This window comes from Thermosynechococcus sp. M98_K2018_005 (genome assembly GCF_015295825.1).
In the GTDB taxonomy this organism is placed as follows: domain Bacteria; phylum Cyanobacteriota; class Cyanobacteriia; order Thermosynechococcales; family Thermosynechococcaceae; genus Thermosynechococcus.
This window is the reverse complement of record NZ_DVEH01000042.1, coordinates 1-47,361: the sequence shown is the minus strand read 5'-3', so window position 1 is coordinate 47,361 and position 47,361 is coordinate 1. Positions and strand designations below refer to the sequence as shown.

The 47,361-nt window shown below is 54.2% G+C and carries 46 protein-coding genes, 2 tRNA genes and 4 pseudogenes; 28 read left to right on the top strand and 24 right to left on the bottom strand.

The genetic code is table 11. The features are described 5' to 3' along the window. The first annotated feature begins 169 nt into the window (after nt 1-169). Nucleotides 170-1,288: a geranylgeranyl reductase family protein gene (locus tag IGQ15_RS05635; RefSeq protein WP_297049526.1), complete on the top strand. Its 1,119-nt coding sequence runs from the start codon at nt 170-172 to the stop codon at nt 1,286-1,288. On the opposite strand, the gene IGQ15_RS05630 is transcribed toward IGQ15_RS05635, so the two are convergent. Beyond that, the gene (locus IGQ15_RS05630; RefSeq protein WP_297049523.1) at nt 1,285-3,249 is read right to left on the bottom strand and encodes an adenylate/guanylate cyclase domain-containing protein; all 1,965 of its coding nucleotides are present in this window, start codon (nt 3,247-3,249) and stop codon (nt 1,285-1,287) included. The two genes, IGQ15_RS05635 and IGQ15_RS05630, sit on opposite strands and share 4 nt — an antisense overlap. Before the next feature lie 41 nt (nt 3,250-3,290). Here IGQ15_RS05630 and IGQ15_RS05625 point away from each other — a divergent pair, with 41 nt between their 5' ends. Both IGQ15_RS05625 and IGQ15_RS05620 read left to right on the top strand, forming a co-directional pair. After that, nucleotides 3,291-3,803 carry a hypothetical protein gene (locus IGQ15_RS05625; protein WP_297049520.1) on the top strand — a complete coding sequence of 171 codons (513 nt, stop codon included), beginning with the start codon at nt 3,291-3,293 and terminating at the stop codon, nt 3,801-3,803. Nucleotides 3,804-3,874: 71 nt separating this feature from the next. Beyond that, nucleotides 3,875-3,956 (top strand) — tRNA-Tyr (locus IGQ15_RS05620). Nucleotides 3,957-4,275: 319 nt separating this feature from the next. On the opposite strand, the pseudogene IGQ15_RS12035 reads toward IGQ15_RS05620, so the two are convergent. The 3 genes and pseudogenes from IGQ15_RS12035 to IGQ15_RS05610 all read right to left on the bottom strand — a co-directional run. After that, nucleotides 4,276-4,589 (bottom strand): annotated as a pseudogene (locus tag IGQ15_RS12035) (hypothetical protein); the annotation flags it as partial. 53 nt (nt 4,590-4,642) lie between these two features. Further along, a pseudogene (locus IGQ15_RS05615) lies at nt 4,643-4,753 on the bottom strand (IS607 family transposase); the annotation flags it as partial. 85 nt (nt 4,754-4,838) lie between these two features. Beyond that, on the bottom strand, nt 4,839-7,307 hold the full coding sequence (locus tag IGQ15_RS05610; protein ID WP_297049517.1) for a cyclic nucleotide-binding domain-containing protein: 2,469 nt from the start codon (nt 7,305-7,307) through the stop codon (nt 4,839-4,841). 139 nt (nt 7,308-7,446) lie between these two features. Between IGQ15_RS05610 and typA the strand changes: the two genes are divergently transcribed. Next, nucleotides 7,447-9,237 (top strand): translational GTPase TypA, encoded by a 1,791-nt coding sequence (gene typA / locus IGQ15_RS05605; RefSeq protein ID WP_297049515.1) that lies wholly within the window; start codon nt 7,447-7,449, stop codon nt 9,235-9,237. Next, the gene (locus IGQ15_RS05600) at nt 9,237-9,518 is read left to right on the top strand and encodes a DUF3593 domain-containing protein (protein ID WP_297049513.1); all 282 of its coding nucleotides are present in this window, start codon (nt 9,237-9,239) and stop codon (nt 9,516-9,518) included. Before typA ends, IGQ15_RS05600 begins: the two co-directional genes overlap by 1 nt. Nucleotides 9,519-9,523: 5 nt before the next feature. On the opposite strand, the gene IGQ15_RS05595 is transcribed toward IGQ15_RS05600, so the two are convergent. Then, the gene (locus IGQ15_RS05595; RefSeq protein ID WP_297049511.1) at nt 9,524-11,170 is read right to left on the bottom strand and encodes an AarF/ABC1/UbiB kinase family protein; all 1,647 of its coding nucleotides are present in this window, start codon (nt 11,168-11,170) and stop codon (nt 9,524-9,526) included. Nucleotides 11,171-11,298: 128 nt separating this feature from the next. On the opposite strand from IGQ15_RS05595, the gene trxA reads away from it, so the two are divergent. Continuing rightward, the gene (trxA, locus tag IGQ15_RS05590) at nt 11,299-11,613 is read left to right on the top strand and encodes a thioredoxin (RefSeq protein WP_297049510.1); all 315 of its coding nucleotides are present in this window, start codon (nt 11,299-11,301) and stop codon (nt 11,611-11,613) included. A gap of 40 nt (nt 11,614-11,653) precedes the next feature. After that, entirely contained in the window at nt 11,654-12,898 is a 1,245-nt protein-coding gene (locus IGQ15_RS05585) for a DUF445 family protein (protein ID WP_297049507.1), read from the top strand. Here IGQ15_RS05585 and IGQ15_RS05580 read toward each other — a convergent pair. After that, nucleotides 12,895-13,497 (bottom strand): DUF3318 domain-containing protein, encoded by a 603-nt coding sequence (locus tag IGQ15_RS05580; protein ID WP_297049505.1) that lies wholly within the window; start codon nt 13,495-13,497, stop codon nt 12,895-12,897. The genes IGQ15_RS05585 and IGQ15_RS05580 overlap by 4 nt on opposite strands. Nucleotides 13,498-13,605: 108 nt before the next feature. Here IGQ15_RS05580 and IGQ15_RS05575 point away from each other — a divergent pair, with 108 nt between their 5' ends. After that, nucleotides 13,606-14,877, top strand: coding sequence for an FAD-dependent hydroxylase (locus IGQ15_RS05575; protein ID WP_297049502.1), 1,272 nt, complete (start codon nt 13,606-13,608; stop codon nt 14,875-14,877). Between the two features lie 80 nt (nt 14,878-14,957). Beyond that, nucleotides 14,958-16,277, top strand: a complete 1,320-nt coding sequence (locus IGQ15_RS05570) for a class I SAM-dependent methyltransferase (RefSeq protein ID WP_297049499.1) — start codon at nt 14,958-14,960, stop codon at nt 16,275-16,277. Here the strand turns inward: IGQ15_RS05570 and IGQ15_RS05565 are convergent. The 4 genes from IGQ15_RS05565 to dapF are packed head-to-tail and all read right to left on the bottom strand — an operon-like array spanning nt 16,269 to nt 19,868. Then, on the bottom strand, nt 16,269-17,381 hold the full coding sequence (locus tag IGQ15_RS05565; protein WP_297049496.1) for a DUF819 family protein: 1,113 nt from the start codon (nt 17,379-17,381) through the stop codon (nt 16,269-16,271). The genes IGQ15_RS05570 and IGQ15_RS05565 overlap by 9 nt on opposite strands. Continuing rightward, on the bottom strand, nt 17,374-18,093 hold the full coding sequence (locus IGQ15_RS05560; RefSeq protein ID WP_297049493.1) for a peptidase: 720 nt from the start codon (nt 18,091-18,093) through the stop codon (nt 17,374-17,376). Before IGQ15_RS05560 ends, IGQ15_RS05565 begins: the two co-directional genes overlap by 8 nt. A 9-nt stretch (nt 18,094-18,102) precedes the next feature. Then, entirely contained in the window at nt 18,103-19,005 is a 903-nt protein-coding gene (locus tag IGQ15_RS05555) for a vWA domain-containing protein (protein ID WP_297049490.1), read from the bottom strand. Next, nucleotides 19,002-19,868 carry a diaminopimelate epimerase gene (dapF, locus tag IGQ15_RS05550; protein WP_297049488.1) on the bottom strand — a complete coding sequence of 289 codons (867 nt, stop codon included), beginning with the start codon at nt 19,866-19,868 and terminating at the stop codon, nt 19,002-19,004. Before dapF ends, IGQ15_RS05555 begins: the two co-directional genes overlap by 4 nt. A gap of 29 nt (nt 19,869-19,897) precedes the next feature. Between dapF and IGQ15_RS05545 the strand changes: the two genes are divergently transcribed. Continuing rightward, nucleotides 19,898-20,116, top strand: coding sequence for an RNA-binding protein hfq (locus IGQ15_RS05545; RefSeq protein WP_297049485.1), 219 nt, complete (start codon nt 19,898-19,900; stop codon nt 20,114-20,116). Here IGQ15_RS05545 and larC read toward each other — a convergent pair. Next, nucleotides 20,108-21,307 (bottom strand): nickel pincer cofactor biosynthesis protein LarC, encoded by a 1,200-nt coding sequence (gene larC / locus IGQ15_RS05540; RefSeq protein WP_297049482.1) that lies wholly within the window; start codon nt 21,305-21,307, stop codon nt 20,108-20,110. The genes IGQ15_RS05545 and larC overlap by 9 nt on opposite strands. A gap of 92 nt (nt 21,308-21,399) precedes the next feature. Continuing rightward, on the bottom strand, nt 21,400-21,762 hold the full coding sequence (locus IGQ15_RS05535; RefSeq protein WP_297049479.1) for an MGMT family protein: 363 nt from the start codon (nt 21,760-21,762) through the stop codon (nt 21,400-21,402). A gap of 334 nt (nt 21,763-22,096) precedes the next feature. Here IGQ15_RS05535 and IGQ15_RS05530 point away from each other — a divergent pair, with 334 nt between their 5' ends. From IGQ15_RS05530 to IGQ15_RS05490, 9 genes are all read left to right on the top strand, one after another. Further along, on the top strand, nt 22,097-22,834 hold the full coding sequence (locus IGQ15_RS05530) for a V4R domain-containing protein (RefSeq protein ID WP_297049476.1): 738 nt from the start codon (nt 22,097-22,099) through the stop codon (nt 22,832-22,834). After that, entirely contained in the window at nt 22,815-23,390 is a 576-nt protein-coding gene (locus IGQ15_RS05525; protein WP_297049474.1) for a hypothetical protein, read from the top strand. The genes IGQ15_RS05530 and IGQ15_RS05525 overlap by 20 nt, the downstream gene beginning before the upstream one ends. A 9-nt stretch (nt 23,391-23,399) precedes the next feature. Next, the gene (locus IGQ15_RS05520; protein WP_297049471.1) at nt 23,400-23,885 is read left to right on the top strand and encodes a phycobilisome protein; all 486 of its coding nucleotides are present in this window, start codon (nt 23,400-23,402) and stop codon (nt 23,883-23,885) included. Between the two features lie 56 nt (nt 23,886-23,941). After that, entirely contained in the window at nt 23,942-24,613 is a 672-nt protein-coding gene (locus IGQ15_RS05515; protein WP_297049469.1) for a V4R domain-containing protein, read from the top strand. A 65-nt stretch (nt 24,614-24,678) separates the two neighbouring features. Next, nucleotides 24,679-25,161, top strand: a complete 483-nt coding sequence (locus tag IGQ15_RS05510) for a 2Fe-2S iron-sulfur cluster-binding protein (RefSeq protein WP_149818733.1) — start codon at nt 24,679-24,681, stop codon at nt 25,159-25,161. 38 nt (nt 25,162-25,199) lie between these two features. Further along, entirely contained in the window at nt 25,200-26,000 is an 801-nt protein-coding gene (locus tag IGQ15_RS05505; RefSeq protein ID WP_297049462.1) for a tetratricopeptide repeat protein, read from the top strand. A 94-nt stretch (nt 26,001-26,094) separates the two neighbouring features. Next, nucleotides 26,095-27,885 (top strand): serine/threonine-protein kinase, encoded by a 1,791-nt coding sequence (locus tag IGQ15_RS05500; RefSeq protein ID WP_297049459.1) that lies wholly within the window; start codon nt 26,095-26,097, stop codon nt 27,883-27,885. A 43-nt stretch (nt 27,886-27,928) separates the two neighbouring features. After that, entirely contained in the window at nt 27,929-28,897 is a 969-nt protein-coding gene (locus IGQ15_RS05495; RefSeq protein WP_297049457.1) for a metal-binding protein, read from the top strand. Then, entirely contained in the window at nt 28,894-29,208 is a 315-nt protein-coding gene (locus IGQ15_RS05490) for a hypothetical protein (RefSeq protein WP_297049454.1), read from the top strand. The genes IGQ15_RS05495 and IGQ15_RS05490 overlap by 4 nt, the downstream gene beginning before the upstream one ends. Nucleotides 29,209-29,279: 71 nt before the next feature. On the opposite strand, the gene cobT is transcribed toward IGQ15_RS05490, so the two are convergent. The 5 genes and pseudogenes from cobT to IGQ15_RS05470 all read right to left on the bottom strand — a co-directional run bounded on the left by cobT (nt 29,280) and on the right by IGQ15_RS05470 (nt 32,347). Next, nucleotides 29,280-30,368 carry a nicotinate mononucleotide-dependent phosphoribosyltransferase CobT gene (gene cobT / locus IGQ15_RS05485; protein WP_297049451.1) on the bottom strand — a complete coding sequence of 363 codons (1,089 nt, stop codon included), beginning with the start codon at nt 30,366-30,368 and terminating at the stop codon, nt 29,280-29,282. Further along, nucleotides 30,365-31,135, bottom strand: coding sequence for a peptidoglycan editing factor PgeF (pgeF, locus tag IGQ15_RS05480; protein WP_297049448.1), 771 nt, complete (start codon nt 31,133-31,135; stop codon nt 30,365-30,367). The genes cobT and pgeF overlap by 4 nt, the downstream gene beginning before the upstream one ends. 12 nt (nt 31,136-31,147) lie before the next feature. Continuing rightward, nucleotides 31,148-31,462: pseudogene (locus IGQ15_RS12030) on the bottom strand (HepT-like ribonuclease domain-containing protein). Continuing rightward, nucleotides 31,452-31,559 (bottom strand): annotated as a pseudogene (locus IGQ15_RS12025) (nucleotidyltransferase); the annotation flags it as partial. The pseudogenes IGQ15_RS12030 and IGQ15_RS12025, both read right to left, overlap by 11 nt. An 83-nt stretch (nt 31,560-31,642) precedes the next feature. After that, entirely contained in the window at nt 31,643-32,347 is a 705-nt protein-coding gene (locus IGQ15_RS05470) for a phycocyanobilin:ferredoxin oxidoreductase (protein ID WP_297049442.1), read from the bottom strand. Between the two features lie 87 nt (nt 32,348-32,434). Between IGQ15_RS05470 and shc the strand changes: the two genes are divergently transcribed. After that, nucleotides 32,435-34,357 carry a squalene--hopene cyclase gene (gene shc / locus IGQ15_RS05465; protein ID WP_297049439.1) on the top strand — a complete coding sequence of 641 codons (1,923 nt, stop codon included), beginning with the start codon at nt 32,435-32,437 and terminating at the stop codon, nt 34,355-34,357. Nucleotides 34,358-34,363: 6 nt separating this feature from the next. Here the strand turns inward: shc and IGQ15_RS05460 are convergent, their stop codons facing one another. Both IGQ15_RS05460 and IGQ15_RS05455 read right to left on the bottom strand, forming a co-directional pair. Continuing rightward, nucleotides 34,364-35,203, bottom strand: a complete 840-nt coding sequence (locus tag IGQ15_RS05460) for a M48 family metallopeptidase (protein ID WP_297049436.1) — start codon at nt 35,201-35,203, stop codon at nt 34,364-34,366. An 88-nt stretch (nt 35,204-35,291) separates the two neighbouring features. Next, nucleotides 35,292-36,281 carry a cysteine synthase A gene (locus IGQ15_RS05455; protein WP_297049433.1) on the bottom strand — a complete coding sequence of 330 codons (990 nt, stop codon included), beginning with the start codon at nt 36,279-36,281 and terminating at the stop codon, nt 35,292-35,294. A 126-nt stretch (nt 36,282-36,407) separates the two neighbouring features. On the opposite strand from IGQ15_RS05455, the gene IGQ15_RS05450 reads away from it, so the two are divergent. Next, nucleotides 36,408-36,494: transfer RNA gene (locus IGQ15_RS05450), tRNA-Ser, on the top strand. Nucleotides 36,495-36,670: 176 nt separating this feature from the next. On the opposite strand, the gene IGQ15_RS05445 is transcribed toward IGQ15_RS05450, so the two are convergent. Together IGQ15_RS05445 and pyrR are read right to left on the bottom strand one after the other, a co-directional pair. Further along, nucleotides 36,671-36,913 carry a hypothetical protein gene (locus IGQ15_RS05445; protein WP_297049431.1) on the bottom strand — a complete coding sequence of 81 codons (243 nt, stop codon included), beginning with the start codon at nt 36,911-36,913 and terminating at the stop codon, nt 36,671-36,673. Between the two features lie 27 nt (nt 36,914-36,940). Beyond that, nucleotides 36,941-37,483 (bottom strand): bifunctional pyr operon transcriptional regulator/uracil phosphoribosyltransferase PyrR, encoded by a 543-nt coding sequence (pyrR, locus tag IGQ15_RS05440; RefSeq protein WP_297049531.1) that lies wholly within the window; start codon nt 37,481-37,483, stop codon nt 36,941-36,943. 361 nt (nt 37,484-37,844) lie between these two features. Here pyrR and uvrB point away from each other — a divergent pair, with 361 nt between their 5' ends. The 3 genes from uvrB (at nt 37,845) to ispF (ending at nt 41,085) form a co-directional block, all read left to right on the top strand. Then, nucleotides 37,845-39,854, top strand: coding sequence for an excinuclease ABC subunit UvrB (gene uvrB / locus IGQ15_RS05435; RefSeq protein WP_297049428.1), 2,010 nt, complete (start codon nt 37,845-37,847; stop codon nt 39,852-39,854). 158 nt (nt 39,855-40,012) lie between these two features. Then, nucleotides 40,013-40,522 carry an allophycocyanin subunit beta gene (gene apcB / locus IGQ15_RS05430; RefSeq protein WP_297049425.1) on the top strand — a complete coding sequence of 170 codons (510 nt, stop codon included), beginning with the start codon at nt 40,013-40,015 and terminating at the stop codon, nt 40,520-40,522. Nucleotides 40,523-40,602: 80 nt separating this feature from the next. Further along, nucleotides 40,603-41,085, top strand: coding sequence for a 2-C-methyl-D-erythritol 2,4-cyclodiphosphate synthase (gene ispF, locus IGQ15_RS05425; RefSeq protein ID WP_297049423.1), 483 nt, complete (start codon nt 40,603-40,605; stop codon nt 41,083-41,085). 9 nt (nt 41,086-41,094) lie between these two features. On the opposite strand, the gene IGQ15_RS05420 is transcribed toward ispF, so the two are convergent. Beyond that, the gene (locus IGQ15_RS05420) at nt 41,095-41,838 is read right to left on the bottom strand and encodes a pentapeptide repeat-containing protein (RefSeq protein ID WP_297049420.1); all 744 of its coding nucleotides are present in this window, start codon (nt 41,836-41,838) and stop codon (nt 41,095-41,097) included. A gap of 98 nt (nt 41,839-41,936) precedes the next feature. On the opposite strand from IGQ15_RS05420, the gene IGQ15_RS05415 reads away from it, so the two are divergent. Together IGQ15_RS05415 and IGQ15_RS05410 are read left to right on the top strand one after the other, a co-directional pair. Next, entirely contained in the window at nt 41,937-42,893 is a 957-nt protein-coding gene (locus IGQ15_RS05415) for a LysR substrate-binding domain-containing protein (protein ID WP_363315797.1), read from the top strand. A gap of 1 nt (nt 42,894) precedes the next feature. Next, nucleotides 42,895-43,539, top strand: coding sequence for a dienelactone hydrolase family protein (locus tag IGQ15_RS05410; RefSeq protein ID WP_297049414.1), 645 nt, complete (start codon nt 42,895-42,897; stop codon nt 43,537-43,539). Here IGQ15_RS05410 and IGQ15_RS05405 read toward each other — a convergent pair. Then, on the bottom strand, nt 43,526-44,176 hold the full coding sequence (locus IGQ15_RS05405) for a diacylglycerol/polyprenol kinase family protein (RefSeq protein WP_297049411.1): 651 nt from the start codon (nt 44,174-44,176) through the stop codon (nt 43,526-43,528). The genes IGQ15_RS05410 and IGQ15_RS05405 overlap by 14 nt on opposite strands. 26 nt (nt 44,177-44,202) lie before the next feature. Next, complete coding sequence (gene wecB / locus IGQ15_RS05400) at nt 44,203-45,327, bottom strand: UDP-N-acetylglucosamine 2-epimerase (non-hydrolyzing) (protein ID WP_297049408.1); 1,125 nt, start codon at nt 45,325-45,327, stop codon at nt 44,203-44,205. A 264-nt stretch (nt 45,328-45,591) separates the two neighbouring features. Between wecB and IGQ15_RS05395 the strand changes: the two genes are divergently transcribed. Then, the gene (locus tag IGQ15_RS05395; RefSeq protein WP_297049528.1) at nt 45,592-46,107 is read left to right on the top strand and encodes a bifunctional nuclease family protein; all 516 of its coding nucleotides are present in this window, start codon (nt 45,592-45,594) and stop codon (nt 46,105-46,107) included. Nucleotide 46,108: 1 nt separating this feature from the next. Further along, nucleotides 46,109-47,230 (top strand): aldo/keto reductase, encoded by a 1,122-nt coding sequence (locus IGQ15_RS05390; protein WP_297049405.1) that lies wholly within the window; start codon nt 46,109-46,111, stop codon nt 47,228-47,230. Nucleotides 47,231-47,361 lie beyond the last annotated feature (131 nt).

Sequence of the window (47,361 nt, the reverse complement as noted above, 5' to 3'; positions counted from 1 at the left end):
CCCTGTTTTATTTGCTGGCTGCCCTGGCAGTCTTGGGAATTGTCTTGGCGGCCACCTTCCTGAAGCCGGATCCGCCAACGTCCACAGCGGTCGAATAAAAATTGGCTAGAGCTGATACGCTAGCGGTAGTTTTGCATTCATTGAAGCAAAGGGAGTCAGCACAGCACAAATGTACGACTGCATTATTGTCGGTGGTGGGCCTGCGGGGGGGGCAGCCGCTTATCATCTGGCGCGGCGCCAGCGTTCGGTTTTAGTCCTCGAAAAAGCCGCCCTCCCTCGCCAAAAACCCTGCACAGGGGGCGTTTCACCGGTGGTTGGTCAATGGTTTGATTTTGATTTTCAGCCTGCCATTGCCGATACCACCCGCACTGTGCGCTACAGTTGGCAGCTCAGTGATGCCATTGAAGCTGAGTTAAGCATTCCCGAACCCATCTGGATTGTTGATCGCACGGTGTTTGATCAGTACCTGTTGCAGCAGGCACAACAAAAAGGTGCGGTTGTAACGGATCAGACCGAGGTTACCGGGATTAGGTTCCAGGCAGATCACTGGCAAATCCACACGGCAACCACGACCTATGGCGGGCGGTATCTGATTGCTGCCGATGGTGCTAATAGTCAAATGGCTCAGTGGCTAGGGTTTAAGCCCAAAGTCGTGCGCACTGCAGCGGTGATGACTGTCCCCAACCCCACGGGCGATCGCGCGGCGCATTTTGAATTTGGCCTCGTGAGCAATGGCTACCTCTGGAGTTTTCCCAAGGGAGATCAGCGAACGGTGGGGGTTGCTGTTGTGCGGGGGAACGATCGCCTCACCTGGGAACCGATTTTGCAACAGTATTGTGCCGCCCATCAGCTTCAGCTTGCGGATTGCCCGATTCAATATCATCCCCTCTGTGTCTGGGAAGGTCGGCAGCCCCTGCATACCCACCATGCCCTCCTTGCGGGTGAAGCCGCTGGTCTGGTGGATCCCTTTTCTGCTGAGGGAGTTCGTCCCGCCCTTTACAGTGGCATGCGTGCTGCCGAAGCCATTGATGCCGCCCTTGGGGGAGAAGCGGATGCCTTGGCCACCTACAGCAAAACCTTGCAGGAGGAATGGGGGACGGACTTAGTGTGGGCACAACGCCTGGCTGGGCTTTTCCATCGTATGCCGCGGGTCGGCTATCGCCTTGCCATGAAACGTCCCTCCGCCACCCAGCGGCTCGGTCAAGTCCTCTGTGGTGAATTGCGCTATCGCGATATTGCTGGCCGCGCTATCCAACGTCTCAGCAGTTCCCTGATTCCCGGTCGCTAGATCTCCAGCTCAATCGCCGTGGGCTGGTTGGGGGCGATCGCCAGCCCTTTGCGGACGCCAAGAATGCGAAAGACCTGAATTTTGCGCTCTTTGCCCTTGAGTTCCAACGGTCCCCATGCCTCGACCTCGTAGCGATCGCCCAGATACTCCAGCGTTTCCTGTGCCACTAAAATCCGACACGGGCTAGGCTGGCGGTGCTTGTCCACACTCTCAAGGCGCGAGGCGGTATTTACACTGTCGCCAATAACACCGTACTCGAGGCGATTTTTGCTACCAAGACTGCCGACAACAATCGGACCCGTATAAATCCCCGCCCGCATCATCACCTGCGGTAGCCCTTGAGCCGCCCATTCGCGGTTCAGTTCGTCTAGGAGTTGTCCCAAGGCCAAGGCACAATCCACAGCATTGCGGGCATCAACGGCAATTCCTTCGCGGCTTGTCCGTTTAATGGGCACGCCAAACACCGCCATAATGCCATCACCGGTAAACTTATTAATCACGCCGTGGTAGCTTTGCACCACATCCGCTACTTTCTCGAGATAGGCATTGAGCCAGTTAAAAAGTTCCTCCGGTTCCATACCTTCAGAAATGGTGCTAAACCCCCTCAAGTCGGTAAAGAGCAGTGTGGCAATCAGGCGTTGGCCGGGTAACTTGCCATCCTTGAGGAGTTCATCGCGCCGTTCCCACATGGCGGCGGCAATTTCTGGGGAGATACTTTGACCCAAGAGGCGCATCACCATCTGCCGTTGCTGCTGGGCTTGCTGTGCCGTATAGCTGACCACCCCGCCACTGCCAAGAAGGAGCGTCAATGCCGGCGGCACAAGGGGAACCCAGCCTAACTTGAGGAATAGGCCGTAACAGGTGAGCAAAAGAAGCAATAGGGCTGTTGCTACTGCTGCCGCTAAGGCTAGAGGATGGCGCACTCCCCAAGCAAGGAGCGCACCAATCAATGCCCAAAGAACAATCCAAACATTCTCGACACTGTTAGGCCAAAACCAAATGACGGCGCGATCGCCCAAGCCCGCATCAATGAATTGCCCCACCATTTGGGCGTGGATAAACACCCCTGCCATACGCTGATTGTCCCGCAGGCCGGAACTAAAGGGGGTATAGAAAAAATCTTTGCCACTTTCGGCAATGTTGCCAATCAAAACCACGCGATCGCGAATCAATTCCGGTGCTACTCGTTCCGTCAGCACATCCTCAAGGGGCACCCACGTCACTGCTCGCTGATCACCGCGATAGTTGAGCATAACCTGATAGCCCGCCGTATCTGCCCCCACATAGCCGCCATCATTGGGTTGTAGGGGTGTGAAAATGCTCTGTCCCAACTGCATCACATTGGGATCCGCATCACTGCCGCGAGGCTCGATCCCCTCATCCGCCAGATACCGCAGCGCTAGCCGCAATGAGAAGGAGTAAAGCGTATTCCCCTGATCGTCCGGCAAAAAGAGTAAACTGCGACGGACAATGCCCCCGGCATCAACCGTGACATCATTAAATCCCACCTGATCGGCACTCAGGGCAGCCGGCGGACGAATGGTCGGGTGAGTGGCATCCCCCAGTTTCGTGACAGCAAAGAGGCGATCAGAATTCAGCCAAAGGCGGTTTAGCGCTTCATGCCCCGGCGGTACCGGAAAATCGCGGTAAATATCCAAGCCAATGGCACGGGGTTCATGTTTGAGGAGTTTTTGGAAGGCTTGGGCGTAAAGCTGATCCGGCAGCGATAGGGAGCGGTAACGTTGAATATCGGCTTCAGTGACTGCCACCACTAATAGTCGCGGATCAGGGCCGGGCATGGGGCGCAATTGCATCAGGCGATCGTAGGCACCCAATTCCAGCGGTTGGAGCCAACCCATTTGACGAATCCCAATCACAACCGTGCTGGCTATGGCACTGACCACGACAATCGGGCCCAGATCAGCAAAGGTGCGGCGAAAGTGGGACAATAGGGGCAGCATAGCTTTGCAGACAAGCAAAAGATTTCCTTCATCCTATCGCTATGAAAAATTACTTGGTAGCGACATTGGGCGATCGCCTCCAGGCCGAGGCCGTTTATACCCAGCTTGAAAAGGACGGCTTCCCGATGGAAAAAGTAGCCCTGCTGGGTCGAGGTTACAAACAGTGGGCAGAGTTGGGACTCATTGATCCGTTTCAAGTCGCCCGCCAGCAAATGCAACGAATGTTGATCTGGCTTGTGCCCTTTGGCTTCTTTGCCGGTTTTACCTTTAACCAAGCGACTCAAATTGACATTCTGCCAATGCTGGATCGCCTCAACAATAGTCTTTTGGGGGGCATCTTTGGGGCGATCGCTGGCGCTCTCGGTAGTCTCACCGTAGGTGGTGGTCTCCAGGTGGTGATTACGGGTAAGTCCGGCATCCCCTTTGAAAAGCGATTGCAGCGGGGCAAATACCTGATCCTGATTCAAGGTAGCGACAGTGAGATTCGTCGCGCCGAACGTCTCCTCAAAGTGCAACCCCTAGAAAACCTGCAAAGCTACACCCTCGACGAGTAGGGAATTGTTTTCTCAAAACGGGAAGCTCAAGTCTCCCCCCTTATGTGGTATATTAAAAAATCGCGATGAAAGGGTCGGTGCCCGAGTGGTTAATGGGGGCGGACTGTAAATCCGTTGGCTACGCCTACGCTGGTTCGAATCCAGCCCGGCCCATAGAGATAAAAAAGCCTGAGCCCGAGGAATATCAAGGGTTTTAAGTTCACTTTTTTTGTAAGTAAACGATTTGTTGCTGTTACTTGCTCAATACAGGGGCAAAAATTGCAGCAGATGGTTAAACGGCAGGATGGAACCGATGCCCGGGGATTCTTGGTGGCGCTGTTGGTGCTGGCTGCTAGCTTAATCACTAAGCTGCTGTTCTTTGACACGCCACGCCTTTGATGAAGTTTTGCGATCGCCCAATCGACGGGACGACCGCGAGTATCCCCCCGGAGAAATTCTGGCTTCTGGGTTTTTAACGTGCTATCTGATCCATTTACGCTGAACACGGCTGAGCACTACTACTCAACACTGAAGCGATAGCATCCCACGCATTACTGAGCAGGAAGGCGGTATCCTGCAAAGCCCTAAGAAAAGTTCCCAAGGCGCCTTGCCAATCACCTAGCATCCTGTGGTAGCATGACCGAACTTCCGACCCGCCTTGACCACCATGTCCGCAGAAAAAGCAAACGGTAGTTGGTTGTCAACCTTGTGGCACTCATCAATCAAGTTCTGAATCCGTTCTCGCACTCTGAAGGCGGCCATCCGCATCCGTCGCCGCCGCTTGGCGTTCACCTTGGTCATCCGAGAGACCCAGCTATCCAAGTCGGAATTGTGGTGACATCGCCTCGCCCCACTCGTTCCAATAAGGAAAGGAACTGTTGACGCTTGAAGTTGAGACCACCGCCAATCTCTGCCGCCACTTCGGCTCTAGGATAGAGTTCAACCAGTTTGGCAACTTGGCGATTGAGGTCAGGGCATTGTACAGCTATATCGATATCAGGTCATCCTCTAAATCCGTTGGCTACGCCTACGCTGGCTCGAATCCAGACCGGCCTATCAAAGTAAATAGGCAATTCCCTCAGCGAGAGCAATAATGCCTAGCCAAGGGTGCCACATCTGTCGCAGGGGCGATCGCGCAATCTTTTGACTGAGGATCAAACTGGCAAGGGTACTCACGACAAGTGTTGTCGTTTGCAGGAACCCGATCACCGCTGGATGGGCTTGCCAACTGGGCAAACTCGTGCCATCGAGGCCAAAGGTTGCAAAGGTTACGGGCAACAACTGACCCGCTTCCCCTAGACCAAGGGGCAAATAATAGGCCAAATTGGCACCCAGCACCAAAGGTAGATACCCATAGGCCAAGCGCACAAAGGGAACCGAGCCCTGTCGTTGTATCTGATGCCAACCCCATGCCAAGAGTCCCGGCAGAGCTAGCGCCCCCACCGCAATTATTGCCTGCACGCCAAAATGGGTCTCCGTCAGTCCCAGCCATGCTAGAAGCAGGGGTAAACGGTGCAATACCACCGCCCCTAAGAGCAAAAACAGCAGGCAAACTTCAGCCGCCGTAGCCTCATGACTGGTCCACAGATCAATGGCCGGGGGACGCAGATTCACTTCTACTGAGCGATGGGGGCAAGCCTTGAGACAGGTCATACACAAAACGCAATTGCGGTTATCCGTTAGTTGAGCGGGATGGGAATAGACGGGACAGCCCCCTGTTTCTTGACCTTCCCCAAGGGTAGGACCGCCTTTGTAGCATTGATAGGTCTGGCAACTGGCAGCGCACACCCCCTGCTGTGCCCGCAATTCAAGAATGGAGAGTTTGCCAAAGAGGCCATTCATGCCACCAATGGGGCAGAGATAGCGACACCAAAAGCGACGTTCATAGAGCTGAGAAAAAATCACCGCTCCCGCTGTAATCAAGATCAGCAGCCAACTGGATAGATAGGCAGTATTGGGTAAATCCCACAATTCTTCCCACAGGAGAATCACGGCAAAGAGGCCAAAGAGCACCCAGCCCCCCCAGCGTTCGGCGAGTTGACGCGGCCAAGGGCGCAGCTTGCGCGGCCAAATCTTCAGGGACAGCCTTTGCAGGACTTCGCCGTAGATCATAAAGGGGCAGACAGCACACCAAATGCGCCCCAAAAAGGGAAAGATCAGCAATGAGACCGGCCACCACCACGCCCAGAAGAGGTTCAGGGTAAAGTTGCGTGGGCGATCCTGGGGCCCCCAGAGACCAATGGCGACAATCAGGGGAAAAAGCCAAAGGGTCAGGCCATGGTTGAGGCGATCGGGCCACCACGGACTGCGTAGAAAAGCACGCAATTGGGGATAGGCATTGAGTAGGTTCCAACGAAATCGCCGTTGGCGCGATCGCTCCGGCCAAAAGACTTCTTCAGTGAGCAACTCCGCTCCCTCTGCTTGCACAAGGGCACGCTCCACCAGACTCGCCAACTCCCGCAAATTGCCGGGAAAATCATAACTTTGCAGCCGTCGTAGGGCTTCGGGGGTAATCCGAGGCTGGGGAATGCCCCGTTGCCGACAGTAGAGGGCAATATAGTAATTTACCAAGGCTTCAATGTCCGCTTTTGTCACCCGCAGCGGCGGCACTTTAATTTTGTGCTGCACTAGGTCTTGGCAATCGCAGCCTTTCTTTTCGGCAATCAGGATCAATCGCCCCGGAAAGTGGCGGGGGGGTACGGGGGACTCAGCGACGGGTTCATAGGTCTGTTCGGCCACAAGGCGGCGCAGTTGCGGATAGAGGTGGGCAGGCCATTCATGGACATTGTTGAGGATCAAGGTGCCCTCTGCGACCCAGTCGAGGAGACCGGGTTTCGTGGCTTTGCCAAAGAGTTCTGCCCCATTGGCGGATAAGGTGCCACAATTAAAACGAATCAGGGGTTGACGGCGATCGCGCGAGCCATAATGAATCAGCGCAGCAATATTGTCCTTTTCCAGACCCGGTTCACCAAAAATCAATACCGGCTGACGATGGCTTGCGGCCTCCTTAATCCCTTGGCGTAAACGCACGGCATAACGACTACTCCCCACAATCCCCTGTTTCACGCGCGGCACAAGATAGGGACGCAAGACTGCCTGCCGCTCCTGCTCGTGGGCAAGATCACTGAGGGTACTTTGCAACTGCTGCGACACCTGTTGGCGGAGTTCGGGAAATTGATCAGCCAATGTGGCAAACACCTCGCGGGGCAATGTCCACAATTCACAGTCCGTGAGCGTAATCACTGTTTGCGGCGCCCGTTGCTCCAGCACCAGTTCTGGCCAGTGTAAAACCGTTCCCGGTAGCAGGGTCGTTATAGTGGCGGGGCGATCGCGGGTGGTGCGGTAGGCTTCCAGTTCTCCCGATCTCAGGATCATCAGATGGGTTACGGGTGTCTCTTCAAGGACAATACGACGATTGGCCGCAATGGATTCTGTGCGCAGGGCGGCAGCGATCGCCTCTAATGCTTCCAAAGAAAGCGATCTCAGGGGAGTATGGGTTTGCAGCCAACTCAGGCGATCGGTCATCGAGGGCACCCCCCAACAAAATTAGTGATGAAGAAACCCCTCACTACCTATGGCTCAGTTCCTTTACCAAACTACGCTAGGATTGTAAAGGTTTCTTACGCTCCTCAACGCTCTATTACAAAACTCGCAGGAAGTCGCTATGAGTCTGCCGATTCGTAATGTTGCCATTATCGCCCACGTTGACCACGGCAAAACTACTCTGGTGGATGCCCTACTGCGTCAGTCGGGTACCTTTCGTGAAGGGGAAGATATTCCCGAGTGCGTCATGGACTCCAATGATCTGGAGCGGGAGCGCGGCATTACGATTTTGGCCAAGAATACAGCGGTTCGCTACAAAGACTTGACGATTAACATTGTGGATACCCCCGGCCACGCCGATTTTGGTGGTGAAGTGGAACGCGTCCTTGGCATGGTGGAGGGCTGTCTGCTGATCGTCGATGCCAACGAAGGGCCGATGCCCCAAACCCGGTTTGTCCTCAAAAAAGCCCTTGAAAAAGGTCTGCGTCCCATTGTGGTTGTGAATAAAATTGACCGGCCTCAGGCGGAACCCTACAAGGCAATTGATAAGGTGTTGGACTTATTTATTGAACTGGGGGCGGATGACGATCAGTGTGAGTTTCCTTATCTTTTTGCTTCGGGCTTAGCGGGCTACGCAAAAACGGATCTAGACGAAGAGGGCAAGGATATGCAGCCCCTCTTTGAAGCTATTGTCCGCCATATTCCACCGCCAGTGGGCAATCCCGATGCGCCGCTGCAACTTCAGGTGACCACTTTAGATTACTCGGAGTACCTGGGCCGAATTGTCATTGGCAAAATTCACAATGGTACGGTGCAGGTCGGGCAGCAGGCGGCCTTGGTCAAGGATAACGGCCAAATGGTCAAGGCAAAGATTACCAAACTCTTGGGCTTTGAGGGACTGAAGCGGATTGAATTGGACACCGCCAGTGCCGGCAATATTGTGGCGATCGCGGGCTTTAGTGATGCCAACATTGGCGAAACCATCACCGACCCCAACAACCCCCAAGCCCTACCCCTGATCAAGGTGGATGAACCGACCCTGCAAATGACCTTTGCGGTCAATGACTCCCCCTTTGCGGGTCAGGAGGGAACCTTTGTAACCTCGCGGCAATTGCGCGATCGCCTGTTTCGGGAACTGGAAACCAACGTGGCGCTGCGGGTCGAAGAAACCGACTCCCCTGATCGCTTTGCCGTTTCTGGTCGGGGTGAATTGCACCTTGGCATTCTCATTGAAACGATGCGCCGCGAAGGCTATGAATTTCAAGTGTCCCAGCCGCAGGTGATCTACCGTGAAGTGAATGGTCAGCCCTGCGAACCCTACGAATGCTTAGTGCTGGACGTTCCCGATGAAGCCGTTGGCGGCTGTATTGAGCGTCTAGGCCAGCGACGCGGCGAAATGCAGGATATGCGGGTGGGGGGCAATGGTCGGACGCAACTGGAGTTTGTGATTCCAGCGCGGGGTCTCATTGGTTTCCGGGGCGAATTTATGCGCCTAACACGCGGCGAAGGGATTATGAACCACAGCTTTTTGGACTATCGTCCCTTGGCAGGCGAGATCAGCACCCGTCGCAATGGCGTCTTAATTGCCTTTGAGGAGGGCACGGCCACCTTCTATGCCCTGAAAAACGCCGAAGATCGTGGTGTCTTTTTCATTACCCCCGGCACCAAAGTCTATAAGGGCATGATTGTCGGTGAGCACAACCGTCCCCAAGACCTTGAAATCAATGTCTGCAAAGCCAAACAACTCACCAACTTCCGCTCCTCAACGGGGGATGAACTGGTGCAACTGCAAGCACCCGTGGAAATGAGCCTAGAGCGGGCACTGGAATACATTGGCCCCGATGAACTAGTGGAGGTGACCCCCCAATCCATTCGACTGCGGAAAATGAGCAAGAAGCTGGCACGCCGCTAATGCTTACGAATGCCTTTTTTGCCCTCTCGCTGTTGCCCTATTTGGGGTTCTTGTACTTTATGACCCGCAACCCCAATACACCCCGTTTAGCCCTGATTGGCTTCTATGGGACGCTGGTGTTTGTCGCTGTCACGATTCCAGCGGGACTCTATGCCCAAAAGGTTTATGGTACAACACTGGCCAACGTGGATGGGTTGCACGGGGGAGCGGAATTTTTCTTAACGCTGGCCAATATTCTCATTGCCTTAGGCTTTCGCCGCACCCTCAAGGAGTCCGCCTAATTTGCCTATTGCCAGCGGCATAGCCAAAGAAAGCGAAGCCAACTGCGCAGGAGCGCCAAACCCGCGAGTGCTGCTACTGTAAAAAGAGCGATCGCCCCCCCCAACGCTTTGGCTGACCACAGCATTCCCCCCGCCAAGAGGGTAAAACCAGCCAGTCCCAAATAGACTAAACAAATCAACAAACTCTCAATCCGCCGCAGTTGCCGCTCCATCATGGGATTGCGCACCGACAGTTGCAGTTCGCCGCGAGCCAAGCGATCCTCTAACTGTTGTAGCCGCACTTCAAGCCGACTGGGCTGCTGTAATCGCTGGCTGATTAGGGTTTGGGTTTGGTGAATCAGTTCTCGCCAGCCCCCCCGCGAGTGACGCATCAATTCCTTGACAAAGGGTTGGGCCGCCGCACTCAGGTTGTACCCAGGGTCTAAACTGCGGGCAATCCCATCAAGGGTTGTGAGGGACTTGAGAATATAGGTCATCTTTGCGGGTAGGCGAAAGGGTTGCTGCTCAAAAAGGGCATACACCTCCTGTTGCAATTCCCGAAAGGCGGTTAAATCCACAGGCCGTTCGGTAAATCGATCCAGAATCAATTGCATAATCCGTTGTAAGGGCACCCTATCGGTAACAGGTATCAATAGCCCCAGTTCAATTAAGGCAGCAATCACGCGATCGCTATCCTTTTGCAGCACCGCAAAAAATGTTTGCACCATCTGCTCCTGGTTGAGGGCTGGCACTTCCGTCATCATGCCGTAGTCATAAAAGATGAGATCCCCCTCTTTGGTCACCGCCAAGTTCCCCGGATGGGGGTCAGCGTGGAAGAAGCCATCAATCAATAACTGCTTGAGGTAGCAACAAATCCCGCGCTGGTTAATCATTTGTGGATTCAAGCCAAAGGCTTCGATGGCAGCGCGATTGTCAATGCGAATGCCGGGGAGATACTCCATCGTCAGGACATAGCGGCAAGTATGCGTCCAATAGACCTTAGGAACACGGATATGGGGGTCTTGGACAAAATTGGCCCGAAAGCGATCGGCATTTTGCCCCTCCTGAACGTAATCAATTTCCCGCAGCAGAATACTAAAAAACTCCTCATAGATCTCTTGGAGGGCATAGGGACGTAGAAAGGGGAGCCAGCGATCGCCCCAGCGAATGAGTTCACCAATGGCCAGATAGTCCAGATACAGTTGCGCCTCTAGGTGTGGGCGTTGCACCTTCACCACTACCTCTTCACCACTGTGGAGCGTTGCCCGATGGACTTGGCCCAGACTGGCGGCTGCAAGGGGTTTTGGATCAAATGTGGCGTAGAGATCCCCAAGGGATTGTCCCAAGTGCTGCTCAATCAGGGTGATCGCCCGCCGTGAGTCAAAAGGAGGCACCTGATCCTGTAGTTTCCTCAGCGCCTCAATGTAGGCGGGGGGCAACAGATCAAACCGAGTCGAGAGAAATTGACCAATTTTAATAAACGTTGGTCCCAAGACCAATAATTGCTGTACGAGCCAACGGGCCCGTTGCGATTGGGCGCGATCGCTCCGCCGCCGCCAAGTATAGTCCCACAGCAGTTGACCCCCAAAGCGCCCCAACACCCCCACAATTTGGCTCACACGGCACAACAGCAGCCAGCGACTGGGACGATAGGTAGAGGCAGTAACCAGCATTCAGCAGCAATCACGAAAAGTGCCCAACCTCAACAATACCCCCTTTTTCACGGGCATTCAGACTTGCTGCCCCTGATTCTCTTCTGCGGTGTCTATGATGAGAACTAGAGTCCTGATCGGAATTTGCTATGGCGACGACACGTCAATTTAGTAGCTTCAGCGATCTCCTAGCCACCACAGATAAACCCCTCTTGGTTGACTTTTATGCCGACTGGTGTGGTCCCTGCCGCATGATGGCGCCGATTTTAGAGCAGGTCAAGCAAGTCATGAAATCAGGCGTTGAGGTCGTCAAAATTGACTCTGAGCGCTATCCCCAACTGTCGAGCCAATACCACGTTCACGCTCTGCCAACCTTGATTCTCTTCCACCGCGGCCGTGAGGTTCAGCGCTGGGAAGGGGTCCAGCCGCCAGAAGTTCTGATTGACGCCATTCGCCGCCTGTAAAATTCTTCAAAAGATAAGGGGTTTGAGGAATCAGTCAGGATTGGCCAATATCAGCTATTGGACGTTGCTCGTACCACCGTTGGCGGGGGGCGTCATCGGCTACTTTACGAATGATTTAGCCATTACCATGCTCTTTCGCCCCTACAAACCTATTTATGTAGGGGGCAAGCAACTCCCCTTTACCCCTGGTCTGATTCCCCGCAATCAGGAGCGGCTGGCTCGTCGCATTGCCGATGCCATTCTGGGCTCTTTGCTGACACCAGAGGAACTGCAAAACTTAGCGCGGCGGCTGTTGCAAGTGGAGCGAGTGAAGGCGGTCATCCATTGGCTCCTCCAGACAAGTCTAAGCCAAATTCAGGCTCAAAGTGAACAGCGATCGGCCCAAGTTTTGGCCAATATTCTACGGGATTTTTTCGGCACTGCCCTACCCCGTTTGATGAAAGTGTGGTCGCGGCGGGAAGATTTTCTGGAACCCCAACTGAATCAACTGTTTGATCAGGTGCTAGTGGAGCTGCAACTGAGTGATGAACAGGCGGAGAAGCTGGCAGATTGGCTGCTGTCGGTCATGTTGCCCCCCGATCGCCTGCGACTGGCGATTATTGACTTTCTCACCGATCGCACGATTAATGTTCTCGATCAAGAACTACGCCAAAATACCAGTGGCACCTACTGGGTGGTGGCTAATCTGGTGGGGGTGCGCAATACGTTAATTCGCCTGCGGGAGTATTGTCTCAATGAACGCGAAGCCTGTAACCGCCGCCTTGGAGAATTAATCACGGCATTGGCACTGCGGCAACGCTTGGTGGAAGCGCTGCAAAATATCACCCTACAAAGTTTACCCCTCGGTACGGTGCGGGAGCTACGGCAACTGTTTCGGCAGACGGTGCGCAGCTACATCCAAGAACAGGGCTTTGGTGTCATTGAAACGGTGAGCCAAACGGTGGAGTGGGAAACGATTTCCCTGAGTATTTTGCGGCGACTGCGGGATTCGGCAAGTCTGGGTGCTTCGCTGGCAGTAGTTAGTGATGAATTGGCTCTAGTGCTCGATCGCTATCTGGAACGGGATATGGAACTGATTATTGAGCGGGCAATTCCGATTTTGGATTTGGATCGGGTAATTGTGGAGCGGGTCAAGGCCACCTCGCCAGAAAATCTGGAACTAGCCATTCAGGGCATTGTTCGCAGTGAGTTGCAAGCCATTGTCCGCTTGGGGGGTATTCTTGGCTTTTTGATTGGTGTCGTGCAGGCGGGCTTTTTGTACTGGCAAAGTCTGCAGGCGCCCTAAACTGGGACTTTCACCTCAGATTCACCCGCCAACTGGCGCAGGTTTTGGCAGCGAATCAGTTCAGTGACATCAAGGACACGACGGCGCTCCAACTCTGCCACCTGAGAAATGCCTGAAAGGAGGGCTTTGGCTGCCTCTTGTGCACTGTAGCCGCGCCGTTGAGCCAATTGCAAAGCTTGGCGATCGGCCGCCACTTCCACGGGAATTCCCCGCGTATTTTGCCACACTTGAAGCCCAGCAAAGGTGGTTAGCCCCCCGGCTACCAAAATGCCGACAGGATCTGCTTGGACAACTTGTAAAACTGTACCCAGCAAGCCTGCCACCGTGAGTCCTTGGTAGAGGTCAAGTTTGATCAAACCCGTGGTGTCAAACCAAGCTACTGCCCGCAGCAATAAGAGATCGCGCTCTGGGGTATCGAGATGCTGCCACAGGCGAAAGTTAATTTCAATCGGGCGATCGCCCCAAGGGAGAGCGGGCTGATAGCGCAGGACTTGGCTTTGTTGTGGTCGAGAAACCAACTTACAGCGCATCCGTGCCGACGCCGGCATCAGATCAAGTAGACGACGAATCTCAGCCTCTGGGGTCATAGGGGTAGTCATACCATCAATGCTCTGACCCTAGTCTGCCATTACCCTACCTTTCCGGCAATCTTCTGGATTCCTTAAAATAAAGGGGCATGTGTTTTTTGTGCCCAAATCAAAATGGTGATGACATCGGCCTTTGCCCCCTTAGAACAATCGCTGGTCGCTTCTCCCCAAGAATTGCCCGCCGTGGATGTGGCGATTGTGGGTGCGGGGATTGTGGGTCTGAGTTTGGCCTGTGCTCTACGCAACAGTGGCCTAGCGATCGCCCTCATTGAGGCAACCCCCTACGCGCGGGAAAACACCAAAGGCCAAGCCTATGCCCTGCACCAAGTGTCTCGTTATTTCTTTGAGGGGATAGGGGTGTGGGATAAGCTAATGCCCCATGTGCAGCCCTTTGAGGTGGTGCAACTCTCCGATGGACGGTTCTCCTTGACGGTTCGCTTTTCCCCAGCCGATTTAGGCACAGAAGCCATTGGTTATGTGGCTGAGCACGCCGCGATCGCTGAGACCCTGCAGAGCGTTTTACAGGCCGTTGATAATGTTACATTCTATTGCCCGTGGCGGGTGGTGACCAATGAAGTGCAAGGCGATCGCGCTCAGTTGACGCTCATTTCTGGTGACTCTGCCGCACCCAAGGTGGCTCACTTGGCAGCACGTTTAGTGGTGGCAGCAGATGGTGGCAAGTCTCCCCTGCGGCAGCAGATGGGCATTGAACCTAAGGGATGGCAATATGGTCAGTCCTGTGTGGTTGCCACCCTCGATGTTGCCCATCCCCAACCCGTGATCGCCTATGAACGCTTTTGGCCAACAGGCCCCATGGGGGTGCTGCCCCTACCGGGGAATCGCTACCGAGTTGTTTGGACACTGCCCCACCCAGAGGCGGAAGCCGTTGCTGCCCTCGACGATCGCGCCTTTCTAGCGAAACTTCAGCCCTATCTTGACCCGCAGATGGCGGAGATTACTGGTGTCAGCGATCGCTTTATTTTCCCCACCCGCCTGATGCAGGTCAGTTCCTATGTGGGCGATCGCTTTGTTGTCATTGGCGATGCTGCCCATCGTTGTCATCCGGTGGGAGGGCAGGGGCTAAATCTAGGCTTGCGGGATGTATGGGCACTGGCACAACAAATTCTCGCTACGCCTTGTGAGAGACTGGGCGATCGCCCTGCCTTGGTGCAATTTCACCGTCAACGCTGGTGGCAAAATGCCCTAACCCTTGGATTTACCGACCTACTCAATCGGCTTTTTTCCAATGCATGGTGGCCTTTGGTGGGGGTGCGCCGCTGGGGCTTGTGGCTGTTGCGAACCGTTTTGCCTCTCAAGCGTCTGGTGCTGCGGTTTATGGCCGGTCTCCTGCTACCCCTACCGAGCGATCGTAAATTCCCCAGAGGGCATTAAAACTTTCTACGCAATTATCTCTAGCGCCCTCATTCTGTAGTATCAATTTGACAGAGAAACGAACCGCTTGGGAGAGAGGGATGGCTGCTACGGATGATCTCGAGAAAATTCGCCGCCAATTTGACTATGGCCCCTATCCCCGCGTTGCCATTGAGAAAACTCCCAAGGATGAGCCGAATGTTCTCTTTGTCCACGATTTGGTGACCGCCTTTTATGTGCGGGATCATAGGGTGCCAGAGACCAAGGGCAAGCGGATTCTCGATGCCGGCTGTGGTACTGGCTATAAGTCCTTAGTGCTGGCGATCGCCAACCCCGGCGCGGAAATTGTCGGTATTGACCTATCCCCTGAATCTGTGAAGTTGGCGGCAGAGCGACTCAAGTTCCATCACTTTGACAACGTTTACTTTGAGGCGCGCTCGATTTTAGATTTACCCAGTTGGGGAGAGCAGTTTGACTACATCAATTGCGATGAGGTGTTGTATCTGCTGCCTGATCCGATTGAAGGCCTCAATGCGCTCAAAAGTGTCCTTAAGCCCGATGGCATTCTCCGCAGTAATCTCCACAGTGCGCTGCAACGCTTCCCCTTCTTTCGGGCCCAAAGTCTCTTCAAGCTGATGGGCTTGATGGACGACAATCCCGAAGAAATGGAAATGGACATCGTCCGCGAGATCATGAAAGAACTCAAGGAGGGCGTGGATCTCAAAGCCCGCGCGTGGAACCCCCGCTACGAACAGGAGGACAGCAATGAGACCCTCTTGGCGAATCATTTACTGGTGGGCGATAAGGGCAGCACCATTCCCCAACTCTTTCAATACCTAGAGGCAGCGGGTCTGGAATTCATTTCCATGGTCAACTGGCGCCACTGGAATCTCGTGGATCTCTTCAAAGACCCAGAAAACTTGCCGACTTTTTTGGCGCTGAGCCTGCCTGATGTGCCGCAGTCGGTACAGTTGGAGATGTATGAGCTGCTGCATCCGGTACATCGCCTCTTGGATTTTTGGTGTAGTCCGCAACCCCGTGCCACCGTACCCGACTTAGGGGAATGGTCTGAGGAGCAATGGGATCAAAGTCGGATTGATCTGCATCCGCAACTGCGTACGGAAACCATTAAGGAAAAATGGCTGGGGTACCTCAATGACCGCATGATTGTCGATCTGGGTACCTTTATGTCCTTCTCTAGTCCCGGCCCGACCTATATTGACCCCCTTGGACTAGCGACACTGCTGCCCCTCTTTGATCAGCCCTTGGCCTTTCCAGAGTTGTGCGATCGCTATCAACGCTTGGCACCCCTTGACCCCGTCACCCTGAACCCCATTGAACCAAGGGTGGCACGGCAACAACTGCAAGCCCTCTTGACCCGCTTGGAGGTGAGTTTATTTGTTTTGGTCAGCCTACCCTAGGCCCATCCAGCCAAGAGCTTGAGCAAGGGCCAGTCCCAAATAGTTGGCGATCGCGTAACCAAGCAGTCCCAAGGTAATCCCTACCCCCATTAACTGGGGCTGATGCCGACCCGTGGCTTGGGCAACGGCTGTGGTTGGTCCCCCCACTGCGGCTTGGGAGGCAAGGGCAATCAGTTCCAGATCCAACTTCAGGAGTGCCCCAAGGCCAAAGGTGACAAGACCGTGGGTAAAAACAATCACCGTAGTAAAGAAAATCATTTCCAGTCCCACTGGAATCAGGGAGGGCACATGGGTACCAGCACCAATCACCGTAAAAAAAAGATTCACGCCAAACATCCCCAAAGCGCCCGTGCCCCGCAGATAGCGCATCCACTTAAATTGCGCCAGTGCCAAGCTGAGGGTAGTGAGCCAGACAATGGTGGGAATCAGCGGCCAGAACTGATGCAGTGCTGTTGACAGGACCAAGATAGCCACAGCCAAGCTGAGGAGAATGGCTAAATCTAGGGGGGCGATCGCTGAGGTAGTGAGCAGAGGTATGACTGTAACCGCTTCCCCCTCATCCCGTCGGGGATAGACACGTGCTAGCAGTGAAGGCAGACTCAGGGTAGTGGCCAGCCAAATGGCCGTGAGCAGGTTATCCGCTGTCGTGGCCGCACTAAAGAGCAAATCTGAAAGGTTGAGGGCACGCCCAACCCCCACAAAGTTAATGCTGCCGCCAATGTAACTGGCTGCCAAACTCCCCGCCAAGCGTGGCGTATCCCCGAGAAAGCGACTGTGGAAGAGCATACTGGCAAGGAGGGCGCCCACCAAGGTTCCAAAACTAGCAAGGCCAAAGGCCAACAAAGCCGATCGCCCCAAGCGTCGCACATCCTGTAAATTCACCAGCAGCAGTAGCCAGACAATCGCCAACGAGGTGATCGTGCCGTAGATCGTGTCATAGACTGGCGATTGCTGGGGAATCAGACCCAAATTTGCACAGAGGGCCGCCAACATCAAAATGATCAGCGAAGACCCCAAGCGTGTCGCCCAGCGAAAGCGATGCTCCAGCCATAGCCCCAGAGCCGTCAGTGTCAATAGGATGCCCCAAAGGGTCAAGTCATCCATGGGGGGTCAACTCCGGTAGCCGCTGTCCCAACCGTGTGGGTTGCTCATAGACCCGCCGTAGGGTATTCACATCCCGCTGCGAAATTGGTGGTGGATCTGCCACTTGGGCAAAATAGAGGGCATCAGTGGGTAGGGGGCTGTGTCCCCAAATGCCGAGGGCATGACCCAGTTCATGGCGCAGCGCCGCGAGGACAAACTTGGCGGCTTGCGTCGGACGCACCATCACACGGCAGCGATGGCGCAGCACCCCTTGGCTATCCACAAAGAGTTCGTAGCTGGTTTCAGCAAAGCGGGCGCGGCGGTTATTTTGATCCGTGGGTCGCTGCGAGAGGAGGCGAATATTGGCCGGTAAACTGGCATCCACAATTTCTAGGGGCAAATAGGCGGACCACTCTACTACTGCCTGTTTTGCCGCTGCTTGCCACACCTGGTTCGGATCCCATGGCGGTGGTTCAATGGCAACGGTGACTGGGAACTGAGTCCACAGCAGATAGCCCACTTCCAGCGGCTGAACGGCATCAAAATAGTCCTCGCCTTTTATGGGAATTTCGGCTAGGGAGGGGGGCAACGGATAGTGCACTGCCGCTGGCAATTGGATATTCTGGCGCGTCAGGTTTGCGGTACCCGCCAAGGACTCCCAATTCCCTTGGGTACCGCCTAGCATCAGTCCTAAGGCAACCATGCACACCAAGAACCACCAGCGACGCTTCATCCTTGCTCCTCAACAGGTCTGTACAAAGGGCCAGCCCGGAAATCGCCAGAGAATGATGGGAATTGCCACTGTCCAGAAAAAGGCATTGAGCAACGCAATTTGACCCGCCAGATTCATGGGCAGATGCAACCACCCCTGCAACACCCAGCGATCCAAGGGCAAGACCAAAAGCCACATGAAACAAAGGACGGCCATTCCGCCCCAAAAGATTGGCCAGCGGGCGTTGCTATTGAAGCCCTCAAAAAAGGTTTGACCCACCAGTTCTTCGAGAATGGCGACGGGGGCAGAGCGATATTGCCCACCCGTGACTTGGGTAGCGGCGGCTAGTTGCGGAGCATGATCACCGACGACAATGGCGTTGATTTTTACTCGTTGTTGGCGGGCATTGGCAACCACACCGGCATCCACTGGGGCTTCCCCATCGGTAATGAGGAGCAGTTCGCGACAGCGATTGGGGATCTGTTGCAGTTGTTGGCTGGCCATGGCGATCGCCCCCGAAAGATTGGTTGCACTGGGATCCACTTGGGCGAGCAAATCACTGCGATTGAGGGCTTGATCCAGTTGGGTGAGGAGGAGATCACTATTGGTCTCAAACCGGGGCGTCAGAAACACCACATTGCGGCCAAAGCCGTGGATCATGACTTCGTTGGGGTTGGTGAGATGCCGGTGGTTACGTTGTAAGTAAAGCTTGGCAGCGATCACCTGCTGCGCCATCACCGTTTGTGGTTGATTAAATTGCAACGGATTATTGCCAAACGTACTGCCGCTGAGATCAAGGGAGAGGACAACAGCGACACTGGGGCGTCCCCAATTCAACAACCAGAAGAGCAGCGCTAGCAGGACACAGCCTACGAAGAGAATAAGGGGAATCTGAAAAAGAGGGTAATACCACAGTTGTCGTTGACGGGTCATAGCTCAGGCAAGGTACCGCTAAAGACTGCAAGGGCAGGCCCGGTCATATACAAATGTTGGCTCGGCAAATCCCAGCGAATATGGAGATTTCCCCCCGGCAGTTCAACCGTGGCTTGGGCTTGATCGCCCACAGGACTCAGGCGATCGGTCAAAACGGCAGCGACGAGGGTGGCACAGGCTCCCGTGCCACAGGCAAGGGTCATACCAGCTCCCCGTTCCCAGACGTGCATCCGTAGGCGATCGCTCCCTAGGACTTGGACAAACTCAGTATTGGTGCGCTGGGGAAAGGCGGGGTGATGTTCAAACTGTGGGCCAAGGGTTGCTAGATCAACCGCAGCAATCTCTTCGACAAACGTGACACAGTGGGGATTCCCCATACTCACGCACGTTACCAACCACGGGCGATCGCCCACCATTAAGGGCACATCAATCACCTTTTGATCTGCGGCTGCCAAGGTGGTGGGAATCTGCTGCGCCAAGAGTTGGGGTTTGCCCATATCCACCGTTACCTGACCATCCGCTCGTACCTCTGGCACAATCAGACCGGCAAGGGTGTCGATGCGGTAGCGCACGATTTCGCCGGCAGAGCGACCCTCAAGGGCAAAAATAAACTTGGCTAAACAGCGAATGCCATTACCGCACATTTCGGCCACTGAGCCATCGGCATTGTACATTCGCATGCGGTAGTCGGTATCCCCCGTGCCTCTCAGCAAAAAAATGACACCATCGGCGCCCACGCCAAAGTGGCGATCGCACCAGTGTCGGGCTTGTTCTGAGGTTAAGAGCAGCTCTTCCTGATGGCGATTGTCAATGAGTAGGAAATCGTTACCTAACCCTTGGTACTTCTGAAAAGATAGGCTCATAGAATTGAAAAGGTACGAGAGGGAAATCCATGACCGACGAATTTAATACGGCACTGCCCAGCATTCGCCAGTTGCAGACCTTTATTAAAAATAGCACCGAGGTTGAAGTCAAGCTCAGCACCAGTGATCTCGTGGTTGGTAAGGTGCGCTGGCAGGATATGAATTGCCTCTGCGTTGTCGATCACTACGATCAACCCACAATTATTTGGAAGCAGGCCATTGTCTTTATAAAACCCAAGCTAGCCTAGGGGCCACTGCTGCTGCGCTGCTGCTAGGGCTTCCTGATAGACCACCTGCCAGGGGCAGTGGTGCTGACGGGCAAGGGCGGCACAGTCTTCGAATTCCGGCTGGACATTGAGCCGCTGTCCTTGGTGTTCGGCCACTTTCACCCGAACTTCACCAAAGGCTGTTGCGAGGGTTTTAATTTGGCGTTCAAGGATATAGCGCTCCTGTACCTGCCGCCGCAGCCCTAGCGTCGTTGTTTCTCGAAAGAGGGTCTGGACACAGGCGGCCTCAGCACTGGGGGGACACAACACCGTGAGCAAAACCCCCAAGCGGGACTTTTTCATCGTAAGGGGTTGACAAAAGACTTCAATCGCACCAGCAGTATAAAGTTGTTCGAGGGTGTAGCTGAGGGCTTGGGGTGTCATGTCATCCAGTTGGGTTTGCAGTTCAACAATGGTTTTTGCTGTGGTTGTTTCTGCTGAGTTCGGCAGCGTTCCCAACCAGAGGCGCAGGAGATTTGGTAGGGGCAGCTCTTGACTCCCAGCGCCTAAGCCTACCCGTTTTAATGTCATCGCTGGCGGCGCACCAAAGCCCTCACTCAGGGCACAAACCAAGGCAGCTCCCGTAGGCGTGACCAGTTCTTTTTCAATGCCGTTGCCGTAGAGGGGCACTTGGTACATTTGGCACAGTTGCAAGACGGCGGGAACAGGGACTGGCAGTTGACCATGGGCCGCTTTGACCGTTCCGCCCCCCGTGGGTAGCGCCGAGCAGTAAATGTGACTAACATCGAGATAATCCAACCCCAAACAGGTGCCGACAATATCCACGAGGGCATCCACCGCCCCCACTTCATGGAAATGCACTTTTTCTGGCTCAATGCCATGCACGGCGCCCTCAGCAATGGCCAGGGCTTCAAAAACCTTGAGGCTCCAGTCGCGAGCGCGATCGGGGAGATGAGCGGCAGAGATTTGGTCGGCAATCTGCGGCCAATGGCGATGGTGATGGCAGTGGCGATCGCGCAGATGTACCTGTGCTTTTAAGCCCCGCTGTCCCTTGCGCTGCACCGTTTCTGTGGTCAACTCAAACTCATCGGCAATCCCTAGCTTTGCCAATTGGCTTTGGAGATACTCGAGGGGAACCCCCAGATCAAGGAGGGCACCCAGACACATATCCCCCGCCACCCCAGCAGGGCAGTCAAAATAGGCAACCGTCATGGCAGATTACAGGCGCAGTGGCACTAAGGACTATGGTAACAGGGGGGATCAAAATACCGGCTACAGTGAGTTCCTGTTTAGGATAGGGAGCATCAAGCAGAAATCAACTGCTGACAAAGGGTTGCTGAGGGTTGCCACTGGTAGCGCTTCAAGTTAATGCGATCGCCCGCCTCAAAAATAATCCCCTCTGCCTCTAGGCGCCAGCGCTGTAACTCATCCGTCCCCTGGCGTTGGGGGGCGTAGGAGATTTTGCCGTGGGCATTGACCACGCGGTGCCATGGAATGTCAGAATTCGGTGCCACTTGATAAAGGGCATAGCCCACGTAGCGCGCATGACGTGGCCAACCACACAGGGCGGCAATTTGGCCATAGGTAGCGACATATCCTACGGGGATTTGCTTCACTAGCCAATAAATTTTTTGTTGAAACGTCAGTGCCTGCGTGTTTGTCTTCATAAATTTTGTATTTTAAGGCACATTCAACCCCTCTCAATCCGTATTCCTGCGGAGGAAAGCATCAAAACGAACCACCTAGATTAAAAAACATGAAGGGTAGTAACAGGATTACTAAATTCAATTAAGAACACCTGCCCCCGAAAAGATAGATCCGTCATGATTTAAGCAGCAGCAATCCTCAGGGGGGGGAGGGTGGAATTTTTTGCTTGGTGTTGAACCATGACGTGTTTCTCATCTAATTGTTTTTTGCTGAATGATTGCTTCTATGCTTTTTTGACTTGAGTTCCCAATTGTCTTTGTCGATATTCTTGACGCTATTTGATGGAGTCGCCCTATGACCATAACCAGTTCCCGACCCCAAGCCGCCGCTGGCGATCGCTACGGTGTGAACCATCTCCTGCGCAAAAAATACCCGAAACGCCACCATCACTACGCTTTTTGGGACTTCTTTCAATTCGATAGCGATCGCGGTACCTACACCGATTGGAACAATGCCCGTAACCTCCTAGTTACCGAAGACTTCATCATTGGCCTCATTGAGGGCCTTGAAGAGGAAGTTGGCCCTGCCTCCAGCGTCGTCATGTACAAAATTGGTGAAGAATGGGGACGCCGCGATGCCCGCTTTTTCCAAGAGTGGTTTCCCACGGAATATGGCTACGAGCAGGGGATCAAGCAAATGCGGCTCCCCTATGTCCTCGAAGCTTGGTGGTGGCCCTGCACAACCCAAGGCTGGGGCAACTGGGAAGTGGATCTCAGTGAGCAAAAACATGGCTTCATGTTCATTAATATCTTTGATTCGGTTGTGGCGCGTACCTTAGGGGACGTTGGCCGACCCGTGTGCCATCTCTATGCTGGCCTCTTTGCTGGTTTCTTTAGCGGCCTGATTCAAAAAGAACTCAGTTGTATTGAAATCCAGTGCTACGCTATGGGAGAAACCTACTGCAAGTTCCTGCTCGGCAAGCAGGATCGCATTGATGCCGCTGCCTTCTGGCAAAACGAAGGAGCCTCCGCCAAAGATATTGAAAAACGGCTCCGCAGTGGAGAACTGGTCTATGAAAAACCTAAACGGTAATTGGCAACAGCAAACCGTTGCTGAATTCTTTGAGGAACTGAACTGGCTGGGCTTGGTGCGGCAGCAGCCGGTGGCGAAAGCTGTGATACTCAATTGGCAATCCCTGAAAGTTGGCGAATTTTGGCAGCGGGTCAATTGGCTTGGGCTTGAGGTCAAAGGGGCGATCGCCGCCACGAGTCCCACAGAATGGCCCAGCTACCGTGTCAAGGACTTCTTTGGTCACATGAACTGGGAAGGGATTGGGGTCATCTTGCCTGCGATCGCACCCCCCCCAGAGGAGGAAATGGTGGCTCCTCCCGTTGCTGCCCCTGCCACCCCTTGGGCTGCTTGGTCGGTAGAAACCTTCTTCCGCCAACTCAATTGGGAAGGCCGTCCGGATCAGGCCATTTCCCTCGAGCCGAGTCTGTGCCTCTGGCGCCTATCGGTCAAAGACTTCTGTGCCAATTTGCCTTGGGCAGGCCAACCTGTGATTGCCCAAGTGAGCAAAGTGGAAGCGCCACCCCCTGTCCCCGTCGAACCCGAAGTCACCCTCTTAGATTTATCCAACCTGTTTTAGGAGACCTCTATGCACACCGAGTTAATGAATCTCTACTACAAAGCCGAAGAAAACTACCTCAGCAATGTGGACATCAAAGTCTTCCGCCACCACATCGAGTCGCTGCAGCAGCGGTTGAGCACCTACGAATTTCTGCGGGATCATGAAATTGAAATCTTTCAGCCCGTGGCCGACGCCCTGCAAAAGAAATACCCCACCGAAAATCCCCAAACCCTTGAGCAAGTGTTGCGTCAGGCGATCGCCCTACTACGCTATGCCGCCATGGCAATGCTCCTGAATAATCCGGAGTTTTTGCAGCATCGGCTCCTCGAGTGGCTCACGGAAGTGGTCAACGCCCACCAAACCCAAACTCTATGGAGCAGTTGCCACGAGCTTCTCAGTGCCCGCCTCCAGGAAATGCTCACCGCCGCCGAGCAGGACTTGATTTTGCCGCTGTTGGATCACGCCCAAGCGACCCTTGTGGGCTTGCCAGCGGTGGTTTCTGTCCACGCCTAGGTTAGGGTTGGAAGTCTGCTGAAAGTGCTTGTTATGCCTACGAATGAGGATGTCCTATGATCTCCGTTGCTGATTTAGTCAAAGACCCCATCATCCCCGGCAATTACTACGCTGCCGATGCTTATGTACAGGGGGATTTTGAAACGGGTCTGATTGAAAACCGCAAAGGTGCCCGTCTGATTGCCCTACCCGATATTTTGCTCCAAGCCATCTATGCCGGTCTCGATCAAGAAGTGGGGCAGGCCTGTGGGGTCGTGCTCTTTAACTGTGGTCGCTGGTGGGGTAAGAACTTTTATCGCCGCTTTGTCGAGGAGGTCAGCGAGTACTATCGCCGTCCCCTTGCGGAAATGGAAATGGTGGAGTTTCTCCAGTGCCTCAAGGAATGCTGGAAGACCCACGGCTGGGGCACGATTGATCTCGACGTGAGCTTCTACCAACAGGGCTTTTTGGTGGTAAAAACCTGGGACTCCCCCTTTGCGGCGGCGGCTCCCAAAAATACGGGTCAGCCCCAATGCGCTGCCGAGGCGGGGATTTTAGAATCCTTCTTTAGCCAATTAACCGGTCGCAATCTCCACTGTGTGCAAACTGCCTGTGAAACCTTAGGGGCAACCAATAACCTCTTTGTCTTGGGCTTGCGGGAGCGGGTCGAACCGGCTAAGGCTTGGCTGCAAGAGGGACAGGATCATGACACGATTATGGAGCGGCTATGTCGCACTCAAGCCGCTTGAGTATGATCCTAAAGTAACTCTCTACGGGTCATTAAAATAAATTAAATTAAAAGGAGAAAAGAGCAGTGGCCAAAGTTGTCAAACTTGAACCCATCTCGCGGGAAACCACAATTAATACCAATGACAATTTGCTGTCTGCTCTATTGGACTCTGAACTCCATGTGCTCAAGGAGTGTGGCGGGCGCGGGATGTGTGCCACCTGCCATGTCTATATCAAAGAGGGGATGGAGAGCCTCTCCCCGATCAATAAGCGTGAGCAACGCACCCTTGAGGTGATTACAACGGCGAATGCCACCTCTCGCTTGGCCTGTCAGGCACGGGTACTGGGGCCGGGGGTGGTGGTGGAGCTACCCTCGGGAATGTATGTCAACGCGGTTGAAGATATTGAGTCTCTGATTGGACGGCGGGCTGAGCAGGATATTTTGCACCCCCTTGATGGCCGCGTCTTGGTAGAAGCGGGCAAACTCATTACCCGCACGATGATTACACAGTTGAAAGATACCCAAGTGCAGGTGGGGCAATATCTTGCCAATACGTCGGATGCCTAACCAACCACTTCATTTTCATCCTCAGGGAGGCACCATTTATGGAAGACCGTAGTTTGAATTCCCATGACGCGCCCTCTCGCAGGGGGCGAGCATCCCTAGAATGGGGCGCAACGGGGTTAACGGTTGTGTTGTCGGTGGCGGCGGCTGCGACCCAGCAGGCCATTTTGACAGCGATCGCCCCTTTGCCCCTTTCGTTGGCAGTGGGCTTAAACTTAGTGAGCCGCAAAAAACGGGATGACCAGTTCCAAGCCCTTGTGCAGCAACAGGAGGCGAAAATTGCTGAACTAGTGGCGTCCCAAGGGCAGCAGCAGTCAGAGGTAGGCAACCTCACCCTTGCCCTCAGTCAGGTGCGCGATCGCCTTGAGGATGTGCAGAAACAGGTCATGCAACTCAACCAAGGGACACGGGATCTCCACGACTACACCCGCATTCTCGGCACCGAGCAAAAACAAATTGAAGAAGTGCTGGCTTGCTTGCGGGAAATCGAGAAAAATACCCAAGTGATCCAAGTGGATCCCAGCTATGCCAAGGCCTACTACAATCGCGGTCTGACCCATCAGCGTCTAGGGGATGCTGAAGCGGCGATTCTTGACTACTCCGAAGCCATTCGCATTAATGAGAACTATGCCAAGGCCTACCACAATCGCGGCGTTGCCCGCTCGACCCTTGGCGATCGCAAGGGAGCAGTAGAGGATTTGCGCACAGCGGCGAAGCTGTTCTTTGAACAAGGGGACATTAGCAGTTATCAGCGGGCACGGGATCTGGCCAAGCGCATCCATGAAGTGGGGAGTATTGAACAGGACAACAAAGAGGTGCCCTTAGAAATCCTCTTCTCCTAGGGGATAGTTCATTTTGCTGCTGACCCGGCATTGACAGGGGCGCGATCGCGAATCATGCTGAGAAATGTTTTTCGTTGAAGGTTGAGGCTCGTTGTTGGCCACGGCTCGTGCTGCCCAAACCTCCCGTTACCGACTGGTGGATCTAGCCGGTCAAGGCCAGTACGGACAAGTTTATCTGGCGGTCAATCGCGAGTCGGGTGAACTGGTGGCAATTAAGGTGCTCAGCGAGCGGCAATTGCTGACCCGTGGCTTTTTGCGGGAGTTGAATTTTCTCCTGACGCTTCAGCATCCCCATGTGGTGGGCTGTCAGGCGATTGACTATATTCGCGTGCACCATAGCCCCCAAGTGAGCCGCAGTTTGGTAATCGATTATTGTGCCGGAGGGACCTTGCGATCGCTCCTAGAGCAAGAACAGGCCTTACCGCTGACAACGGCTTTGCGCCTCACCTTGGATGTGCTGGCAGCTTTGACCTATGCCCATCATCGCGGCATTCTCCACTGCGATCTCAAACCAGAAAATATCCTACTGGAGGTGACTGCCACGGGCTGGCAGGCAAAGGTGTCCGATTTTGGTGTCGCACGCCTCATTGAGGAGGTTAAGGGCAGCGGTCAAACGGGATCCCCTGCCTATATGGCACCGGAGCGTTTCTATGGTCAGACGATGCCCGCTTCGGATCTCTATGCAGTGGGGATTCTCATGTACGAGATGATTGTTGGCGATCGCCCCTTCCACGGCACACCTGCTGAACTCATGGCTGCCCACCTTAGCCGACCCTATACCCTTCCTGAGGGACTGCCTTTTCTGGTGCGGAGCATTATTGCTAAGGCGTTGGATAAATTACCGCAGCGCCGCTATAAAAGTGCAGCGGAAATGACAATGGCGGTGCAACTAGCCCTAGAGGTTATTGAAGCAGAGCGTCATGAGCAGCCGCTACTGTTTTCTAGGGCACCGGCGGCGGTTTGGCTGGGGGAACCCCAAGGCTCTTCTTTGCCGCTACCGCCCCAACAGGTTGCCAGTACAGCCACAAAGTTCTACGGGGTGGTGGGCGATCGCCTCTGGGCTTGGCAAGCTAGGGAGACTGTACCCGAAGCGACGGGCCAATGGCCGCTACCACCGCTGCCCATGCAACTCTATGGCGGTGAAGTGAGTGCTTGGCTGCGAATCAATGTGCTGCCCCCGCAGCTTTTCTGCATCCATGACCAGCTTATCCCCCTAGACTGTCATCTTCGCTCTACTCTGAACCAATTAGCTATTGATGCCACTGGTTACTGGTGTGCAGAAACCCAGATTGATAGTGCAGCAGCGGAATTACAACTTCATGTCCAACTGATCAATGGTCAAGGGCAGCGGACTCTCCGTTGTCAATGGCATGGACGGACTTTTGTGGATACCCTTCTCCTCAATCGTCGCTATGGAGTGGTGATTGGTCGATCGCAACATCCTGAGACGGAGCATACCATTACCCATTTTCAACTCTTTGACCGCCGAGGACACTGGCGGCTATACACCCAACTGCCTGCCCACCTGACATGGTTTACCCCTGCCCAGCGCCAGCCGTGGCAACTAGCGGCCTTTGAAGATCATCCGCAGCAACCTTTATTGATGCTCCTCCATTTGCGGCCTTGGCGGATTCAACGCTTGGGGCTGCGGTTTCGTCCCCAATTTCTCTGTGCTACGCCTTGGGGCTATGTGGTGGCGGATCGCCATAGTTTGAATTTAGTGACCCACAGTGGCGAAATTGTCGGTACGGCTGAAAGTGAGCAGGAGATCGATGGCCTCGGCTTTACGGGCGATCGCCACCTTTGGCTGATTCGCCACCACCAGGACAAGTATGTATTGCAAACATGGGACATTACCACTTGGGAGATTGACCTCATCCTCTAAGCCAGCAGCCTATGATAGAAAGAATAGCCGTGGGATATGCCCCATGAAACAGCCCCAGATTCTCAAAATTACCCGCAAAGCAGCCAGTCTTAAACAAAAGCAAAAGCAGCAGTCATCTCCTGCAACGCTTGATGTCACGGCGACAACGGTAGCCTCTGAACCCGTCGTTGAGGTAGCAGCGAGCGATCGCGACAGTGCTCAAGGGCGTCAACATTGGTGGAGTGAACGCTGGATTGGTGTGCTAGAGTCTTTTGGCTGGCGCCGACGGCTAGAGCGGGCACGCAATTATGTCCGTGAAGGACGGGTTCTCACCTTGGAATTCAAGGGCAACCAAGTCCATGCCCAAGTTCAAGGCACGGCTCCCGAACCTTATCACGTCAAACTGCATTTGGATGCCTTTAGTGAAGAGCAGTGGCAATATGCCATTGACGGCATGGCACAAAAAGCCTTCTATGCCGCGAAGCTCCTGGCGGGAGAACTGCCCCCCAGTATTGAAGAAGTCTTTACCCAAGCCGGACTGAGTTTATTTCCCTTTACCAAGTTCGACATCCATAGCCGCTGCAATTGCCCTGACCCCGTCAATCCCTGCAAACATATTGGCGCAGTCTATTACTTGCTAGGGCAATACTTCAACGAAGACCCGTTTTTACTCTTTCAGTTGCGAGGCAAAACCAAAGACGAGATTCTCCAACGCCTGCGCCACTATCGGGCAACGGCTACTACCCCCTCTGTGGTGCCCACCCCCCCACCTCTCTATGAGCCACCGAAAACCGATGCTTCCTTTTGCCAATATCGCCAGCCCCTCCCCCCAGAGTTAGTGGTGCTTGTCCCCAGTGGTCAACCCCATGGGGTGCTTTCGGTGTTACCCCCCTTTCCCCATGAGGTTCCCAGTGAAGTGGCGCAGCTAATGGCCACCCTAGAGCAGATGTACAGCAGTGCCAGCCTTGCGGCCTGTCAGTTGGCGATGAGTGAACCGCCGAGAGCAGATGGCCGAGCCGAAAGTGGGCAATGAGACCCAACCACGGGCACGGCGAAAATCTCAAACGCGGTCTCAAAGCAGAGGACGCCTTCTTAGAGCTTGCCCGCAAGCAGGGATTCCAAGTTCACCACGCGAGCGAAGCTGCGGATATCCATGAGCACTGGGACTGTTGGCTGACCAAGGGGAATGAGTCCCTACTGATAGAGTTTGTCCAAAAGAATGTTGATCGCGCTGTTCAAGTGACCCCACCGACAGAGGCGCTGAAAAAACATCAAGGCAAATATCCGGTGTACCGTCGCCGGGGGCGTAGCGATGCCTCATCTTGGTCGAAACTCCTATTTTAAGACAGCTTCCGGGCAGTATCGAGTGGCTGAATCCCCAGTAAATTGCCCCTTTTCCCCAATCAAAGTCGCGATCACCTCCCTTTAGACCAGCGATCGCCCAACCTGTCAATAATATGCACCATGTCTGAATTGCTCCAGCCCGCCAGCAGATGGGCAGCAATGGCACACCCCCCCGCACCAACCCCTTCCTTAACAAACCCCTGTTCATAGGCACGCAGGGCAGGATGACGGGATGTGCTGAAATCAAGTTGCGTGTAAATGAGCGGACACTGGACACGCTCTGCCAAGCGGTGAATCTGAGCCGTTTGATCTTCAATCAGCCACCGGGTTGTGCCCACCACGATTTGTGCGGGACACCAAGGAAGCTGACGCCACTGGGCGATCGCCCGTGCAAAGGCATAGACCGCCATCATTTGTGACCCCCCCGCCAGCAAAACGCCACAGGTTTGACTCGCCCGCAGGGCCATAGCTGCAACCACCACCTGCATTGGATCGCCAATCGCTGCTACACAAGTGAAAGGAGCCGCATTAGCAGGAATGTGGGCAAGCCCCTGTTGCACGAGTTGCCACTTTTGTGCATGGTTACTCTGGCGATGGCTACTGCCTACACAATCGCGAGCGATAATCCCCAAACTTTCACAGAGGGCAAGGGCAGTGGTTGTGCCGCCCACTACACACTCAGCAATGATCAGCCACGGATATTGGCTGCTGAGCTTGGCTCCCCAAGACCATCCCTGTTCCCAGAGGTGTGCTACGGTTTGGGCTGTCATCGCTTCACCCGTGGTTAGGCAGCGAGCCGGTGCACCCCCCAAGTCGATCATCTCTGGCAGACGCGGCAGAGGTAAGCCCGCATCAAAAACGTAGAGGGGCAACCCTAAAGCCTCAATGAGGGCACGACTAATCAGCGCAGGGGAAGCACCCGCCGTTAGGGGTGGCAGCGGATAGTGATAGTGGGGTTGAATGCCTCGCAGCAGGAACTCACCATCGGCTAGGGCTGTGGTTCGGCGATCGCTGGGGGTTTGACCCGCCGCCGAGATCCCGGGAATGCATGCCGTTTCCGTAAAGCCAAGAACACAGACTAGGGCAGGAAAGTCGTGGTGCTGGCAGTGGCGATCGCTCCACAATCGCGCAATGGATTCTCCCGTGGCAACGCCAATCATACTAACCGACTAACAATTCCCGACCACTGCACCTGCTTGAGGTGTTCACGGCGATAGGAAAAAAAGCACTCAGCATCGCGAAACGTACAGTGGGGACACAGGGCAATTTGCTCGTCCCTTAGCCCCAATTGCAGCAACTGCAAACGATTCACGCGAGCGACATCCACTCGTAGTCGCTCAGGGTCTGGATCAAGAAAAATCATCTCTGGGTCTAGGGCCGCAAAACGCTGGTAAAGATCATCGCGGTCAGTGGTTTCCGTCACCCCCTCAAGAATGGTTTGCGCCAAGGCACGGGCAACATTCAGCCCCACTTGATAGACCTCACCGCGAATGGCAGGCCCCATGGCAATCCGTAAATTGGCAAGATCACTGCCGAATGCTTGCATCTGCTGGAGCGTGACCTTAGAGATTTGGATGGCTGTCCCCCGCCACCCCGCATGAATCGCCGCAACCCGTCCACTCGCCACATCGGCAATAAGCAAGGGGACACAATCAGCACTACACACCCAGAGGGCTTGATCAGACGCTGTGGCCACAAGAGCATCCGCTTCCAATCGTTCATCACTGGCCAAAACTTCTGCTGCCAAAGCAACGCGATCGCCATGCACCTGTTGTGTCCGCAGGGGGGTTGCTGTCGTTCCTAGGGCTGCGGTGAGGGTGCTGAGGTCTTGTCCTTGCCAATCGCGAGTAAAGAAGCCATGGGAAACCCCCTGCAAGAGATCGCAGGTAAGAAAGCGCCCAAGGTCAGTGGTTTGCCAGTGCCACATTGTCAGATGGGGTCAGCACCCTATCAATTCCTTCAAGCTACTATACAAAGCAAGTAAATCAGACTGCACTGTTTCCCAAACAATGGATCGATCGACTTGAAAACACTCATGTATTGTCATGCTGCGCATGGCTCGCATTTATCGCCCCGGAATTTGCGGATATAGCTCAGCAGCTTCCCCAATGACAGCTAAACTATAGAGGACTGCTGTTACAGTACACTGATCTTGGCAAAACTCCTCAAATTTAAGATCAGCAACCATCACTTGAATTTCATTAATCTCATCCAAAATGTCTTGTGGACCTTCTCGTAGCTCCCTAGAAGGCACGAATAGCCTCCTTTAATACCTCCTCCCTAAGGGTTGACCGTAAAGAAGATTGGGGCGTTCCCAAATCAACAGAACAGTTTAAGATTTCCTCCAGATATTCTGTTAACCTCACTGATCCACTGGTTGATGCAGTTCATCGGGGAGAGAGTCCTCCAAGGGTTCTAGGCAGCAGGGGACAAGTCAAAGAGAATCAAAGAGAACGGTGGTCATATAGCGTTCTGCCCAAGCGCTACCAAAGGCTTTCTCAAGAACACGGCGGGTTTTATCGTTCTGCTGTTGCTGGTGGCAATACTGCCGTTGTCCGGCAATGATGGCTTCTGGCTGATCCGTGGGCACAGCTTGCTGGCTAAGTTGACAGTGGAGCGTGAGGTACTCACCAATGCGATCGAGAAATTGCTGTTCCTCAGTGTCTCCCTGTGGCCGAATAAAAATGCAAAAGGGCGAGAAGATATGTCCCCAAGGGGGCAATTCACGGGGTTGACTGAAGGTGACTGTCGGCAAAGCACTTAAGGCCGATATATAGGCAGCGGGCAACTGACCCGTCACAGGAGAGAGATCCACAATCGCGGCACTAATTTGCCCCCGGCCACCCACAAGGTCACAGCCAAACATTGGCAGATCGTAGCGCGGCTCTGGAAACATAACACAGTGCAAAATATCGAGGCTTTCTCCCACCCGCGCCAGTTCAAGGTGAAGTTTGCGAAAGGGCGGCGCTTGGTAGCAATGGTTCTCAATTGTGAGCCGCTCCCCTTCCAATTTGCCCTCGACATAACCGAGATCCTCAGGCAGGGTATAGGGGACTAAGGGCAAAGCACTCTGCCAAATCTGCTCAATGCGATCGGCGAGCCGCTGAATTAGGGGATGCTGGTGTTGACGGAGAGACATAGTCTTGATCCTAACCCAAGTCTGTGCCGCTTGCGAGGGAGCGATCGCCCCCGCTAAACTAACCAAGAGTCTAACAGCCGAGGAATCATGCAAACTCCAATTGCCGCTGCCATTGACCCAAAGCAACTCCAACAGGCGATTCGCGCCAGCCAAGACTTTCTCTTTGCACAGCAATATGCCGAGGGCTACTGGTGGGCGGAATTAGAATCCAATGTGACCATGACCGCAGAGGTGATTCTCCTGCACAAAATCTGGGGCACCGAACAGCGGCTACCCTTGGCCAAAGCGGAACAGTATTTGCGCAACCATCAGCGGGATCACGGCGGTTGGGAGCTATTTTATGGCGATGGTGGCGATCTCAGCACCAGCGTGGAAGCCTACATGGGATTGCGGCTCTTGGGCGTCCCCGCAACGGATCCAGCCTTGGTGAAGGCACGGCAATTTATCCTTGCGCGCGGCGGCATTAGCAAAACTCGCATCTTTACCAAACTGCACCTTGCCCTCATTGGCTGCTACGACTGGCGCGGGATTCCCTCCCTGCCCCCTTGGATCATGCTCTTGCCAGAGGGTAGCCCCTTTACTATTTATGAAATGTCCAGTTGGGCACGCAGCAGCACGGTGCCGCTGTTGATTGTCATGGATCGCAAGCCCGTTTATGCGATGGATCCGCCCATTACCCTCGATGAACTCTATGCCGAAGGGCGGGCAAATGTGGTCTGGGAACTGCCCCGCCAAGGCGACTGGAGTGATGTCTTTATTGGCCTTGATCGCGTTTTCAAACTCTTTGAAACCCTGAACATTAATCCCCTTAGGGAACAGGGGCTAAAGGCGGCCGAAGAATGGGTACTAGAGCGTCAAGAAGCTAGTGGCGACTGGGGTGGCATTATTCCGGCAATGCTCAACTCCCTATTGGCGTTGCGTGCCCTTGACTATGCTGTGGATGACCCCATTGTGCAGCGAGGAATGGCAGCAGTGGATCGCTTTGCCATTGAAACAGAGACCGAGTATCGCGTGCAGCCCTGTGTCTCTCCGGTTTGGGATACCGCCTTGGTAATGCGCGCTATGGTGGATTCAGGTGTTGCTCCCGATCATCCCGCCCTTGTCAAAGCTGGCGAATGGCTGCTCTCCAAGCAAATCCTTGACTATGGGGATTGGCACGTAAAAAACAAAAAAGGTCAGCCGGGGGGATGGGCCTTTGAATTTGAGAATCGCTTCTACCCCGATGTGGACGATACAGCGGTAGTAGTGATGGCGCTCCATGCCGTGACCCTACCCGATGAAAACCTAAAACGGCGAGCGATTGAACGGGCAGTGGCTTGGATTGCCTCAATGCAGTGTCGGCCGGGGGGCTGGGCGGCCTTTGATGTGGACAACGACCAAGATTGGCTCAATGCCATTCCCTATGGCGATCTCAAGGCAATGATTGACCCCAATACTGCTGATGTCACGGCACGGGTACTGGAGATGGTGGGGCGGTGTCAGTTGGCCTTTGATAGGGGTGCCCTCGATCGCGCCCTTGCTTACTTGCGCAATGAGCAGGAACCGGAAGGCTGTTGGTTTGGCCGCTGGGGGGTGAACTACCTCTATGGCACGAGTGGGGTTTTGGCAGCCCTCTCCCTTGTTGCCCCTCGCTACGATCGCTGGCGCATTCGCCGTGCCGCTGAGTGGTTGGTGCAGTGTCAAAATGCCAATGGTGGTTGGGGTGAAACCTGCTGGAGCTACAACGACCCTTCCCTCAAGGGCAAAGGGGATAGCACCGCTTCCCAAACCGCTTGGGCAATTATTGGCCTTTTGGCCGCTGGCGATGCCACAGGGGACTATGCCACAGAGGCCATTGAAAAGGGGATTGCCTACCTTCTCCAGACGCAGCGCGCCGATGGCACATGGCACGAGGATTACTTCACTGGCACGGGCTTTCCCTGTCACTTTTACTTGAAGTACCACTACTACCAGCAGCACTTTCCACTGACGGCCTTGGGGCGCTATGCGCGCTGGCGCAAGACCCGTTAGACGAGATTAGAACGAGCGCAGTTGTTGCTGATAGGCCCAGGTATCGGTGCCACACAGGGGTTGGGGGGTAACCACGCATTCATTGCTCAGGCCAGAGCGGATTAAATTTTCGGCAATCAACTGGCGATCGCGAGGCGCAGGGTGCGTACTCAAAATCGTTGGCGGTGCCCCTCCCTCCCGTTGCAATTTCTGGAGAAATGTCACCATCGCCCGTGGATCGTAGTTGCTGCGAGCCAATAGCCCCAGCCCATAGCGATCGGCTTCTAGTTCCTGCTCACGACTGCGGGGACGCCGAAAGGCAAGTTCCATGGCCATTTGTAGCCCGCGATCGCGATCCAAGCCCGCAGCGGTCATTAACCCTTGGGCGATCGCCATTTGTTGCAGTTGACGAATCACATGGCGCTGATCAATATGGCCAATTTCGTGGGCAATGACGCTGGCTAGTTCCGCCTCATTTTCTGCCCGAAGCATCAGCCCGGTGGTGACATAGACAAAGCCCCCCATTGTTGCATAGGCATTCACTTGGCGGTCTTGGATGATGTGAAACTGGTAGGGCACACCTCGACGTTCGCCGACATTGACCAAGCGATTACCAATGCTATTCACATAGTTTTGCGCAGCCGAATTCTGCACAAGGCGCATCCCTTGGCGGAGCATCTGCTCATGGATTTGTTGCCCCAAGGCCACCTCTTGGCGGGGCGAAATATTTGATAGTTGGATGACCTGAATCCCCTGCAACAGTAACCGCTGCCAGAGAGTTTGTGCCTGTGCAGCCACAGGATGGAGGGCGATCGCCACCCCACAGACCAAGCTGGCAAAGAGGAGAAACCAACGTTGTTTTTTCACGGCTAATGCTTCGCGTAAAATCCACACCCACGCCTAGCGGCTACTTGCCCCCCTTTGACCCCTCTATTTTAGACATTGTTCCCAAGGCTTAACATTTTTTAATCTCTGGCACCCGTAGCCCTTTGCTGGCCAGCCACTCTGGATTAAAGAGCCGTGATTGATAGCGGGAACCCCCATCGCACAGCACGGTAACAATTGTGTGACCGGGGCCGAGTTCCTTGGCTAGGCGTACCGCTGCCCCCACGTTAATGCCCACGGAGCCACCCATAAAGAGGCCATCGTAGTGCAGCAGTTGATAAATGATCTCAAGGCACTCTTGGTCCTCAATTTGAATCGCATCATCAATGGGAGCGCCTGCTAAATTTGCTGTAATGCGGCTATTGCCAATGCCTTCAGTGATTGAACTACCGGTACTACATAGCGTGCCCGTTTTCGCATAGCTATAGATGGCACTGCCCATGGGATCAGCAATCACAGTGCGAATAGCGGGATTTTTTTCCTTGAGAAACAGAGCCACACCCGCATAGGTCCCCCCAGTGCCAGTGGCTGCTACCCACGCATCAATGCGGCCATCAGTCTGCTCCCAAATTTCAGGGCCGGTGGTTTCGTAGTGGGCTTGGCGATTGGCAAGGTTATCGAACTGGTTCGCCCAGATGGCATTCTCCATCTCAGCAGCAATACGGCCAGAGAGCTTCACGTAGTTATTGGGGTCTTTGTAGGGCACAGCGGGAACGGGGCGCACCTCGGCACCTAGGGTACGCAACAGGTCAATTTTTTCTTGGGATTGGGTATTGGGAATCACAATCAGACACTTGTAGCCCTTGGCATTGCAGATGTGGGCTAGGCCAATGCCGGTATTGCCTGCTGTCCCTTCGACCACCGTACCGCCGGGTTTGAGAAGGCCTTTTTTTTCAGCATCTTCAATAATGTAGAGGGCAGCTCGATCCTTGACAGAGCCACCGGGGTTGAGGAACTCTGCCTTGCCGAGAATTTCACAGCCCGTAAGGTCACTAAAGTAGTTGAGGCGAATCAGCGGCGTCTGCCCGACGGTGCCCACAAAACCCTGTTTAATATCCATGCCGTCGTAGTTTTAAGTTGACTGAATACTTTTATCGTAAAGGGGTTTGCCGCCAGAATTCCCTTGAGGGGGAGCGATCGCCAAGTGTGCCTTTGGCATTCACCTTTGCTATGATTGGAGATCCTTGGAGAGGTGGCAGAGTGGTTGAATGCGCTTGACTCGAAATCAAGTTTAGGGTAACACCTAACGGGGGTTCGAATCCCCCCCTCTCCGTTGATCTCCGCGATGGCTTAGGAAAGGGCAGAATCACGCCTTAAGCAGTTACAAAGGAGTGGCATGACGGGTCTATCGCTTGGTTAACAAAAACCGTAAAAATAAAGATTCTATAAATTCATTCTTGCGCCGCCACTCCTCTTTGTCCAACACCACAATTAACTCCACAGGCGCAATCACATAGGGCGCTGAGGGCGACATCCACGATCCCCAAGCCGTCCGCCGCGAAATTCTAGATAATCGCTGTAGGGAACATCCTCTTTGACTGAGCGATATTCAAGACCCACATTGTAGGGCGGGGAAGTCACAATCAGGTCAATAAAAGGTTCAGTAAATAAATCAGCATCAAGGCTATTGGCATTGAATAGCCATATATCCTTCATTTGAAAGAATGCTTCTTTTTTTGAGATGAACAGCATTGGGTTTCCTGTATCTTCTTCCCAAGATTAAGAGGGTTTCCATAGCTCTACCCCATCCCGCTGATCAATCCCCTGCAAGAGTACCTTGACCACTTCATCGCGAGCCGTGGGCAGCACTTTGCCAGTAAAGTCGGGGTGAATCGGCAATTCTCGGTGCCCGCGATCAATGAGTACTAATAACCAAATGGCACTGGGGCGACCGTAATCATGGACGGCATTGAGGGCAGAGCGAATGGTGCGGCCACTAAAAATCACATCATCCACCAAGACCACCATCCGTCCAGAGAGATCTACGGGAATCAGGGTCTGACGGGGTGTGCGCGGGCCAATACGATCCAGGTCATCGCGATAAAACGTGATATCCAACTCACCAATGGGGAGGCTCACCCCTTCCAGTTGTTCAACTTGTTGCCCCAAGAGCTTGGCGAGGGGAACCCCACGGGTATGAATCCCCAGCAACACTAATTTTTCGAGGGCATCGCGAGCCTTCTCTACTACTTGGGAGGCTAAGCGCGTGACAGTGCGCCGTAGATCATCGGCACTGAGAATTTCAATGACTTCACCAGCCATGGCCATCAGGGTAGGGAATTCACAGATTTTAGCGAAATTCCCGCAAAAAGAAACCCTACGCCAAGCGGGTAGGGTCAAAGACGCAGTTAGGAGGTATCTTGCTTCCCTACAATACTGCTGATATTTTTGGGGCCGCCAAAGCTTTTACCAATTCTTTAGATTTGGCGTAATTAATTGTTACAATACACGAGAAACTGTTATTTAAAATACCAAATCTTAGGGCTGGTGTTTAAAATTCGCGGGGATGCGGTTTTGACAGTTTCAAGCCTGTTCAATGTTCCTGAAGAAGATTTTGCGCGGCTCGCTCCTCTGTCGCTCGACTACCCTAAAAGCTAGGCAAGAATTCTTTAGAAATTGGGCAATGACCAGCACTCCCTTTCGTATTCACGCTCCCTTTGAACCCACAGGGGATCAACCCCAAGCGATTCAAAAGCTAGTTGCCGGCGTACAGGCGGGACATCGCTTCCAAACATTGCTGGGGGCAACGGGCACGGGCAAAACCCACACGATCGCCCGCGTTATCGAGGCCCTGGGCCGCCCGACCCTTGTGCTAGCCCACAACAAAACCCTTGCGGCGCAACTGTGCAATGAACTGCGCTCATTCTTTCCAGAAAATGCCGTGGAGTACTTTATCTCCTACTACGACTACTATCAGCCCGAGGCCTACATTCCCGTTACCGATACCTACATCGAAAAAAGTGCTTCGATTAACGAGGAAATTGACATGCTGCGGCACTCAGCCACTCGCTCCCTCTTTGAACGGCGGGATGTGATTGTGGTTGCCTCGATTAGTTGCATCTACGGCTTGGGTATTCCAGCGGAGTACCTCAAAGCAGCGATTCCCCTAGAGGTGGGCAGTGAAACGGATCTGCGGCAACTACTGCGACAATTGGCCACCATTCAATACACTCGCAACGATGTCGAACTGGGGCGGGGGCGCTTCCGCGTGAAGGGGGATGTGCTTGAGATTGGCCCTGCCTATGAGGATCGCATCATTCGCGTCGAGTTCTTTGGGGATGAAATTGAAGCGATTCGCTATGTCGATCCGCTGACAGGGGAAACGTTGCAGCGTGTGGAACGCCTGAATATCTATCCTGCGAAGCACTTTGTCACCCCTGCCGAACGCCTTGAAGCAGCCTGTGCCGCCATCGAAGCAGAACTCCAAGCCCAAGTGGCTCACCTCGAAGCCCAAAATAAATTTCTTGAGGCACAGCGCCTGAGTCAACGCACCCGCTATGATTTGGAAATGCTGCGGCAGGTCGGCTACTGCAACGGCGTGGAGAACTACTCACGCCATCTCGCAGGCCGGGCAGCGGGGGAACCGCCGGAGTGTCTGATTGATTATTTTCCTGAGGATTGGCTCTTGGTGGTGGATGAGTCCCACGTAACGGTGCCGCAAATTCGTGGGATGTTTAATGGTGACCAAGCGCGGAAAAAAGTGCTAATTGATCACGGCTTTCGATTGCCCAGTGCGGCGGATAATCGCCCCTTGAGGGCAGAGGAATTTTGGCAAAAGGTGAAGCAGTGTATCTTTGTTTCGGCAACCCCCGGCGATTGGGAATTGGCGGTGTCTGAAGGACACGTTGTCGAGCAAATTATTCGGCCGACGGGGGTCGTGGATCCAGAAATTTTTGTCCGTCCCACCCAAGGACAGGTGGATGATCTCTATGGGGAGATTCGCCTGCGGTGCGATCGCCAAGAGCGGGTACTGGTGACCACTCTCACGAAACGAATGGCCGAGGATCTCACGGAATACTTCCAAGAACGGGGGGTACGAGTGCGCTATCTGCACTCAGAAATCAATGCCATTGAGCGCATTGAAATTCTCGAAGCCCTACGCCAAGGGGACTTTGATGTGTTGATTGGTGTCAACCTGTTGCGGGAGGGACTGGATTTACCAGAGGTGTCCTTGGTGGCAATTCTCGATGCGGATAAAGAAGGTTTCCTGCGGGCGGAGCGATCGCTGATTCAAACCATTGGCCGCGCTGCACGGCACGTACGTGGACAGGCCATTCTCTATGCCGACACCCTCACCGACAGTATGCAAAAAGCCATCCAAGAAACGGCGCGCCGCCGCGCCATTCAACTGGCCTACAACCAAGCCCACGGCATTACTCCCCAGCCCATTGTTAAGAAAACCAGCAATGCCATCTTGGCCTTTTTGGATGTCTCTCGCCGCCTCAATGCCGAGTCGGTGCCCCTCTTATCTTCCCAAACCTTACAGGAACTGAGCCTAGAGGACATCCCCCAACTGATCCAAGACCTTGAGGCGAAAATGAAGGCGGCTGCCCAAGAATTGGCCTTTGAGGAGGCCGCTCGCTACCGCGATCAAATTAAGCGTTTGCGCGATCGCCTGGTGGGGCACCCCTAAAATTATGAACTTTTGTAATAGTTCGCAACAGTCCGTAAACGGGAGCGAAGGGGGAGAAACCCTACCGTGATAAGCTAAGTACGATTTTAAATCCGCGCAATTTCGGCTGGCGTTCGGGTTGACGCTAGTTTTACCAGTTCTAGGAGTAAGAAAAACCTATGCGTGATGCCGTCACCACACTGATTAAAAACTATGACTCCACCGGTCGCTACCTTGATCGCGATGCTGTTGACCGTTTGCGTTCCTACTTTAATTCCGGTGCGGTACGGGTTAAAGCGGCGGCAGTGATCAATGCCGATGCCGCAGCCATTGTTAAGGAAGCGGGTTCTGCCCTCTTCACAGAGCAGCCCGAACTGATTCAACCCGGCGGTAATGCCTACACCACACGCCGCTACGCCACCTGCCTGCGGGATATGGACTACTACCTACGCTATGCCACCTACGCCATTGTGGCCGGGGATGTGGATGTCCTCAACGAGCGTGTCCTCGAAGGTCTGCGGGAAACCTACAACTCCCTTGGGGTGCCCATTGGCCCAACGGTGCGCGGCATTCAAATTATGAAAGAGATTGTGCGCGATCGCGTCGCCGCCGCTGGCATTGAAGACACCAGCATTGTTGAACAGCCCTTTGACTATATGTGCCGCCAACTGAGTGAAGTGAATATCTAGGTTGGCCAAGGTAGAAGACTCTGCAACAATAGAGGGCGGTGGCATTGGCGATCGCCCCTGCGTTGTCTTGTGCAGCAAGTATGAAAATTCGCATTGGCAATGGCTACGACATCCATCAATTGGTGCCCGAGCGGCCGCTGATTTTAGGCGGTGTCAAGCTAGAACACGCCTTGGGACTCTTGGGACATAGTGATGCCGATGTCCTCACCCACGCAATTATGGACGCCCTTTTGGGGGCCCTCAGCCTTGGCGATATTGGCCATTACTTTCCCCCCAGTGATCCGCAGTGGGCAGGGGCAGATAGCCAAGTCTTATTGGCGAAAGTGGCGGCACTGATTGCAGAGCGGGGTTGGCAAGTGGGCAACATTGATGCAGTAGTGGTGGCGGAGCGTCCAAAGTTGAAACCCTACCTCGACCAGATGCGCGATCGCCTTGCAACCACCCTAGGGATTGATCGCGACCAGATTAGTATCAAAGCCACCACCAATGAAAAACTAGGGCCGGTGGGGCGTGAAGAGGGCATTGCGGCCTATGCGGTGGCGCTACTCCAGTCAGAAGCTTAAGATGAACCACTAGCTAACGTAGAGGCTGTAGTGAAAGTCCGTTTGCTCGCACTGGCTTTGCTGGAGATTGGCATGGCGAAAATTCGCCCAGCGACAGATGGCATGGTTGAGGTTGGCGCGCACAAAAAGGGCATGGGAGAAATAGCCCCGCGTTAGACCTGCGTAGGCTAGGTTGGCCGCATAGAAGTTACAGCGATAGGCTTGAACTCCCTCAAGACAAGCCTGCACCAGTTGCGCAAAACGCAGCGTGGCCTCATTGAGACTGGCTGCCATCAGCAGCGCAAAGGAAAAATCACTGGCAGCGGCGCGGGCATGACTGAGATCTGCTTGACACCAATTGCTGTGGCGACAATCCGCCTGCTCAAGGGTGACCCAAGAGAAATCGGCATAGGTCAACCGAGCATATTGCAAGTTGGCCAGTTGAAAATTTGCCCGCTGGGCAGTGGCGCGATCGCCCGCCACTTTTAAGAACAACGCTCCTCGGCAATCGGCATCATCGAGGTTAGCCGCTGTCAGATCCGCCTCATAGAGGTTAGCAAAGCGCAAATCCCCGTGGGCAAGGTTCACCTCTCGCAGACAGGCACGGCTGAGATTGCAGCCCCGGAGGTCATAGCCCCGCAGATCCATGCCCGTCAGATTCATTTCACTCAAATCTACAGTAAGCTGAGGATAAGCTCGCCGCCATTCGTTCCAGAGGTGTTTTCCCCCCCGCAGGCGATCGCTCACTACCTGATTTAAGTGCCCTTTGATCATCATTCTTGCCTTGAGATTCTTCACATTTCGTTATCGTGGCGCGAAATTTGATAGAATTTCATCTATGTAGCTCTATCGCTGACGAAAGGAGAATGGGTTTGAAACAAGCAACCCTACATCAGCTTAAGGTTTTTGAGGTCACTGCTCGCCACGGAAGTTTTACCCGCGCTGCCGAGGAACTCTTTCTGACGCAGCCCACCGTTTCGATTCAAATGAAGCAGTTGACCCGTGCCGTTGGTATGCCCCTCTTTGAGCAAGTGGGCAAGCGGCTCTATCTCACCGAAGCCGGCAAGGAACTGCTGGCCACCTGTCAAGACATCTTTGAGCGCCTTGAGCGGTTTGAAATGGCTATTGCCAATCTCAAGGGTCTCAAGCAGGGACACTTGCGGCTGTGTGTCATTACCACCGCCAAATATGTGATTCCTCGGCTGCTGGGGCCATTTTGCCAGCGCTATCCGGGGATTGATGTTGCCCTGACGGTCACCAACCATGAACAGGTGGTGGAGCGTATCCGAGGCAATATGGACGATCTCTATATTCCCAGTTGCCCACCGGAGAACGTAGATGTGGAGTGCCACCGCTTTTTGGATAATCCCTTAGTGGTGGTTGCCCCCAGTCACCATCGCCTCAGTGGCCGCAGTAAAATCCCGATTCAAGAACTGGCGGGAGAACCCTTTATTATGCGGGAGCAAGGGTCAGGCACTCGCCAAGCGGTGGAGAAGCTCTTTGCGGAGCACGGTGTACCGATCAATATCCGCCTTGAGCTGGGAAGTAACGAGTCCATTAAGCAGGCGATCGCCGGCGGCTTGGGAATTTCTGTCCTCTCTCACCACTGCTTAGCCCTCGATCGCGAGTCCAGCCAGTTGACGATTCTCGATGTCGAACATTTCCCGATTCAGCGGCACTGGCATCTGGTCTATCCTGCGGGCAAACAACTGTCGGTGGTGGCTCAGGCCTTCTTTGACTATGTGTCCACCGAGGGGCGGGAGATGATTGAATCGAGTCTCGCCTATCCCAGTGTGGCGGCGCCGCCCAAGGAACTCAACCCCGTCTAGCATGACAACCCTCCAATTTCTCACCTTTCCCGATCCGCCGATCGCGGCAGATCACAGCCTTCTATTGCTCCACGGCTGGGGTGCCAATGCCGCAGATCTCATTTCCCTTGGATCGTTGCTGGCTCCCCACGCCCAAACCTATGCGGCGGAAGCCCCCTTTCCCCATCCTTACGTCCCCCAAGGGCGGATGTGGTATGACCTGAATCAGCACAATGCCCTCAGTGGCTCATTACTCCTCGATGAGCAGGCAACGGATCTAGCCACCAGTGAAGCAGCACTGCAGGAGTGGATTGCCAGCTTGCCCATTGATCTCAGCCGCACAATTTTAGGGGGATTTTCCCAAGGGGGAGCACTGACATTGGCTGTGGGGTTAACATTGCCCTTGGCAGGATTATTGGTCTTTAGTGGCTATTTGGTTCGCCCGCCAGTGGTGACAGCCACCTCACCGCCCGTGTTGATGATCCATGGCACAGCGGATCCTGTGGTACCCTTTGCCAGTGCCCAAGCCAGTTGGCAAGCCCTGCAAGCCGCAGGAGTGAAGGGAGCGTTTCATGCCCTACCCATGGCCCATGAAATTAATGGAGACGCGATCGCGATCGCCCGCCAGTTTATTGAAAAGACCCTTCCTAACATCAATTCAAATTGAGTAACCCATAGGCAAGCAAAGCGCTACCGATCGGAACTGTGAGATTATCAACCCCTCGCCAAGCAATCAGTTCCAAAAGGGTCGCACCCAGACCCACCAAGGGGGCAATCCAGGGGAATTCCAAGGCGGCAATGGGGGTGAGGGATAGAGCCGCCACCAAGGTACTCACACAGAACATGGTCAGGGTTCCTTCCCAGCTTTTACTGGTTCGTGGCAGCGGATGGCGTCCCCAGTTAATCCCCACAAGGGCAGCCAAGCCATCTCCCCAAGCCATCACTAAAATTCCCAGAACCGCCAGTTCCGGCAGCGTGTCCCAAAAGAGCACCATTAATGTGCCAATACTCACCGCATAAAAGAAGGTGCCCCAGCTTTGTCGCCCCACGCCACTAATACTGGGAAAAATCGGCAGGCGGTAAGAAAGCAGCGTGACCATGCCAGCGATCGCTGCGGCCACAATTCCCCAACTCGTGGGTACCCCTAGGGCATAGGCAATGAGAATTACTTGACCCGCACCAATGTGAACCACTTTCCGTGACCATTCCTTGGCATTGGGAAACCAAGCGTGGATCAGTTCTGCCGTTAACAGCACCAAGCCCAGCCAACTTGTGACCAAAATTCCTGCCCAGAACATTGTCATTGCTATCCTCAGATGACCGTGGCTCCTTACTTTGTTTGCTGGGCAAAAAACTGGGTCACAATCTCAAGGATGCGATCGCTAGCATGACCATCGCCAAAGGGATTAATCGCCGTTGCCATGCGGTTGTAGGCCACTGGATTCGTGAGCAATTCAATTGCTGCCGCTGCAATCGTATCCGCAAACGTGCCCACCAGTTTAGCAGTGCCAGCCGTGACCGCTTCCGGCCGTTCAGTGGTTTCCCGCAACACCAGTACTGGCTTACCGAGGCTAGGGGCTTCCTCTTGGAGACCACCGGAATCCGTCAGCAGGAGCGTTGCTCCCTTAATCGCTGCCACAAGGGCAGGATAGTCCAGTGGCTCCGTGAGAAAAACGCGGGGATGATGCCCCAAATAGGCTTTGAGGGGTTCACGCACGGTGGGATTGCGGTGCAGGGGCAAGAGCAAAGCGGTATCGGGAATCGTGTTTAAGATTTTCAGGAAGCCATTGGCAATATCTTCTAGGGGGGCACCCCAGTTTTCCCGTCGGTGAACGGTGGCGAGGATCACGCGATACTGTTGCCAGTCAAGGCCGGGGACATGGCACACCGGCTGGCGATCAGCCACTTGCAGCAGAGCATCAATCACGGTATTGCCCGTCAAGTGAATGCTACCCGTGACCCCGTCAGCCTGAAGATTCTTGACGGCTTGTTCCGTAGGGGCAAAATGCAACTGCGCTAATTGGGAAATAAGGCGGCGGTTGGCTTCTTCTGGATAGGGGTTATAGAGATCGTCGGTGCGCAAGCCGGCTTCCACATGACCGACAGGAATCTGCTGATAAAAGGCGGCAAGGGTAGCGGCAAAGGCGGTTGTTGTATCCCCCTGTACCAAAACAAGATGGGGCAGGAGTTCTTGATAGAGCTGCTCGAGGCCTTGGAGAGCACGACAGGTAATTTCGGTCAGGGTTTGCTTTGGCTGCATAATCGCCAAGTCCCGATCTGCCCGCAGGTCAAACAAAGTCATCACTTGATCCACCATCTCGCGGTGCTGCCCCGTGAGGACAACGTAGGGTTCAAAAAGGGGCGATCGCTGGAAGGCTTGAATGACCGGTGCCAATTTGATTGCCTCCGGGCGCGTACCCAACGTAATGCAGATCGGGATCGGGGAAGCAACCATAGCCGTCTAAATGCCAAGAAGAAGAATAACTTTAGTGTACCGAGAAGCGAGTGTCAAAAAAGTGTCTAGTTGCAACTGCCCATGAATAGTTCTCTGCCAGCCTTTTTCTCAGGTATAGAGTCCAAAGGAAGGCCTTCACGCCGCTCGTACGATACTTCCCCTCTCGGGAGTCTTACAGTGGTGGGGGTGTGCCATCTTGGTGAGAAGGACTGTATGTTAATAATAGATAGGGAATGCACCGCCATTGCGCTCGCTGAGGTGGCCATGATTGAAATGACTGTTGCTGGGATTGCCCTCGATGCCACTAACCGTCGCACCCCAATTGTGTTGCTCAAAGACGGTGCTGGACGGCGAGCATTGCCCATCTGGATTGGTGATAATGAGGCGCGGGCAATTTTAATGGCCTTGGAAAATCAGCGGGCACCGCGACCGATGACCCATGATCTGATGGTCAATATTCTCAACGAATGGAATATGACCCTAGAACGGGTGGTGATCCACTCCCTCGAAGACAATACCTACTACGCGGTGCTGACGCTGCGCCAAGGAGAAACTCGTAAAGAGATTGATGCTCGTCCTAGCGATGCCATTGCCCTTGCTCTGCGCTGTGATTGCCCGATTTGGGTGATGGAAGCGGTTGTTGCCGATGCCTCGATTCCCGTCGATCGCGATGCTGACGAGGAAGAACGCCAAGCCTTTCGCCGTTTTTTAGATTCGATTCGCCCCGAAGATTTTATTCAGCAGGCACGGGGAATGGAAGAGGATTCCTCCGCAGGCTAGGATGCGCTACCGCCGCTTTGGTCGCACGGGGTTGAGCCTCTCGGTTTTTTCCCTTGGAACCATGCGTGCCTTGGGCAGTCCAGAGGTTATGCAGGCGGTCATCGAGGGGGCGATCGCCCACGGCATTAACCACATTGAAACCGCCGCCGCCTACGGTGCCAGTGAAGCCTATATTGGTCGTGCCCTCAAGGCAGTGGGTCAGCCCGCCGTTTTTATCACCACCAAACTCTTGCCCCAGGGGGATGGGGATCACGTCCAGCAGCAAATTGCTCAATCCCTTGAGCGTCTCCAAGTCTCACGGTTAGACGGTGTCGCCCTCCATGGCCTAAACACCCCTGAGCATCTCGCATGGCTGAGCACTGACGGGATGGCAATGCTGCGGCAGTTGCAAGCAAAGGGGGTGATTGGTGCTTTGGGCTTTTCCAGTCATGGATCGTTGTCTGTAATTTTGCAGGCGATCGCCAGCAATCAATTTGACTTCGTCAATCTGCATTACACCTACTTTCAGCAACGCAATGCCCCGGCGATCGCCGCTGCCGCTGAGCGGGATATGGGCATTTTCATCATCTCCCCAGCCGATAAAGGAGGACAACTCTATCAGCCTTCCCAACGGCTCCAAGACCTCTGTGCGCCTTTTCACCCTCTCCATTGGAGCTATCGCTGGTTGCTGAGTCAGCCTGCTATCACGACCTTGAGTATTGGACCTGCCACCGTTGCCGAGTTGGCCTTTCCCCTGGCCGTGGCCGATCAGGTGGCACCCCTTAGCGCTGAAGAGGAAGCTGTGGGCGATCGCCTGCAGGCAGTGATGCAGGCAACCCTAGGCACCGATTTATGTCAACAATGTTATGCCTGTTTACCCTGCCCCGAGGAGATTCATATTCCTGAGGTGTTGCGGCTTCACAACTTGGCCGTCGCCTACGACATGACAGAATTTGGTAAGTATCGCTATGGGATGTTTGGTCGTGCTGGGCATTGGTTTCCCGGTCAACCCGCCAATCGCTGTACTGAATGTGGCGATTGTTTGCCCCGCTGTCCCAGTGGCTTGGAGATTCCCCGGCTATTGCGCGAAACCCATGAGCAGTTGCAGGGCGCCTCGCGATCGCGCCTTTGGCAGAACATTTGATGGAAAATCAAAAAAACTTCCTATGCCAGTGCATACTCACCCCAAGTTGCTGATATCAGCTTGGAATCAGCTTGGAATAACGGCGCAAAACGATGGAGAGTAGGGAACTCGAATCCCTGACCTTCGCGGTG

What these genes read in the sequence shown, in the direction of transcription:
- IGQ15_RS05580 (WP_297049505.1), bottom strand. Translation starts at nt 13,497, where the DNA reads ATGACTACCCCTATGACCCCAGAGGCTGAGATTCGTCGTCTACTTGAT.
- IGQ15_RS05575 (WP_297049502.1), top strand. Translation starts at nt 13,606, where the DNA reads ATGACATCGGCCTTTGCCCCCTTAGAACAATCGCTGGTCGCTTCTCCC.
- IGQ15_RS05515 (WP_297049469.1), top strand. Translation starts at nt 23,942, where the DNA reads ATGATCTCCGTTGCTGATTTAGTCAAAGACCCCATCATCCCCGGCAAT.
- IGQ15_RS05600 (WP_297049513.1), top strand. Translation starts at nt 9,237, where the DNA reads ATGCTTACGAATGCCTTTTTTGCCCTCTCGCTGTTGCCCTATTTGGGG.
- IGQ15_RS05595 (WP_297049511.1), bottom strand. Translation starts at nt 11,170, where the DNA reads ATGCTGGTTACTGCCTCTACCTATCGTCCCAGTCGCTGGCTGCTGTTG.
- IGQ15_RS05560 (WP_297049493.1), bottom strand. Translation starts at nt 18,093, where the DNA reads ATGAAGCGTCGCTGGTGGTTCTTGGTGTGCATGGTTGCCTTAGGACTG.
- wecB (WP_297049408.1), bottom strand. Translation starts at nt 45,327, where the DNA reads ATGGTTGCTTCCCCGATCCCGATCTGCATTACGTTGGGTACGCGCCCG.
- apcB (WP_297049425.1), top strand. Translation starts at nt 40,013, where the DNA reads ATGCGTGATGCCGTCACCACACTGATTAAAAACTATGACTCCACCGGT.
- IGQ15_RS05610 (WP_297049517.1), bottom strand. Translation starts at nt 7,307, where the DNA reads ATGACCGATCGCCTGAGTTGGCTGCAAACCCATACTCCCCTGAGATCG.
- IGQ15_RS05405 (WP_297049411.1), bottom strand. Translation starts at nt 44,176, where the DNA reads ATGACAATGTTCTGGGCAGGAATTTTGGTCACAAGTTGGCTGGGCTTG.
- uvrB (WP_297049428.1), top strand. Translation starts at nt 37,845, where the DNA reads ATGACCAGCACTCCCTTTCGTATTCACGCTCCCTTTGAACCCACAGGG.
- IGQ15_RS05570 (WP_297049499.1), top strand. Translation starts at nt 14,958, where the DNA reads ATGGCTGCTACGGATGATCTCGAGAAAATTCGCCGCCAATTTGACTAT.
- IGQ15_RS05455 (WP_297049433.1), bottom strand. Translation starts at nt 36,281, where the DNA reads ATGGATATTAAACAGGGTTTTGTGGGCACCGTCGGGCAGACGCCGCTG.
- IGQ15_RS05490 (WP_297049454.1), top strand. Translation starts at nt 28,894, where the DNA reads ATGAGACCCAACCACGGGCACGGCGAAAATCTCAAACGCGGTCTCAAA.
- IGQ15_RS05445 (WP_297049431.1), bottom strand. Translation starts at nt 36,913, where the DNA reads ATGCTGTTCATCTCAAAAAAAGAAGCATTCTTTCAAATGAAGGATATA.
- ispF (WP_297049423.1), top strand. Translation starts at nt 40,603, where the DNA reads ATGAAAATTCGCATTGGCAATGGCTACGACATCCATCAATTGGTGCCC.
- IGQ15_RS05495 (WP_297049457.1), top strand. Translation starts at nt 27,929, where the DNA reads ATGAAACAGCCCCAGATTCTCAAAATTACCCGCAAAGCAGCCAGTCTT.
- IGQ15_RS05565 (WP_297049496.1), bottom strand. Translation starts at nt 17,381, where the DNA reads ATGGATGACTTGACCCTTTGGGGCATCCTATTGACACTGACGGCTCTG.
- IGQ15_RS05390 (WP_297049405.1), top strand. Translation starts at nt 46,109, where the DNA reads ATGCGCTACCGCCGCTTTGGTCGCACGGGGTTGAGCCTCTCGGTTTTT.
- shc (WP_297049439.1), top strand. Translation starts at nt 32,435, where the DNA reads ATGCAAACTCCAATTGCCGCTGCCATTGACCCAAAGCAACTCCAACAG.
- IGQ15_RS05535 (WP_297049479.1), bottom strand. Translation starts at nt 21,762, where the DNA reads ATGAAGACAAACACGCAGGCACTGACGTTTCAACAAAAAATTTATTGG.
- typA (WP_297049515.1), top strand. Translation starts at nt 7,447, where the DNA reads ATGAGTCTGCCGATTCGTAATGTTGCCATTATCGCCCACGTTGACCAC.
- dapF (WP_297049488.1), bottom strand. Translation starts at nt 19,868, where the DNA reads ATGAGCCTATCTTTTCAGAAGTACCAAGGGTTAGGTAACGATTTCCTA.
- cobT (WP_297049451.1), bottom strand. Translation starts at nt 30,368, where the DNA reads ATGATTGGCGTTGCCACGGGAGAATCCATTGCGCGATTGTGGAGCGAT.
- IGQ15_RS05505 (WP_297049462.1), top strand. Translation starts at nt 25,200, where the DNA reads ATGGAAGACCGTAGTTTGAATTCCCATGACGCGCCCTCTCGCAGGGGG.
- larC (WP_297049482.1), bottom strand. Translation starts at nt 21,307, where the DNA reads ATGACGGTTGCCTATTTTGACTGCCCTGCTGGGGTGGCGGGGGATATG.
- pyrR (WP_297049531.1), bottom strand. Translation starts at nt 37,483, where the DNA reads ATGGCTGGTGAAGTCATTGAAATTCTCAGTGCCGATGATCTACGGCGC.
- IGQ15_RS05525 (WP_297049474.1), top strand. Translation starts at nt 22,815, where the DNA reads ATGAAAAACCTAAACGGTAATTGGCAACAGCAAACCGTTGCTGAATTC.
- IGQ15_RS05625 (WP_297049520.1), top strand. Translation starts at nt 3,291, where the DNA reads ATGAAAAATTACTTGGTAGCGACATTGGGCGATCGCCTCCAGGCCGAG.
- IGQ15_RS05470 (WP_297049442.1), bottom strand. Translation starts at nt 32,347, where the DNA reads ATGTCTCTCCGTCAACACCAGCATCCCCTAATTCAGCGGCTCGCCGAT.
- IGQ15_RS05545 (WP_297049485.1), top strand. Translation starts at nt 19,898, where the DNA reads ATGACCGACGAATTTAATACGGCACTGCCCAGCATTCGCCAGTTGCAG.
- IGQ15_RS05395 (WP_297049528.1), top strand. Translation starts at nt 45,592, where the DNA reads ATGATTGAAATGACTGTTGCTGGGATTGCCCTCGATGCCACTAACCGT.
- IGQ15_RS05555 (WP_297049490.1), bottom strand. Translation starts at nt 19,005, where the DNA reads ATGACCCGTCAACGACAACTGTGGTATTACCCTCTTTTTCAGATTCCC.
- IGQ15_RS05530 (WP_297049476.1), top strand. Translation starts at nt 22,097, where the DNA reads ATGACCATAACCAGTTCCCGACCCCAAGCCGCCGCTGGCGATCGCTAC.
- pgeF (WP_297049448.1), bottom strand. Translation starts at nt 31,135, where the DNA reads ATGTGGCACTGGCAAACCACTGACCTTGGGCGCTTTCTTACCTGCGAT.
- IGQ15_RS05520 (WP_297049471.1), top strand. Translation starts at nt 23,400, where the DNA reads ATGCACACCGAGTTAATGAATCTCTACTACAAAGCCGAAGAAAACTAC.
- IGQ15_RS05410 (WP_297049414.1), top strand. Translation starts at nt 42,895, where the DNA reads ATGACAACCCTCCAATTTCTCACCTTTCCCGATCCGCCGATCGCGGCA.
- trxA (WP_297049510.1), top strand. Translation starts at nt 11,299, where the DNA reads ATGGCGACGACACGTCAATTTAGTAGCTTCAGCGATCTCCTAGCCACC.
- IGQ15_RS05630 (WP_297049523.1), bottom strand. Translation starts at nt 3,249, where the DNA reads ATGCTGCCCCTATTGTCCCACTTTCGCCGCACCTTTGCTGATCTGGGC.
- IGQ15_RS05635 (WP_297049526.1), top strand. Translation starts at nt 170, where the DNA reads ATGTACGACTGCATTATTGTCGGTGGTGGGCCTGCGGGGGGGGCAGCC.
- IGQ15_RS05420 (WP_297049420.1), bottom strand. Translation starts at nt 41,838, where the DNA reads ATGATCAAAGGGCACTTAAATCAGGTAGTGAGCGATCGCCTGCGGGGG.